59 protein-coding genes, 1 tRNA gene and 1 pseudogene are annotated in these 54,034 nt (G+C 57.7%); 18 read left to right on the top strand and 43 right to left on the bottom strand.

The window, feature by feature from the left end; genetic code table 11:
• The first annotated feature begins 110 nt into the window (after positions 1-110).
• The 4 genes from HX792_RS20960 to HX792_RS20945 all read left to right on the top strand — a co-directional run bounded on the left by HX792_RS20960 (position 111) and on the right by HX792_RS20945 (position 4,150).
• Entirely contained in the window at positions 111-452 is a 342-nt protein-coding gene (locus tag HX792_RS20960; protein WP_003193463.1) for a ribonuclease E inhibitor RraB, read from the top strand.
• A 533-nt stretch (positions 453-985) separates the two neighbouring features.
• On the top strand, positions 986-2,395 hold the full coding sequence (locus tag HX792_RS20955; protein WP_176997889.1) for a circularly permuted type 2 ATP-grasp protein: 1,410 nt from the start codon (positions 986-988) through the stop codon (positions 2,393-2,395).
• A gap of 4 nt (positions 2,396-2,399) precedes the next feature.
• A complete protein-coding gene (locus tag HX792_RS20950; protein WP_176997888.1) occupies positions 2,400-3,350 on the top strand; it encodes an alpha-E domain-containing protein in 951 nt (316 codons plus the stop codon).
• Positions 3,347-4,150 (top strand): transglutaminase family protein, encoded by an 804-nt coding sequence (locus HX792_RS20945; RefSeq protein ID WP_176997887.1) that lies wholly within the window; start codon positions 3,347-3,349, stop codon positions 4,148-4,150. Before HX792_RS20950 ends, HX792_RS20945 begins: the two co-directional genes overlap by 4 nt.
• Positions 4,151-4,301: 151 nt before the next feature.
• Here HX792_RS20945 and HX792_RS20940 read toward each other — a convergent pair whose 3' ends face one another.
• A complete protein-coding gene (locus tag HX792_RS20940; RefSeq protein ID WP_176997886.1) occupies positions 4,302-5,108 on the bottom strand; it encodes a cytochrome c in 807 nt (268 codons plus the stop codon).
• A gap of 648 nt (positions 5,109-5,756) precedes the next feature.
• Here HX792_RS20940 and HX792_RS20935 point away from each other — a divergent pair.
• The 3 genes from HX792_RS20935 (at position 5,757) to HX792_RS20925 (ending at position 10,066) form a co-directional block, all read left to right on the top strand.
• Complete coding sequence (locus HX792_RS20935; RefSeq protein WP_176997885.1) at positions 5,757-6,962, top strand: acetyl-CoA C-acetyltransferase; 1,206 nt, start codon at positions 5,757-5,759, stop codon at positions 6,960-6,962.
• Between the two features lie 16 nt (positions 6,963-6,978).
• Complete coding sequence (locus HX792_RS20930) at positions 6,979-9,126, top strand: 3-hydroxyacyl-CoA dehydrogenase NAD-binding domain-containing protein (protein WP_176997884.1); 2,148 nt, start codon at positions 6,979-6,981, stop codon at positions 9,124-9,126.
• Between the two features lie 214 nt (positions 9,127-9,340).
• Positions 9,341-10,066 carry an amidotransferase gene (locus tag HX792_RS20925; protein ID WP_176997883.1) on the top strand — a complete coding sequence of 242 codons (726 nt, stop codon included), beginning with the start codon at positions 9,341-9,343 and terminating at the stop codon, positions 10,064-10,066.
• Between the two features lie 30 nt (positions 10,067-10,096).
• On the opposite strand, the gene HX792_RS20920 is transcribed toward HX792_RS20925, so the two are convergent.
• The 3 genes from HX792_RS20920 to HX792_RS20910 all read right to left on the bottom strand — a co-directional run bounded on the left by HX792_RS20920 (position 10,097) and on the right by HX792_RS20910 (position 12,840).
• Positions 10,097-11,068, bottom strand: a complete 972-nt coding sequence (locus HX792_RS20920) for a magnesium and cobalt transport protein CorA (protein ID WP_176997882.1) — start codon at positions 11,066-11,068, stop codon at positions 10,097-10,099.
• A 121-nt stretch (positions 11,069-11,189) separates the two neighbouring features.
• The gene (locus HX792_RS20915; protein ID WP_176997881.1) at positions 11,190-11,933 is read right to left on the bottom strand and encodes a 1-acyl-sn-glycerol-3-phosphate acyltransferase; all 744 of its coding nucleotides are present in this window, start codon (positions 11,931-11,933) and stop codon (positions 11,190-11,192) included.
• Positions 11,934-12,147: 214 nt separating this feature from the next.
• Positions 12,148-12,840: a crotonase/enoyl-CoA hydratase family protein gene (locus tag HX792_RS20910; RefSeq protein WP_176997880.1), complete on the bottom strand. Its 693-nt coding sequence runs from the start codon at positions 12,838-12,840 to the stop codon at positions 12,148-12,150.
• Positions 12,841-13,161: 321 nt separating this feature from the next.
• Between HX792_RS20910 and HX792_RS20905 the strand changes: the two genes are divergently transcribed.
• Both HX792_RS20905 and HX792_RS20900 read left to right on the top strand, forming a co-directional pair.
• Positions 13,162-13,251: transfer RNA gene (locus tag HX792_RS20905), tRNA-Ser, on the top strand.
• A gap of 342 nt (positions 13,252-13,593) precedes the next feature.
• Positions 13,594-13,959: a hypothetical protein gene (locus HX792_RS20900; RefSeq protein ID WP_176997879.1), complete on the top strand. Its 366-nt coding sequence runs from the start codon at positions 13,594-13,596 to the stop codon at positions 13,957-13,959.
• Positions 13,960-13,981: 22 nt separating this feature from the next.
• On the opposite strand, the gene HX792_RS20895 is transcribed toward HX792_RS20900, so the two are convergent.
• From HX792_RS20895 to HX792_RS20850, 10 genes are all read right to left on the bottom strand, one after another.
• Positions 13,982-15,148 (bottom strand): Arm DNA-binding domain-containing protein, encoded by a 1,167-nt coding sequence (locus HX792_RS20895; protein WP_176997878.1) that lies wholly within the window; start codon positions 15,146-15,148, stop codon positions 13,982-13,984.
• A gap of 94 nt (positions 15,149-15,242) precedes the next feature.
• Positions 15,243-15,452 carry a hypothetical protein gene (locus tag HX792_RS20890; RefSeq protein WP_078049816.1) on the bottom strand — a complete coding sequence of 70 codons (210 nt, stop codon included), beginning with the start codon at positions 15,450-15,452 and terminating at the stop codon, positions 15,243-15,245.
• A gap of 258 nt (positions 15,453-15,710) precedes the next feature.
• Complete coding sequence (locus HX792_RS20885; RefSeq protein WP_176997877.1) at positions 15,711-17,702, bottom strand: DNA cytosine methyltransferase; 1,992 nt, start codon at positions 17,700-17,702, stop codon at positions 15,711-15,713.
• Entirely contained in the window at positions 17,699-17,965 is a 267-nt protein-coding gene (locus tag HX792_RS20880) for a hypothetical protein (RefSeq protein ID WP_176997876.1), read from the bottom strand. The genes HX792_RS20885 and HX792_RS20880 overlap by 4 nt, the downstream gene beginning before the upstream one ends.
• 58 nt (positions 17,966-18,023) lie before the next feature.
• A complete protein-coding gene (locus HX792_RS20875; RefSeq protein ID WP_176997875.1) occupies positions 18,024-18,335 on the bottom strand; it encodes a hypothetical protein in 312 nt (103 codons plus the stop codon).
• A 43-nt stretch (positions 18,336-18,378) separates the two neighbouring features.
• Positions 18,379-21,096, bottom strand: coding sequence for a toprim domain-containing protein (locus HX792_RS20870; RefSeq protein ID WP_176998017.1), 2,718 nt, complete (start codon positions 21,094-21,096; stop codon positions 18,379-18,381).
• A gap of 12 nt (positions 21,097-21,108) precedes the next feature.
• A complete protein-coding gene (locus tag HX792_RS20865) occupies positions 21,109-21,342 on the bottom strand; it encodes a hypothetical protein (protein ID WP_064453706.1) in 234 nt (77 codons plus the stop codon).
• A 72-nt stretch (positions 21,343-21,414) separates the two neighbouring features.
• Entirely contained in the window at positions 21,415-21,786 is a 372-nt protein-coding gene (locus tag HX792_RS20860; protein WP_176997874.1) for a hypothetical protein, read from the bottom strand.
• Positions 21,786-22,073, bottom strand: a complete 288-nt coding sequence (locus HX792_RS20855; RefSeq protein WP_176997873.1) for an ogr/Delta-like zinc finger family protein — start codon at positions 22,071-22,073, stop codon at positions 21,786-21,788. Before HX792_RS20855 ends, HX792_RS20860 begins: the two co-directional genes overlap by 1 nt.
• A gap of 12 nt (positions 22,074-22,085) precedes the next feature.
• Positions 22,086-22,277 carry a hypothetical protein gene (locus HX792_RS20850; protein ID WP_176997872.1) on the bottom strand — a complete coding sequence of 64 codons (192 nt, stop codon included), beginning with the start codon at positions 22,275-22,277 and terminating at the stop codon, positions 22,086-22,088.
• On the opposite strand from HX792_RS20850, the gene HX792_RS20845 reads away from it, so the two are divergent.
• Positions 22,276-22,491, top strand: coding sequence for a hypothetical protein (locus HX792_RS20845; RefSeq protein ID WP_176997871.1), 216 nt, complete (start codon positions 22,276-22,278; stop codon positions 22,489-22,491). The two genes, HX792_RS20850 and HX792_RS20845, sit on opposite strands and share 2 nt — an antisense overlap.
• A 10-nt stretch (positions 22,492-22,501) precedes the next feature.
• Here HX792_RS20845 and HX792_RS20840 read toward each other — a convergent pair whose 3' ends face one another.
• Positions 22,502-22,975, bottom strand: a complete 474-nt coding sequence (locus tag HX792_RS20840; RefSeq protein ID WP_176997870.1) for a YmfL family putative regulatory protein — start codon at positions 22,973-22,975, stop codon at positions 22,502-22,504.
• 40 nt (positions 22,976-23,015) lie between these two features.
• A complete protein-coding gene (locus HX792_RS20835; protein WP_176998016.1) occupies positions 23,016-23,264 on the bottom strand; it encodes a hypothetical protein in 249 nt (82 codons plus the stop codon).
• 38 nt (positions 23,265-23,302) lie between these two features.
• Here HX792_RS20835 and HX792_RS20830 point away from each other — a divergent pair, with 38 nt between their 5' ends.
• From HX792_RS20830 to HX792_RS20820, 3 genes are all read left to right on the top strand, one after another.
• Positions 23,303-23,773, top strand: coding sequence for a helix-turn-helix domain-containing protein (locus HX792_RS20830; RefSeq protein WP_256349879.1), 471 nt, complete (start codon positions 23,303-23,305; stop codon positions 23,771-23,773).
• A gap of 317 nt (positions 23,774-24,090) precedes the next feature.
• Positions 24,091-24,942: a hypothetical protein gene (locus HX792_RS20825; protein WP_176997869.1), complete on the top strand. Its 852-nt coding sequence runs from the start codon at positions 24,091-24,093 to the stop codon at positions 24,940-24,942.
• On the top strand, positions 24,939-25,490 hold the full coding sequence (locus HX792_RS20820) for a hypothetical protein (protein WP_176997868.1): 552 nt from the start codon (positions 24,939-24,941) through the stop codon (positions 25,488-25,490). Before HX792_RS20825 ends, HX792_RS20820 begins: the two co-directional genes overlap by 4 nt.
• 8 nt (positions 25,491-25,498) lie before the next feature.
• Here the strand turns inward: HX792_RS20820 and HX792_RS20815 are convergent, their stop codons facing one another.
• The 13 genes from HX792_RS20815 to HX792_RS20755 all read right to left on the bottom strand — a co-directional run bounded on the left by HX792_RS20815 (position 25,499) and on the right by HX792_RS20755 (position 37,499).
• Complete coding sequence (locus tag HX792_RS20815; protein ID WP_176997867.1) at positions 25,499-26,770, bottom strand: phage late control D family protein; 1,272 nt, start codon at positions 26,768-26,770, stop codon at positions 25,499-25,501.
• A complete protein-coding gene (locus tag HX792_RS20810) occupies positions 26,767-27,207 on the bottom strand; it encodes a phage tail protein (protein ID WP_176997866.1) in 441 nt (146 codons plus the stop codon). Before HX792_RS20810 ends, HX792_RS20815 begins: the two co-directional genes overlap by 4 nt.
• 5 nt (positions 27,208-27,212) lie before the next feature.
• Positions 27,213-29,888, bottom strand: coding sequence for a phage tail tape measure protein (locus HX792_RS20805; protein WP_176997865.1), 2,676 nt, complete (start codon positions 29,886-29,888; stop codon positions 27,213-27,215).
• On the bottom strand, positions 29,878-29,997 hold the full coding sequence (locus HX792_RS20800; protein ID WP_176997864.1) for a GpE family phage tail protein: 120 nt from the start codon (positions 29,995-29,997) through the stop codon (positions 29,878-29,880). Before HX792_RS20800 ends, HX792_RS20805 begins: the two co-directional genes overlap by 11 nt.
• 8 nt (positions 29,998-30,005) lie before the next feature.
• Positions 30,006-30,341: a phage tail assembly protein gene (locus tag HX792_RS20795; RefSeq protein WP_176997863.1), complete on the bottom strand. Its 336-nt coding sequence runs from the start codon at positions 30,339-30,341 to the stop codon at positions 30,006-30,008.
• Positions 30,342-30,390: 49 nt separating this feature from the next.
• Positions 30,391-30,906, bottom strand: coding sequence for a phage major tail tube protein (locus tag HX792_RS20790; protein WP_176997862.1), 516 nt, complete (start codon positions 30,904-30,906; stop codon positions 30,391-30,393).
• A gap of 58 nt (positions 30,907-30,964) precedes the next feature.
• Entirely contained in the window at positions 30,965-32,140 is a 1,176-nt protein-coding gene (locus tag HX792_RS20785; RefSeq protein ID WP_176997861.1) for a phage tail sheath protein, read from the bottom strand.
• A gap of 120 nt (positions 32,141-32,260) precedes the next feature.
• Complete coding sequence (locus HX792_RS20780) at positions 32,261-32,623, bottom strand: phage tail assembly chaperone (RefSeq protein WP_176997860.1); 363 nt, start codon at positions 32,621-32,623, stop codon at positions 32,261-32,263.
• A complete protein-coding gene (locus tag HX792_RS20775; protein WP_176997859.1) occupies positions 32,620-35,064 on the bottom strand; it encodes a phage tail protein in 2,445 nt (814 codons plus the stop codon). The genes HX792_RS20780 and HX792_RS20775 overlap by 4 nt, the downstream gene beginning before the upstream one ends.
• Positions 35,061-35,678 (bottom strand): phage tail protein I, encoded by a 618-nt coding sequence (locus HX792_RS20770; RefSeq protein ID WP_176997858.1) that lies wholly within the window; start codon positions 35,676-35,678, stop codon positions 35,061-35,063. Before HX792_RS20770 ends, HX792_RS20775 begins: the two co-directional genes overlap by 4 nt.
• Positions 35,678-36,589 carry a baseplate J/gp47 family protein gene (locus HX792_RS20765; protein ID WP_176997857.1) on the bottom strand — a complete coding sequence of 304 codons (912 nt, stop codon included), beginning with the start codon at positions 36,587-36,589 and terminating at the stop codon, positions 35,678-35,680. The genes HX792_RS20770 and HX792_RS20765 overlap by 1 nt, the downstream gene beginning before the upstream one ends.
• Complete coding sequence (locus HX792_RS20760; RefSeq protein ID WP_154845354.1) at positions 36,586-36,930, bottom strand: GPW/gp25 family protein; 345 nt, start codon at positions 36,928-36,930, stop codon at positions 36,586-36,588. Before HX792_RS20760 ends, HX792_RS20765 begins: the two co-directional genes overlap by 4 nt.
• On the bottom strand, positions 36,927-37,499 hold the full coding sequence (locus tag HX792_RS20755) for a phage baseplate assembly protein V (protein ID WP_176997856.1): 573 nt from the start codon (positions 37,497-37,499) through the stop codon (positions 36,927-36,929). Before HX792_RS20755 ends, HX792_RS20760 begins: the two co-directional genes overlap by 4 nt.
• Before the next feature lie 194 nt (positions 37,500-37,693).
• Here HX792_RS20755 and HX792_RS20750 point away from each other — a divergent pair, with 194 nt between their 5' ends.
• Complete coding sequence (locus tag HX792_RS20750) at positions 37,694-38,398, top strand: DUF2971 domain-containing protein (RefSeq protein ID WP_176997855.1); 705 nt, start codon at positions 37,694-37,696, stop codon at positions 38,396-38,398.
• Here HX792_RS20750 and HX792_RS20745 read toward each other — a convergent pair.
• The 13 genes and pseudogenes from HX792_RS20745 to HX792_RS20690 form a co-directional block, all read right to left on the bottom strand.
• A complete protein-coding gene (locus HX792_RS20745) occupies positions 38,395-38,850 on the bottom strand; it encodes a phage virion morphogenesis protein (RefSeq protein ID WP_176997854.1) in 456 nt (151 codons plus the stop codon). The genes HX792_RS20750 and HX792_RS20745 overlap by 4 nt on opposite strands.
• On the bottom strand, positions 38,840-39,322 hold the full coding sequence (locus HX792_RS20740; protein WP_176997853.1) for a phage tail protein: 483 nt from the start codon (positions 39,320-39,322) through the stop codon (positions 38,840-38,842). Before HX792_RS20740 ends, HX792_RS20745 begins: the two co-directional genes overlap by 11 nt.
• Positions 39,319-39,498 (bottom strand): annotated as a pseudogene (lysC, locus tag HX792_RS30230) (Rz1-like lysis system protein LysC); the annotation flags it as partial. The gene HX792_RS20740 and the pseudogene lysC, both read right to left, overlap by 4 nt.
• Positions 39,419-39,862, bottom strand: coding sequence for an Rz-like lysis system protein LysB (lysB, locus tag HX792_RS30400; protein WP_176997852.1), 444 nt, complete (start codon positions 39,860-39,862; stop codon positions 39,419-39,421). The pseudogene lysC and the gene lysB, both read right to left, overlap by 80 nt.
• Entirely contained in the window at positions 39,859-40,062 is a 204-nt protein-coding gene (locus HX792_RS20730) for a hypothetical protein (RefSeq protein ID WP_176997851.1), read from the bottom strand. The genes lysB and HX792_RS20730 overlap by 4 nt, the downstream gene beginning before the upstream one ends.
• Positions 40,059-40,904 carry an N-acetylmuramidase family protein gene (locus HX792_RS20725; protein WP_176997850.1) on the bottom strand — a complete coding sequence of 282 codons (846 nt, stop codon included), beginning with the start codon at positions 40,902-40,904 and terminating at the stop codon, positions 40,059-40,061. The genes HX792_RS20730 and HX792_RS20725 overlap by 4 nt, the downstream gene beginning before the upstream one ends.
• Entirely contained in the window at positions 40,901-41,179 is a 279-nt protein-coding gene (locus tag HX792_RS20720) for a phage holin family protein (RefSeq protein ID WP_176997849.1), read from the bottom strand. The genes HX792_RS20725 and HX792_RS20720 overlap by 4 nt, the downstream gene beginning before the upstream one ends.
• Before the next feature lies 1 nt (position 41,180).
• On the bottom strand, positions 41,181-41,534 hold the full coding sequence (locus tag HX792_RS20715) for a putative holin (protein WP_046035109.1): 354 nt from the start codon (positions 41,532-41,534) through the stop codon (positions 41,181-41,183).
• A 27-nt stretch (positions 41,535-41,561) separates the two neighbouring features.
• On the bottom strand, positions 41,562-41,774 hold the full coding sequence (locus HX792_RS20710) for a tail protein X (RefSeq protein ID WP_046035108.1): 213 nt from the start codon (positions 41,772-41,774) through the stop codon (positions 41,562-41,564).
• Positions 41,774-42,235 carry a head completion/stabilization protein gene (locus HX792_RS20705; RefSeq protein WP_176997848.1) on the bottom strand — a complete coding sequence of 154 codons (462 nt, stop codon included), beginning with the start codon at positions 42,233-42,235 and terminating at the stop codon, positions 41,774-41,776. The genes HX792_RS20710 and HX792_RS20705 overlap by 1 nt, the downstream gene beginning before the upstream one ends.
• 104 nt (positions 42,236-42,339) lie before the next feature.
• Complete coding sequence (locus HX792_RS20700) at positions 42,340-43,041, bottom strand: terminase endonuclease subunit (protein WP_176997847.1); 702 nt, start codon at positions 43,039-43,041, stop codon at positions 42,340-42,342.
• A gap of 4 nt (positions 43,042-43,045) precedes the next feature.
• Complete coding sequence (locus tag HX792_RS20695) at positions 43,046-44,068, bottom strand: phage major capsid protein, P2 family (protein WP_176997846.1); 1,023 nt, start codon at positions 44,066-44,068, stop codon at positions 43,046-43,048.
• A gap of 40 nt (positions 44,069-44,108) precedes the next feature.
• A complete protein-coding gene (locus HX792_RS20690; protein WP_176997845.1) occupies positions 44,109-44,939 on the bottom strand; it encodes a GPO family capsid scaffolding protein in 831 nt (276 codons plus the stop codon).
• 155 nt (positions 44,940-45,094) lie between these two features.
• On the opposite strand from HX792_RS20690, the gene HX792_RS20685 reads away from it, so the two are divergent.
• The 3 genes from HX792_RS20685 (at position 45,095) to HX792_RS20675 (ending at position 48,853) form a co-directional block, all read left to right on the top strand.
• A complete protein-coding gene (locus HX792_RS20685) occupies positions 45,095-46,852 on the top strand; it encodes a terminase ATPase subunit family protein (RefSeq protein ID WP_176997844.1) in 1,758 nt (585 codons plus the stop codon).
• Positions 46,852-47,901, top strand: coding sequence for a phage portal protein (locus tag HX792_RS20680; protein WP_176997843.1), 1,050 nt, complete (start codon positions 46,852-46,854; stop codon positions 47,899-47,901). Before HX792_RS20685 ends, HX792_RS20680 begins: the two co-directional genes overlap by 1 nt.
• Before the next feature lie 157 nt (positions 47,902-48,058).
• On the top strand, positions 48,059-48,853 hold the full coding sequence (locus HX792_RS20675; RefSeq protein ID WP_176997842.1) for a DNA adenine methylase: 795 nt from the start codon (positions 48,059-48,061) through the stop codon (positions 48,851-48,853).
• An 89-nt stretch (positions 48,854-48,942) separates the two neighbouring features.
• Here HX792_RS20675 and HX792_RS20670 read toward each other — a convergent pair whose 3' ends face one another.
• Positions 48,943-49,779, bottom strand: a complete 837-nt coding sequence (locus HX792_RS20670; protein ID WP_176997841.1) for a hypothetical protein — start codon at positions 49,777-49,779, stop codon at positions 48,943-48,945.
• A 1,681-nt stretch (positions 49,780-51,460) separates the two neighbouring features.
• Between HX792_RS20670 and HX792_RS20665 the strand changes: the two genes are divergently transcribed.
• A complete protein-coding gene (locus HX792_RS20665) occupies positions 51,461-53,239 on the top strand; it encodes an ATP-binding protein (RefSeq protein ID WP_176997840.1) in 1,779 nt (592 codons plus the stop codon).
• The last annotated feature ends 795 nt before the right edge of the window (positions 53,240-54,034 follow it).

Here is a 54,034-nt window from a genome sequence, read left to right as displayed (position 1 = left end):
TACATGCTTGTTTTCCCTCGGTGTTGTTATTTGCCGTAGCACCCGCGCCGTTAGGGCGCGGGCTTCGGGAAGCACGGAAAGTCTATCCATCAATTTGAGGAGCACTTTTCATGAGCACAGCCTATCAAGAAGACATCAGCACCAACGTTCTGCGCCGCATGAAAGAAGGCGGCTTCGACTTCTCACGTTTCCACCCCATCGAGTTCTACGCCATTTTCCCGGATGAGGAACGGGCGCGCAGGGCGGCGGGTCGGTTTCGCGGGGAATCCCTGAATGCCCAGGTCAGTGCGCGCGACGACGGCGCCTGGTACCTGGAACTGAGCAAAATCATGTTCGCGACCTACGACGGCATAGGAGACTTCGAGCAAGACTTTGAAGCGGTGGTCGAGCCGCTGGGCGGGATCATCGAAGGCTGGGGCGTCAAGCAGGAGGTGCGTGGGTTACCCATGTAGCAGTATGAGAAACACAGCGTATCGGCTGACCTTAGGGTCGGCCGTTTTTGTTTATACCTCCCCAACATGAAGACCCCCACACCCCTGTAGGAGCCCGGCTTGCCGGCGATGGCGATCTCAAGAACGCCATCGCCGCGGTGCGACGATTCGGCAAGCCGGGCTCCTACAATTTCGCGGCGCAAAAAAAAGCCACCCTAAGAAGGGTGGCCTAAAGGGAAGACCGGAGGAGCCGGTCGGTACACGAAGTACCACGGTACCGATTGCGCAAAGGGTAAAGCTGTAGGACGAGTCCTGTTCAGCAGATGGTGGTGATTATCCGCAAGCTTCAGCGGGCAGTGAAATCAACTCTGACTATGCTGTTGATAGCCAAAGCCCGCATTGCGATGAAGCGTGCGCCATGGCGCCGGGCATTCTGCGCACCAGGACGGTGCGACGTGTGCCTCGCATTAATTCAACTCACTGATTTTAAAGTGTTTATGCCGCTGGCACGGGCCTTGCGATGGTTCTTGCGTCCGGGTGACAAGGAGTACGGCATGATCCGCACTTATTACGACGAAATGTACGATGGGGCAGGGCAGGTTCGCCCCCATTACCGCGAGTTCGCCCGATGGTTGGCCGAAACCCCGGCTGAACTGCTGGCCCAGCGCCGGCGCGAAGCCGATTTGCTGTTTCACCGCGCCGGAATCACCTTCACCCTCTACGGGGACGAGCAGGGCACCGAGCGCCTGATTCCCTTCGACACCATCCCGCGCAGCATTCCGGCCAGTGAATGGCGGGTTGTCGAGCGTGGCTGCATTCAACGGGTCAAGGCGCTGAACATGTTTCTTGCCGACCTGTACCACGAACAACGCATCATCAAGGCCGGGATCATCCCCGCCGAACAGGTGCTGGCCAACGAGCAATACCAGTTGGCGATGCAGGGCTTGGACCTGCACCGTGACCTGTATTCCCACATTTCCGGGGTCGATCTCGTACGTGATGGCGACGGCACCTACTACGTGCTGGAAGACAACCTGCGCACCCCCAGCGGCGTGAGCTACATGCTCGAAGACCGCAAGATGATGATGCGCCTGTTCCCCGAACTGTTCGCTGCCCAGCGCATCGCGCCCATCGACCATTACCCCAACCTGCTGCTCGACACCCTGAAAAGCTCAAGCCCCCTGGACAACCCCAGCGTGGTGGTGCTGACCCCGGGCCGCTTCAACAGCGCGTTCTTCGAGCATGCCTTCCTCGCCCGGGAAATGGGCGTGGAACTGGTGGAAGGCGCCGACCTGTTCGTGCGCGATGACCGCGTGTTCATGCGCACCACTGACGGCCCCAAGGCGGTGGATGTGATTTACCGTCGTCTCGACGACGCGTTCCTCGACCCGCTGGCCTTCAACCCGGAGTCGATGCTGGGCGTGCCCGGCCTGCTCGCTGCGTATCGCTCGGGCAACGTGGTGCTGGCCAATGCCATTGGCACCGGGGTGGCGGATGACAAGTCGGTGTACCCCTTCGTCACCGAGATGATCCGGTTTTACCTGGACGAAGAGCCCATCTTGAAGAACGTTCCTACCTTCCAATGCCGCAAGCCTGACGAACTGTCCCATGTGCTGGCCAACCTGCCGAACCTGGTGGTGAAGGAAACCCAGGGCTCCGGTGGCTACGGCATGCTGGTGGGCCCGGCGTCCACGGCGGCGGAGATCGAAGCCTTCCGTGCGCGTATCAAGGCCAAGCCCCATGCCTATATCGCCCAGCCCACCTTGTGCCTGTCCACGTGCCCGACCTTCGTCGAAAACGGCATTGCGCCGCGCCACATCGACCTGCGCCCGTTCGTCTTGTCCGGCAAGGAAACCCGCGTGGTGCCGGGCGGCCTGACCCGCGTGGCCCTGCGCGAAGGCTCGCTGGTGGTCAACTCGTCCCAGGGCGGGGGCACCAAAGACACCTGGGTGGTGGAGGACTGATGCCATGTTGAGTAGAACTGCCTCCGACCTGTACTGGATGTCGCGCTACCTGGAGCGTGCGGAAAACCTCGCACGCATGCTCGATGTCAGCTATTCCCTGTCGTTGATGCCCCAGGACGGGCACGGCGACGGCCTGCACGAATTGGCCATGCCCTTGCTGATCACCGGCACGCTGGATGATTACCGCGAACGCCATGGCGAACTGCATGCCGAACACCTGCTGCACTTTTTTGCGCTGGATGCGGCCAACCCCGCCAGTATCTACAGCTGTCTCGGGGCTGCGCGGGCCAGCGCCCATGCGGTGCGTGGGCGAATCACCGCCGACATGTGGGAAAACATCAACGCCACCTGGCTGGATATTCGCGATATCGCCCAGCAGGGCCTCAGCCGCTACGGCATGAGCCGTTTCTGCGAGTGGGTCAAGGAGCGCTCGCACCTGTTTCGCGGTGCCACCTACGGCACCATCATGCGCAACGATGCCTTCCGTTTCATTCGCTTGGGCACCTTTATTGAACGAGCTGACAACACCTTGCGTCTACTGGATGCGCGCTACGAAATGGCCGGCGACCAGGCCGCTGCTGTCACTGACGGCACGGCCCACGCCTACTACCAGTGGAGTGCATTGTTGCGGGCGTTGTCGTCGTTCGAGGCGTACACCGAGATCTACCGTGATGCACCCGGTGCGCGCCAAGTCGCCGAATTGTTGCTGTTGCGCGCCGATGTGCCCCGTTCGCTGCGCGCTTGCAGTGAGGAGATCGATCAGATCCTCGCCAGCCTGCCCGGCCTTAACGGTCGACCGGCTCAACGCCTGGCGGCCGAGATGGACGCTCGCCTGCGCTTCACGGCCATCGACGAAATCCTCGAGGAAGGCCTGCACGCCTGGCTGACCGACTTTATCCCTTTGGTGCGCCAGTTGGGCGACGCCATCTACAGTTCCTACCTGGAGGCCGCATGAGACTCTCCATCAGCCACGAAACCACCTACCACTACGAGGACCAGGTGCGTGCGAGCATCCAGTACCTGCGCCTCACGCCCCACGACAGCGAGCGTCAGCACGTGCTCAGTTGGCAGCTAGACCTGCCGCGCCCCGTGCGCGCCCAGGTGGACCCGTTCGGCAATATCCTGCATGTGTTGACCCTGGATGAGCCCCACGATGCCATCATCATCGGCGCCCGGGGCCAGGTCGACATCGACGAGTTGCGCGAGGCCGAACACGAGAGCCAATCGGCTTTCCCGTTTCTGCGCAGCACACGTCTGACCGAACCCGATGACGCCCTGCGCCGGTTTGCCGAGCAGCACTGTCATCAGCGTCGCGACCGCACGGCACTGATTGACCTGATGCACGGGCTCAACCAGGCGATGGCCTACACGCCGGGCGCCACTGAAGTCGACACCAGCGCCGCCCAGGCCTTTGCTGGCGGGGTGGGCGTGTGCCAGGACCATGCCCATGCATTCCTGGCCTGCGTGCGCAGCCTGGGAATTCCGGCGCGGTATGTGTCGGGGTATCTGTACAGCGAAGAAAGCGCGCACCTGGCCAGCCACGCCTGGGCCGAAGCCTGGCTGGATGACGCCTGGTACAGCTTCGACGTGACCAATCAACTGGCCCGCCCGGAACGGCATTTGAAGCTGGCCGTGGGCCTGGATTACCTCGACGCCTGCCCGGTACGCGGCATGCGCCGTGGCGGCGGGCATGAGCAGATGCATGCCAAGGTATTTGTGGCGCCAACGCCCGTCATTTCAGTCCAGCAGCAATAGGCGACGTAGATCTAATGTGAGCTGGCTTGTGTGGGAGCCGGGCTTGCCCGCGATACAGACGCCTCGGTACAACAGATGCACCGAGGTGATGCCATCGCAGGCAAGCCAGCTCCCACACAAGCCAGCGCCCAGAATTGACGTGTGCTTGGGCTCAGGGTTGCTGCTTGCGACCGGCCATATGCTTCAAATACCCCACCAACAAATCCAGCTCATTGTCCGGTAGCACACTGGACGCGAACGCCGGCATCTTTGCCTGCGGCCAATGCCGCAGGCTCTGCGGGTCGCGGATGTAACGCTTGAGGAAATCACCGCCGAAATACTCGGTGGGGTTGTAGGGAATATTCAGGTCCGGCCCCACTTGCGCATCGCCTGCGCCATTGAGGCGGTGGCAAGCCAGGCAGTTTTTCTGGAACAGCGCAAAGCCCTGATTGATCGGGTCATTGGCGGCCAGCTTTGGGTCCGGCAGCAGCGCGGGAAAGCGCTCGGCAACCGTCTTCAACTGCTTGATCCCGGAGATCTGGAACGGCCATTGCTCGGGGCTGATATGGCCGGCCTGCGGGTCGGTCCACACCAGGTAAAACGGCCCGGCGCTGGGTTTGCCGTCGGCCAGCGCAGGCCACGGGTGGGCCGGGTCTTCTACCGCCAGCCAGGCGCGGGCGCCGCTTTTTTGCAGCAGCGGCGCGGCAGCGAGTTCGGCGGCGAACCCATCCAGGGCAACAGCTTGCAGGTGGTTTTGGGGCTCAAGACCCGGCAGCAGCACTGCCAGCGGCACAGCGCGATAGGTCATGTTGCGTTTGTAGGAAACGTCATCAGCGATCTGCACCGTCTGCGCTTCGGGCAGTTTGAGCAGGTCGGCGGTTTGCCAGGTCTTGGTGGTGTGGTCCAGTTCGATGGTCAATTGCGCAGCTGAAACCGGCAAGGCCAGCAGCAAGGCGAGAGCGGCAAGGGGGGTTTTCAAGAGAGAGCCCGGTGTGAAGTGGCGGTGGGGCTCACGATACCGGAAATCTGCGCGCAAAAAGACAGCCCCTGCAACGGGACCGCTATGCGCAATGTCCCGGCAGGTGCTGCCAAAAGCTGCAGTCCTGGTGCAGTGTGTGCACGGAATGTAGGGATCGGTGTATCACCCAATAACCTTGGTTAAGTTGGGCAAGATCAGAATCAGTGTGGTGGCGAACAGAATAAGTCCCGCCTGACGAACTTTCGTATGCTTGAACATGGCTGACTGCCTTTTGTTGTTATTCCTGAGCGTCAAATGCGTGCCGGTTTATTTCAGTATCGCGATGTGACGTTGCACTTTTCTTACAACTGCTCCAGCAAAACCCGGCAGCAGCTCCTTACAGATTCAACCTTAGAGCCCTCGTTCTGCGTGGCTTAGATCCATTTCATATCAGCTAATCAGCATTTGCGCTAAAAACGGAATGAGGCCTATCGCCATCTTGGCGCCAGACCCTTGGCTAGACAGCTAAAACGATTAATCAAGCAATTGCCGCCGCAGCCTACCGTTCGTCCGAGCGTGGGGGTCAAAAGCAATGAGCGCATCCGTCATTGAAACCGTGTCAATCGGGCCTAAGGTAGGGGCACACATGCACAGCGGTTAGAGGACGTCATGACCCAAGCTTTGATCTTTGATGCGATACGCACGCCCCGTGGCAAAGGCAAGGCGGACGGTGCCCTGCACAGCGTCAAGCCGGTGAACCTGGTGGCCGGCCTGCTCACCGCGCTGGCCCAACGCAGTGACCTCGACACGCGCCAAGTGGATGACATTGTCCTGGGCTGCGTCACCCCGGTGGGTGACCAGGGTGCCGACATCGCCAAGACCGCCGCACTGGTGGCGGACTGGGACATCAGTGTCGCCGGGGTGCAAATCAACCGCTTCTGCGCCTCGGGCCTGGAGGCGGTCAATCTGGGCGCCATGAAGGTGCGCTCCGGCTTTGAAGATCTTGTGGTGGTGGGCGGCGTCGAGTCCATGTCCCGCGTGCCCATGGGCAGCGACGGCGGCGCCTGGGTGCTCGACCCGCACACCAATATGCACAGCCACTTCACGCCCCAGGGCATCGGCGCCGACCTGATCGCCACCCTGGAAGGCTTCACGCGCCAGGACGTGGATACCTTTGCCCTACAGTCCCAGCAGAAAGCTGCCAGGGCGCGTGCAGACGGTTCTTTCAACAAATCGCTGATCGCGGTGCAGGACCAGAACGGCATCGTGCTGCTGGACCATGACGAATTCATCCGCGGCGACTCCACCCTCGAAGGCCTGGGCAAACTCAAGCCCAGCTTTGAAATGATGGGGCAGATGGGCTTCGACGCCACCGCATTGCGGGTCTACAGCCATGTGGAGCGCATCCACCATGTGCACACGCCGGGCAACAGCTCCGGCATTGTCGATGGCGCCGCGCTGATGCTGATCGGCTCCGAAGCGAAAGGCCGCGAACTGGGCCTGCAACCGCGGGCGCGCATTGTTGCCACGGCGGTCACCAGCACCGACCCGACCATCATGCTCACCGGCCCGGCGCCCGCCACCCGCAAAGCCCTGGCCAAGGCCGGTTTGCGGGTTGAGGACATCGACCTGTTCGAAGTCAACGAAGCGTTCGCCTCGGTGGTGCTCAAGTTCATCAAGGACATGGGCATTGACGCTGCGCGAGTCAACGTCAACGGCGGCTCCATCGCCATGGGCCACCCGTTGGGCGCCACCGGCTGCGCGATCCTCGGCACCTTGCTCGACGAGCTGGGAGCCCGCCAGCAGCGCTACGGCCTGGCCACCCTGTGTGTCGGCGGTGGCATGGGCATCGCCACTATCATCGAACGGCTCTGAGCCCAAGGAACCTGTCATGACCCAAGCCATTCGTTACGAAAAAGGCCAGGACCAGATCGTGGTGCTGACCCTCGACATGCCCGGCCAGAGCGCCAACACCATGAACGGCGCGTACCGCGAAGCCATGGCGGCCACGCTCACGCGCCTGGAGGCGGAAAGGGACAGTATTGCCGGTGTGATCATCACCTCGGCCAAAAAGACGTTTTTTGCCGGTGGCGACCTCAATGAGTTGATCAAGGTCGACAAGGCCCACGCCAAAGATTTTTATGACGGTGTGCTGGAGCTGAAGGCGCAGTTGCGCCGCCTGGAAACCCTCGGCAAACCGGTAGTGGCCGCGATCAATGGCGCCGCACTGGGTGGCGGCTGGGAGATCTGCCTGGCCTGCCAATACCGGGTCGCGCTGGATGCCACATCCACACAGCTGGGGTTGCCGGAAGTGACCCTGGGCCTGTTGCCGGGCGGCGGTGGGGTAGTGCGCATGGTGCGCCTGCTGGGGCTGGAAAAAGCCTTGCCGTATTTGTTGGAAGGCAAAAAAGTGCGGCCCCAACAAGCGCTGCAAGCTGGCTTGATTCAAGAATTGGCAGCCGATCGTGATGAGTTGCTGGCCAAGTCCCGGGCGTGGATTCTCGCGAACCCGGAGGCGAAACAGCCGTGGGACGGCAAGGGCTATCAACTGCCGGGCGGGACGCCGTCCAACCCGAAAGTCGCGCAGATGCTGGCCATCGCGCCGTCGATTTTGCGCAGCAAGACCCAGGGCTGTTTCCCCGCGCCGGAGAAAATCCTCTGTGCCGCCGTGGAGGGGGCCCAAGTGGATTTCGACACGGCGCACCTGATCGAAACCCGCTACTTCACCGAGCTGGTCACCGGGCAAGTGGCGAAGAACATGATCGGCACCTTCTGGTTCCAGCTCAACGAAATCAACGCCGGCAGCTCGCGGCCCAGAGGTGTTGCGCCCTATGTCACGCGCAAAGTCGGCGTGCTCGGTGCCGGAATGATGGGCGCGGGCATTGCCTACGTCAGCGCCAGCGCCGGCGTCGACGTGGTGCTCAAGGACATCAACCTGGCCGCCGCTGAAAAGGGCAAGGCGCACTCAGCGGCGCTGCTCGACAAGAAGGTCAGCCGTGGGCAAATGACCGCCGAGCAGCGGGAAATCATCCTGGCGCGGATTCTTCCCACTGCCGCCGACGCCGATCTGGCCGGTTGCGACCTGATCATCGAAGCGGTGTTTGAAGACCGTGAACTCAAGGCAAAAGTCTCGGCCGCTGCGCACAGTGTGGTCGGCGCTGATGCGGTGATCGCCTCCAATACCTCCACACTGCCGATCAGCGGTTTGGCCAAGGCCGTGCCGGATCCAGCCAAGTTCATCGGCCTGCATTTCTTCAGTCCGGTCGACAAGATGCCGCTGGTGGAAATCATCAAGGGCGCTCACACCAGCGACGAAACCCTGGCCCGAGGTTTTGATTTCGTCCTGCAAATCAAGAAAACCCCGATCGTGGTCAATGACAGCCGGGGTTTCTTCACCTCAAGGGTGTTCGGCACCTTCACCAACGAAGGCATTGCCATGCTCGGCGAGGGCGTGGCCGCGCCGATGATCGAGACCGAAGCGCGTAAGGCCGGCATGCCGGTGGGACCACTGGCCGTCTCGGATGAAGTGTCCCTCAGCCTGATGAGCCATATAAGGCAGCAAACCGCCAAGGATCTGCAGGCAGAAGGCAAGTCAATGCCGGCACACCCGGCCACGGCGGTGATCGACCTGTTGGTCAATGAATACAAACGCTTGGGCAAGGCGGCGGGTGGCGGGTTTTATGAGTACCCCAATGGCGGGCAGAAGCACCTGTGGCCGGAGCTGAAAAGCCGCTTTGAACGCGCCGACCAGCAGATCTCGCCGCAGGATGTGCGCGACCGTTTGCTGTTTATCCAGGCCATTGAAACCGTGCGTTGTGTTGAGGAGGGCGTGTTGATGTCCACGGCCGATGCCAACGTCGGTTCGATCTTCGGTATCGGTTTTGCTGCGTGGAGTGGCGGCGCGTTGCAGTTCATAAACCAATACGGGCTGAACGATTTCATCGCCCGTGCGCGTTACCTGGCCGAGCAATATGGCGAACGGTTCAACCCCCCGGCCTTGCTACTTGAAAAAGCTGCCCAGGGCCAGATATTCACCTGACCGAAACGCCATGGCGTGAGCACTACATAACCCCTGTGGGAGCGGGCTTGCCCGCGAAAGCGGTGTATCAGCCAACCTGTTTGTCGGCTGAAATGTCGCCATCGCGGGCAAGCCCGCTCCTACAGGTGGTCGCTTGGCGGACTTGCCTTGAAGGGGTGTTTCAAGGCAGGCTCTGGGGTGTGCATTATTCCCATCACCGTGTCAGGTATTTTTTATGTCGCTACGCGTCTGTATCCTGGAAACCGATATCCTGCGTCCAGGTTTGATCGATCAGTACCAAGGGTACGGGCAGATGTTCAAGCGCCTGTTTTCCAAGCAACCGATTGCTGCTGACTTTGTTGTCTACAACGTGGTGCAGGGCGAATACCCGTCGGACGATGAAGTGTTCGATGCCTACCTGGTGACCGGCAGCAAGGCCGATTCTTTCGGCACCGACCCGTGGATCCAGACCCTCAAGACTTACCTGCTCGAGCGCTATGCGCGTGGCGACAAGCTGCTGGGGATCTGCTTCGGCCATCAGTTGTTGGCGCTGTTGCTGGGTGGCAAGACCGAGCGCGCCAGCAAAGGCTGGGGCATGGGCATCCATGATTACAAACTGAACGCCAAGGCCCCGTGGATGAGCCCGGTGGTGGAAGAACTGACCCTGCTGATCAGTCACCAGGACCAGGTCACCACGCTGCCGGACAACGCCACGGTGATCGCTTCCAGCGATTTCTGCCCCTACGCTGCCTACCACATCGAAGACCAGGTGCTGTGCTTCCAGGGCCACCCGGAGTTCATCCACGACTATTCCCGCGAACTGCTGGAAATACTTCAGACAACCCTGGGTGAGAAGGTCTACACCCACGGCGTCGCCAGCCTGGAACGTGACCACCACGGCGCAACCGTGGCGGAGTGGATGATGCGCTTCGTGGCCCACAAACCCGAAGCCACAGCTTAAGCGCGATGGCGGTCGTGCGTCGGCAACGTTTTACAACCACCCCGACCGCTTGAAACTGGCCCACAAGCCCGTACAGCCCACCGCGATAAACCCGAGCACCGCAAAATAGCCGTAGTGCCATTGCAGCTCGGGCATGTTCTGGAAGTTCATCCCATAAATCCCCGCTACTGCCGTGGGGAACGCGAGGATCGCCGCCCAGGCAGCGAACTTGCGCTGCACCACGCTCTGGCGCGAAGCCTCCAGCAGCACACCGATCTCGATGGTCTGGCTGGCGATGTCACGCAGGGTGGTGAGGTCTTCCATCTGGCGTGTCACGTGGATCTGCACATCACGGAAGTACGGGCGCATGTTCTTGTCGATGAACGGGAAGCTCAGCTTCTGCAATTCCTGGCTGATCTCCACCATCGGCGCCACATAACGCTTGAGCCGCAACACGTCGCGGCGCAGGCCGTGGAGGTTCTGGATATCGTTTTCGTTGAGCGAGTTGCACAGCACGTTGCGCTCCAGCTCGTCGATCTCGGCGTGGATTGCCTCGCTCACCGGCTGGTAGTTTTCGGTGACGAAATCCAGCAGTGCATACAGTACGAAATCTTCCCCATGTTCCAGCAGCAGCGGTCGCGCCTCACAACGCTGGCGCACGTAGCCGTAGGACGCTGAGTGGCCATTGCGTGCGGTGATGATGTAGCCGTTGCCGGCAAAGATATGGGTTTCGATAAACACCAGCTTCCCGTTCTCGCGCACCGGTGAGTAGGTGACGATGAACAGCGCATCGCCGAAGGTTTCCAGCTTCGGCCGGCTGTGTTTTTCCAGGGCATCTTCGATGGCCAGTTCATGCAGGTTGAACTGGCGTTGCAGGTTGGCCAGCTCCTGGGCGTTGGGTTCTTCCAGGCCGATCCACACAAAGTGGTCGGGTTTGGCGGCCCAGGCCGCGCCTTCGTCCAGGGTGATATCAGTGACTTTCTTACCGGCGCTGTAGACGGCGGCCGCAACAACTCTACCCATGGTGCAGATCGCTTCTTATTAGGGGGACAGGTGTCTGGCAGCTTAGCCCGAAGCGAGTTCAATTGTTACAACCTGTAGTGAGCGAGCTTGCTCGCGCCGGCCCACTTACCTCCCTCCAATCTCAAACAACCCGCGCCTCACAACTCCCCCGCGTAACACTCGCATCCATCTGCGCAATGCATTCCGCCATCTGCGCCTGGCACGCCTGCAGCAGAGCGGGAATGTCATCCGACGTCATCCCGTTGGTAGGAATCGGCGGCAAAGAACGTATGAGCACATCACCACTGTTCCAGCGATTAAGCTGCATATGGTTCACATAGTTGCTCACGCACACCTGCACGATGGGCACACCGGCGGCAATCGCCATATGAAACGCGCCTTTCTTGAATGGCAGCAGGCCCTTGCCCAGGTTGCGCGTGCCTTCGGCAAACACCCAGATCGAGGTGTCTTCATGCTGCAAGGTGTGGGTGGTGGTGAGCATCGCGCGGCGTGCCTTGTGCGCATTGCCGCGGTCGATCAGCACATTGCCCGCCAGCCAGAACAATTGGCCGAACAGCGGCACCCATTTCAGGCTTTTCTTGGCAATGCATACGGTGCGATGGGGCACCACGGTGCCGAACACAAACAGGTCATAGTTGGACTGATGGTTGGCGATGACGACGCACGTGCCCGGCTTGTTGCGCAGCGAATCCACATCGGCCTTCACGTTCAGCCCCAGAATCCACATGGCCGGCAACGCGTACAGGCGCGCGCACAGGCGGCTGTTATCCGGGTTGAACGGTCGGCACACGCCCAGTAGCACGCCCAACACGCCCGCCAGCATAAAGTGCAGGCCCATCAACAACATACGTAACAGAAAAAGCATCGACACGGCCCATCGGGACAAAAGGTGGCGCAGTGTACGGATGTGCACTGTATTCGGCAATTGCCCCTACAGACGTAGGAGATAGGCGATGTTTGAGCACATGTTTCAACATGTGCCGATATGGCCCGGCTAGAGCGGCTAAGGAAGGATCAGGTTTATTTGTAAGAAAAAGCCCGACGCAGGGCCGGGCTTTTGCTGTGATAGCAGTAGGGGCTTAGCTCAGGATGTGGCCCTGGTCCTGAATGATCGCGTCATCCAGTGCGTCCAACAGCGCTTTGCGTACTTTCAGCTTGGTGTGCTTGTGGGCGTTCATGTTGATCTTCTTCAACTGCCGCGCGGCTTCCAGGGCGGCTGCGTGCAGCTCCTCGGGGGCGACCACCTTATCGAGGAAGCCGGCGCCCACGGCACCTTGCGGGTCAAACATCTCGGCATTGATCACCGAGCGCTGGAACGCCGCCTTGCTCAGGCGATCCCGCGCCAGCTCGATCCCGGCGTGGTGCATGGTCATGCCGATCGCCACTTCATTCAGCCCAATACTGAACGGGCCTTCCACGCCAATCCGATAATCTGCCGACAACAGCAGGAACGCACCCTTGGCCACCGCATGCCCAGGGCACGCGACGATCACCGGGAACGGGTGCGACAACAGGCGACGTGCCAGCGTCGAGCCGGAAGTCACCAGGCCGATGGCCTCTTTAGGGCCGGCGGTCATCACTTTCAAATCATACCCACCGGACAGAATGCCCGGCGTGCCGGTGATCACCACCACCGCGCGGTCTTTCTCCGCCTGGTCCAGCGCTTCATTGAACGCACTGACCACCGCCGGAGAAATGGCATTCACCTTGCCGTTGCGCAAGGTCAGGGTCGCGATACCGTCTTCGAGGTGGTAAGCAATCAACTCACTCATGACGCGGTTCCTTGTAGGACTTGTTATAGAGACATAGGCGCAGACGTTACCCACCACGCCTGCCCGGGTAAAGCGCCGTGACTGACTACCCAGTCAGACTTTTCCCACCTGCTCGCTGCCAGACAGCCTAGGGCAGGGCCCAACAGCCGTCCCAGACGCGTGCCACACAAGCCTGAGAATGGCAGAATCACCGCCCCTTACCGGGCGTACGCCGGCATAACCTGCTAACCGCATGAAAATTCTGAAAAAAACCTTTGCCATCAGAAAGGCTTTCGACTACATTAGCGCGCCTCGACAGACTGAACTGGTTTGACGAGATACGGTGAAGTGTCCGAGTGGCTTAAGGAGCACGCCTGGAAAGTGTGTATACAAGAAATTGTATCGAGAGTTCGAATCTCTCCTTCACCGCCAAATTCGAAACAACTAAACCCCTGAAAACGTTAAAGTTTTCAGGGGTTTTGTGTTTTCAGGGGATGAAAAAGGACTCATATGGGAACATTCGTGGGAATGACGGCTGCTACTGAGAGTAAAGGTAGAGACTGGATGATTGATCCCGCGATGCAACCCCCTCGCATCGGTCTGCATGCGTTTGTCAGATGGCTCAAAAAAAATTTGCAGAATGGTTCGAGTAGGAGGCTGCGGCCTCGTCGATATTTCGAATCCCTCCTTGGACTTATGGGTGCTATCAGAAGGCCATGAAAGAAGTTAAAGTCACCTCCGACACTTGATACTGCACCTAAACAAGGAGATGTGATGAAGCTCATAATAGATAGCATTCATGGTCATGGAGATGCGAGCGAAGAGCGTGTGTTAATGACGGTGGTGGAAGACTGCACACTCAACCGCTACATGGTTGCAGACACGACATATACATCTTCTGGGAAGCTCTCAAATAAGCATCGTCATACGTATTGGTTCGGCACTGTCGAAGCAAAGAAAGGCGAGCGGGTCGCGCTCTACACCAAGAAAGGGAGTTACTCTAAATCGGTTCACGCTGGTGTCACTTGGCATAAGTGTTACTGGAACAGCGGTTCACCCATTTGGAATGATGAAGGGGATGCGGCGGTTTTGTTTGAAATAAATACATGGAAAACGACGCGTGTAAAACCGACGTCTTGAATGGCCACGTTTGATCTAAGCGCTACAGACGTAGCGCTTGCTCTAGTATTGCAATAACGTCTGGTCCATCTTCATTGATCCACGTCCCATAGTGCTGCCGGATCATATTCGCACTGGTATGCCCCATCTGCTCCGCGATCCAGTCAACCGAAGCCACACCAGTGGTGAGCAACTGACTGGCGTAGGTATGCCGACACTGACCTGGCCCGCGATAGCGAACGCCGGCCGCTTTCAAGTGTGCTTTGAAGAACCTGTCCCTCACGACAAAGTCGCTGACGTGCGGCACGCCGCTCTTTGTGTTCAGAAATACAAAGTGCAGCTTGTGCTTGCGGATGGTCTTGTTGTCCCGCTCGACGACGTCGACCGTGTCCACGGTCTTGAGCTGGTTGATCGTGTCCAACTTGCGTAGGGCATCCCATGCAGGCTCCAGCAGACGCACCTTGCGAGTAGAGCGCCGGGTTTTCGTCACGCGATAGGCTCCCCGCACCTTGGATCGGCGGAAAGTCACTGTCCCCTGTTTCAGATCGACATCCTCCCATGCCAGGGCAATAGTCTCCGACACCCGCGGCCCTGCCCAAATCATGAACTGCACCATCAGCAGCTCCTGAGTACGATTGGTCGGTGTTTCGAGGATCTGCTTGATTTCGGCCCTGTTGAACGGATCCGGCGCCTCCGGATCGGGCAGACGCACGAATAACCCTTCAGTTGGGTCGTGCGCGACCTTCTTCCGGGTGCGGTACAGCCGGAACACCTGGCGCACATTGCTGATGATGTCGCGGATGGTTTTGTTCTTCAGCCGCTTCGACAGCGGCCCCTGAATCCACTCCTGCAGGTCCAAGTGGTCAATCTGATCGATCTGAACGTCCCCCCAGCGCGGCCGCACATGGACCTCAGCCTTATTCTTGTACCCCCGGAAAGAGGTCGCGGCCACGCTGTTGCTCTTGATGGTCAACCATAGGTCCAGGTAGTGCCCGAAGCTGTTCTCGGCCAATTTGGTCGACTCGGGAAAGTGCCGGCGGTAATCGAAGGTGCCGGCCTGTATCTCGTATTCGATGACTGTGACCAGGCGCTTTGCATGCTCGCGGTTGGCCGGTGTGTTGCCTCCGGGCACCAGCTCCCGGCACAGCTCTCCATTAAAACGAAAATAGACCCGTACCGAATTGCCACGGGCCTCTACACCATCTGCCATATGCGTCCCCACGCGATGTATTGAAAGATTCTTCCAGGTGAAAGAAAAAAGGCCCGTCTCCGGGCCTTTGTGTATTGCGCTGAAGTATTGCCGATCACTGCTGGCGAAGTAACCAGAACAGGCCGGCACTTTTTCTAGGTGCTGGTGTGGTACCGGCTTGGGCTTCCTCGGCCCGACGCTTGGCGTTGAGCGCCTGACGCGCTTTGCTGCACTTCTGGTGGTTGCCGTGGGCACGGGATCTGTTGCACTGGTCGCATATGCCGGTTAGGTCCAGGTTCCAGGGGAAGGATTTTCCGTTGTTCATTGCGTCCCCCTTACATCCGAAATGATTGATGGATAAAGGTCGGCCGGGACACATGGTCAGCGGGCTGTGGGGCGTCGGATTGGATTTCACAAACGAACCGATGTCGCTCTCGGTTGCGCGCGGTAAGTGCCTCAGTGAGGCCAGGTACGACGTCAATGCATCGCTCGTAAGCGTGAGGCCCGTTCCAGCTATCAGCCTTCACTACCTGACAATCCATCCGGGTCGTATCGGCGCACAGATAAAGCAGCAGGAACACAGTCATACACCAACCTCCTGCTGGGTCACGCTCAACGCAATCGCCACCGGCTGCACCCAAATCGACACGTTGCTGAGCATGAACGTCTCCCCAGCCTCGGAAAGCAGCAGCGTCATGCCGAACACATCGGCCATCGCCCTTGCCGCCGCGCGCGGTACTGCGTTGCCGATCCGCTCCCGGTGGTGGCCGTCGTTGATACCGTCCAGCTGGAAAACCCCCGCCTGTTCAATCTTGCGAACCCGCTGCATACGCTCAATCTCATGAGCGGTCTGCGGATCTGCTGACCAGTGGTCCTCTGGATCAAACAGCGATTGCAGCGCAGCCAGCTCCAGGGTGGTGAACGGGCGGTGCCAGGTACCGTCGAGGCTGGTGATCATGCAGGTCAGTCGGTCGTTGGATGCCGGCATGCGCTGGTCTGCGACCGACCACCGGCCATTGTCGTGGCATGCGCTGGCGGAAACGGCGCCGGCCGGGGTGTTGTAGTCGACGACCCCATAATGCCCGCCGGTCAGGTAGGCATCGCCCTTGGTGCGCGACATGCCCGGGCGCGGATCTGCGATCGATAACGCGCCACTGGCGACCTGTTGCGAGCCGGTCACTGTCTTGGCGCTTTCGCACCAGGGCGTAATACGCAGTTTTTGCGTGCTGGCGGCGGGGTGCCAATTCTTGTAGGCCGGATCGGCCACGGCGAAAGTGCCCTGGCCGGTGGTGCTGCCGGCGATGACGGTACCGGCCGGTTTGCTGTAGTCGGTGACCAGGTACTTTCCGAAGCCCTTGGACGGTTGCCGAGGATCTGCCAACGCCTGCCCTCCCGAACTGGGGCCGTGTCCGGCCGTCACTGTGCCGGCGGCCTGATCATTGCGCACCACGCGGAACACGTTGTTGTGGCGCTCGCCGCCCATGCGCGGGTCAGCAACACTGAATGTTCCTTGCCCAGGGCTGCGTTGGCCGGTGACCACACCACAGTGACGGTCATAGGGCAGCACGCCGTATTGGGTGTATTCGAATTTGCTGGTCGGTCGAGGGTCTGCAACCGAGAACTTGCCGTTGGTTGGGCTCGACCGGCCGGCGACTGTGCCGACGGTGTCCTGCCAGTCGTGCACCCCCATGTAACCGGCGCGATATTCCGGCACGATCACGAAGTCGCGAAGGTAGCCGTCCTCGATCGCAAACCGGCTCAGGCTGCGCCAATCCTTGCCGGCTTCAACCAGGGCTAGGCGCACCCAAGTTTTCCACTGCAATGCAGGCACCCTGTGCATCGGCCCAGCCTGATCGATATCGCCGGCCAGCGGCATGCGGCTTAACACGTCACCAACGGCGCGCAGGCTGCGCTTTTCCGGTTCGTACAGAAACGCAGGCACCTTCTCGACGTGCCTGGCCACCAGCAGGAAGCGCTTGCGGCTCTGGGCCAGCCCGCCGATTTCACCACAGTCGTGGGTGGTTTCAGCCACCGCGTAACCGTAGTGCCTGAGCAACTTGGTGATCTGATCCAGCAGGTAGCGGCCCCGGGTGGCGAGGCGCGGTACGTTTTCGAACACGATCAGCGACACCGGATTGTGCTTCCAGGCTTCACACATCAGCCACACGCAGCGCAACGTCAGCTCGTTGAGTGCCCGGTATTTGGGCGTCTGGCTCATTGTCTCGGACAGCAAGCCTGAAGCGCCCTTGCAGGGGCTGCTGATGAACACCGCGTCCGGGTCTTCGTTGCCAGCGGCGCGGCGCAGGTCTTCGGCAGTGGCTTCTTTCCAGCCGGCGGGCGGCTGCAGGCCGTGGAATGCGGCGAACTGCTCGCGGGTGAACAGGTCCATCAGTGTGCCAGGCACACCGGTCATCATCTGGAAGTCACGCAAACCGGCCGGGTCGACATCTACGCCGCCCAGGCAACGCCACTCAGCTTGCACGGGGCCCAGGAATGGTTTGGAGTCGCTGAAGCCAGCGGCGCCGCTGCCAAGGCCGCAGCAGAGGTGGAAGTGGGTGAGGGTGCGCTTGATCATGAGTGGCCCTCCATGAGCGTGCGCGTGAGCGCATTGGGCTGGCCGTCTGGTGTCAGTTTGTTGAGCGGTTTTGTGATGCTGCGACCGTTCGGAGCTCGCAAGGTGGCAACGCTGCCATCGATCGCTTCTATGACGCCGGTACGAGCACTGAGCCGGTATTGCTGGCCACCACCGCTTATAGCGACGTAGCTGACCTTGTCGCCGACAGCCAGCGGGGTTGTGGTAGCCTCTGCGGTGCCGCCTTTGGGTTGATTCACTTGCATGGTGCTTCTCCTTTGGGTGGTCGGTGTCGAGGGGTTGCAGCCCCTCGACACCACCTTCTCACTGGCTTTCGCCGGTTGGGTTTTGCTTCCGCACCAGGTGCAGTAGCAGTTTTTCAAACTCAACAACCTCATCTGTTGCTGACTGCCACTCCAGGACCGCCTGGATCTGATCCCGGCTGCACTCCAGCACCAGGATTTCTTTGTCGCTGACCGCACGAACATCCAGGATCGCGACCAACCCTGTCGGGTCGTAGGCCTCCGCGTGAACGATTTTCCCGGACTTGTTAAACCAGTCCTTCAGCTCTTTCAGGTGTCGAAGACGGTTGGTTTCGCCCTGGCTGCCGTCACCGGTGATGACTTGGATGTGCATGGTGCTTCTCCTTTGGGTGGTAGATATCTAGGGGTTGCAGCCCCTACACGCCCTGGAATACCCAGCAGCGAATGGTTTTAGGTTTGTCGAATGCGTCGACCTGGCGTGCCGAGTTGACGGGCTTGTTCGACTCCAGAAACTTGGGTGATTTGCTCGTCTTCAGCAGGCGTTTCAGGTCGCTCAAAGGCGGGACTTGTTGCCGTTTATTGGCGGCCATTTCTACGAACTCGTTGAGGTTCACGGCTATCAGCCCATCGCGACGCGCATGGTTCAGCGCGGCTTTCTCGTCCATGCCATTGAGGAATTCGTACAGGTCCCAAAACTCGCGCACGGTCGGGTGGTCGGCGTTGATTGCCTGCTGCCGCTCCACGGCCATGCGACTGATTTCAGCGTGTGCGAGGGCCCTGCGGCGTTCGCCGAGCGGCACGACACCGGCCAGTGCATCCACCAGGCTGCGCAATTGGGCGTGGTTCTTGGCAATACGCACGGTGCGCACGCCTGGCTGGGCCAGTAGCTCTTGCTCGTAGCCGGAGGTGTTTTCCTCCATCAGGCGCATGGTTTCGCTTTCACGTTGCAACGCCTTGACCAAGAAGCCGCTGATGCTGTCCATCGGCATGCGCTCCAACTGCTCGGCATACTGCTTGGTTTCCGGTGTGTGATGTTCACGTGTCAGGTGGACGTGGCAGATACGCTGCAGGATTGGTTCGGACGCGTTTACCGGGTTGTTCTGCGCTATCAGCAGGGCGGCACGGAACGGTGGTTCGTGGGTATCGTTGCCGTTGTTTTTCACGCCGGTGGAGCGAACGCTGCGGCCGTTGTAGGCGGTTTTCAGTTCATCCCAATCGAAGTGTTTAACCGGCTGGCCTTCCTTTTGTTCACGCTCGGATTCGATCAGCACTACCGGCAAGTTGCTGACCTGCGAGAAGTTACGCGCACGGCTCGCAGCGGTTGCTTTGGACGGGTCGAAGCCTTCGTAATCAGTGCGCCCGACCGACTTCCACAGCAGCTCCACCAGCGTGGTCTTGCCCGATCCGGCTTCACCCACCAGCTCAAGGAACATCAGCGACTTGTGGATCTGGCGGATCTGCTCGGCGTGCAACGCGCCCAGCCACCAGGCCAGTACCACCAGCCCCTGTACGCCAAAGCAGCGCCAGTAGATGTCGAACCAACCTTCGTTATAGGCGTTGAGGTCGGTGTTGATGTGCAGCACCGGCGACTGGCTCTGTGACTTGATGCTCAGCTTGCCCAGGTCGAAAAAGTCTTCCTTGTTGCGCACCTGAACCTTGCCGCCATGAAAGGCCAGGTCGTTGAAGACATAGGCGCCATGGTCGCGGCTGTAGCCGATCCATTCGATGGTGTTGACGGTTTTCAGGCAGTCCAGCTGTGGGGCCAGGATCCGTTTCAGTTGCTGCGCGCTGCCCTCGAACATTGCGCCATTGGAGACGTTGAGCAAGCGGTTCGCGAACTCAGGCGCCGACGTGAGCTGTTTGGCTGTGAACGTGCTCTTGATGGCCGGCCCTTGTGGGCGCTCAATACGGAAGTAATACCAAGCCTCGTCGGTGAGGTCGTTGCGCATGTAATACAGCGCCTGGAAATTGCAGTTGGCGATGCTGGTCACTGATCCAGATTGGCGCAGTGCCTTGTAGCGTCGCTGTTCTTCCGTGAGCAACTGGTCTTCGTGGCGTTCCGAGCTTTCCAGATCGGTCATCGCACGGTCGTATTTTTCGAGGTCCAGCCGAAACCAGTACAAGCGTTTGCGGAACGTGAAGTGAAATTCTTTGCGCTCGTTGCGCACGTAGATCAGGAACGCCTTTTCTTCAGCCGAATCAGCCAGCAGCAAATCGCCCTGGTGACGCGCTTCGCCAAGCTCCTGCTCAATGCACTCGGCGCGTTTGTCGTCGCCCTCTATCGACTTCCACCGCAAGTGCAGGTCGTTCCAATCGACCTTTTTCCCGTTTGGCTGCGGGATAACGGCTGCTTTGCAGTTGAAGCCCAGCTCGCTCGCTTCCTTCGCCCAGCGGCGCATGTTCGCCTTGGCGACTGGCTCGTTATCCAGTGCCCACACCAGGTGCGGGAGACGTTTGCCAGCGTCCTGACGCAACTTGACCAGGGCCTTGAGTGAGTCGATAGGGCAGGGAGCGCTGGACATCATCGACACGGCCGGCACTTCGTTGTGCAGCAGAGCGATGGAGTCGAAGATTCCCTCGACGATGAACAGCTCGTCGACTTCCAGCAGGTCCACACTCGGCGGGCACCACCAGACGCCCTTGTAACCGGTCAAACCTTCGCCGGTGGGGCGGAAGCGGGCTTTCATCTTGCCGAATCGGTCGGGCCGATCTATCAGGCGCTCCCAGTAGCCACCTTTCTCCAAGGCGAAACGCACCGTGGCGCTACCTATATTTAACAGTCCATCCCAGTAGTTATCCTGAGTGAACAAGCCGGCGATGAGCTCAAATTTGAAACCTCGCGCAAACTCAAGGTAGGCGCGTGCTGTGGCCTGGGGGTTGTCCGCTGTCGACGGCGCGGTCTTGCTCCAGTCGTTGAACAGATCGTCGTAGACGTCTTTCACGTAGACACGGTGGTCGCACTTTTCCGGCCGTCCGCAGATCAACGTCCAGGGCGAGTCGTAGAAGGTGTAAAGGGTTTTCTGGCGGCAGGCTGGGCACACACCCTTGCGCATGTAATTGGTGTTTGTCATGTGCTTAAGCTGGTAGTCCCGCTCAATGCGTTGGATGACGTCGGCTCGCAGCCTTTGTTCCATTTCCATCGTGGCTTACTTCGCTTCGTCGAGACTGTGTTTAAGGGCGCCTATCAGGCTTTTTCGTGCGGCCAACCCAGGGAAGGCCACCAGCAACGAGCCGTGCCGCAACCCTTCGGGAATCATGCGAAAACGGTCGTCATACCAATGCTCGTTGAACAGCAACGCGTACTGCGCACGCAGCTCAACGAGCAGTGCCTCGGCCTGGTCGCGGGGCAGTTTTGCGGTGATGGCGATGTCGATTTCCATGGTCCACCTCGGATTGCGGGCAAAGCTCACCCAAACCCATTGGGAACTGGGCAGGGCGGGGTTAGTCGGGGGTTACGGTGTTACGAGGCGCAGTCGGCGGTTTTCCGGTGCGTTGATGATGCGTTGGTAAATCAGGCTGACCGGTACAGCCCAAGTCATACCGCTGGCCGGATCGGTGATGACGGCCACTGCACCGGAACTAACGTCGACGTCCAGTTGGTGGCGGTCGTTGTTAGATTTGAGTTCACCGTAGGCTCGGCTGATCAGCTTTTCGGCCATGTGCAACGGCACTTCCAAACTGCCCACCAGGTGCTGCACGGCGCGGCAGAACAGCAACTGGTCGTTGCCGAGGTGTTCGCCCTGATGGCGTTGCAGAAAGGACAGGCCGGCGGCTTGCATGGTCGCCTGGTATTCCTGGTAATCGGTGTGAGTAGCTGTATTCATCACGCACGCTCCATTTCCATTTGGTCCAGCAGATCGGGTTGATCGTTGGGGGTTCGCATTGCCTGGCGACGAATGACCACATCTGCAACTGGCAGCTTTACAGCTGGGTTGGGCATGCCGCTGGGGCTCAGCTCGTGGGTCATTTGAAATTCAGCACGCACCGCCCAGCCGCACGCTTCGTTGGTGCATTGCATGTAGGTGATACGCAGGAAAATATGTTGGCCTTCACTGGTGCGGATGCGCATGCGGCCGTGGCAGTGGGGGCAGACCAGTTTGTAAGTGCTCATAAACGGCGTCCTTTACAGCGCTTCCGCAGCTTCTTGGGCAATGTTCAATGGTGTGATTGCGTCACCGATGGCTAGGCGGATGTCAGTGCCAGAACAGTCGTGATTGGTGGTGGCGACGATTTCTTTTAATGTGTTCAGTCGCTGTTGAGCGATCACCAGCAAATCCGTTAGATGTTTCCTTTCTTCTTCAGGGATGTAGGTCATGGGTAATCACTCAAAAAGAGAAGTCGAGCGCTTGCTGCAACGTTTGCAGGAGCGGCATGAAGCACTGGCGAAAGTGATGCGTGGTCGTGACGCAACAAAACTGACCGACCGGGAAGCGCCGGGGCTGGTGGTGAGCGCCGAAGACATACGCTTTGCTGTCGACGACGTGGCCACCGCGCTCAAAGAGATCAAGTCACGACTCGGCAAAGGCTGATTGCAGTCGCTCACTGTTTGGTCCCCCGGCTGTGCAGCAGGATCGTTGCCAGCACCTCAGAGTGACGGGCTGCCATGTAATGGCTGTGAGCGCGCAAGATCGCCTCGGCTTCGTCCCGCTCAATGACACCGTCGTCCAGTGCCTTCGCAATGATCTGGTCGACCACGCCACGCTTGGCTGCCGCCCGTACTGACCTGTTGTAGAGGTCCACGTTATCCAGCGTTTCAGGCGTGGCGAGGGGGACGAACATCCCGCCGTACATGGCGGCGATGTATTCCGGCAGGTAGGTCGTGCCCATGTCCTGCTCTAACAGATGAATCTGTTCATCGCTCAAAGGCCGGCTGCCGGCGTTTTCGTAGATGTGGTTATCGAACTTCTTCAGTTCGTACCCAAGGCGCGCTGCTGCGCACTCCCGTCCACCTTCGTAGTCGCTGATCACTGCGCTCATGACCTGGCGCTTGGTCGCTAGAACTGGGCGTTTCATCTTCTGGTTTCTCCCTGGAGTCATCGCCCCTACAGTCGTTTCATACAGCCGGTGCTGAAATTTGCTCGGTGTTCTCCGCAAGAATTCCCGGCAGCACTTCCTCACCGATTACCCGCGATAGGTCTCGCAGGATTTGGAACGTCAACCGGCCACGAGGCAGTTTTTTGTGCCCGGCCCAACGCTGAACCACTTGCGTCACTGTGCGCACTTCATAGCCGTGGCTGAGGGCGAACTGACGGAAGTTGCTGCCGCGCTCGATCAGCCGTGCTTGGATCTGGCGCTTTTCCATGGCTTGGCTCATGGTTCGAGTGTTCCTAGTTGGTTAAGATGTACCTGTTTGTTCGCAGTATACGCACCAAAATGAGTGCGTCAATTGGAATTCATGAAAAAATGAGTATAGCCGCTCGCCTGCGCAGCGTAATCGACGACAGAGGTATGTCTATAAAGGAGGCCTCAGAAGTAGTGGGGATCCCTTACAGGACGCTTCAGAACTACCTTCTGGGCGAGCGTGAGCCCAATGCGAAGGCCATGGCAGCCATTCGCACTCATTTGGGTATAAGCCTGGATTGGCTGCTGACGGGTGAGGGGTCTATGTGTCTGGGTGTTTCGGCGGCCTCGTCGGAAGCACAAACAAAGAATCTGCAGGAGGAGGCCATTCTTGAGCTGTTCCGTTCGCTTGGAGAGGCCGGTAAGCGGGAGATACAGAGCGCTGCTGAAGAAAAGAAACGCTTAATGGATGTCGAGCAGCGCCTCAAGGATTTGACTGAAGCACTTGCCGATACCAAACGGCCAGCATAGTCTGTACCCATTAAGAACGGATTTCCCATCACGGATGATTTGTTGGGTGCCTTTAGAAATGGTCGATGAACTGAAAAACGGCCATATAAGAATTATCACAATGGATGTGATCTATGAAAATACTCACCCCAAATAAATTTCTGCGTTACTTAAGTCGTCTTGAGTTAATTTTTGTGACTTGTTGTCGCATTAAGTATTGAAGCCGGTTTGTGTGTCGTAAATTAATGATTGATAACTTGTAGTGGTGTGGTCTCATGCATTCAATATCCCCCTATTCCATCCGGTGCTTCAATCCGTACAGTGATGAGCGTTATTCAGTGTTGGATAAGATAGGGCAGTACGACGCGTATGATCTTTTTCGGGATTTCATTACTGCACAAGGGGATAAGTTCAAGATTGTTGAGGAAAGTAAGCAGGTTTATCGTTTTTTTGGGATGAAGTATTATCCAGAAATTAGGCAAATGGCTGGGTGGTTTGAGGCTGGTACATATGGCGTAAAAAACAATATCATCGATATTGAGACAGGTAATGTTGATTTTGAGAAAGCACAAAAAAATGCCGAGATAATTCGGCATTATGTGAGGTTTTATATTCCTGCTGGCTTTGATGAGGGGATAGCGCTTCTTCATAGCTATAAAGGTAATGGGATTAAAACTCTTCTATATGATTTGCTTAGGGAAGACTTCAGTAAAACCACAAAGCGCACTCTGCATATGAATCCGCTTGCCTACAAGAAAGCATTTCAGCTGTGGGAAAAGGCGGTGACCAAGGAAATAAAGTTGACAAAGTTTCAAGCTATGGCCGATATAACGGATCAGCTTAAAAAGCTTGGGCACAAAGAGCAACAACTTGTAATTAAAGCACCATCTAGAGGTAAGTTAGGGGCGCTGGTCGACTTTATGACCCCAGGCACTGAAGAGTATGGTGTAATTGAATCTCTTCGCCCCCACTGTGGTCAGATCAAGGCTGTCGTGGAGCTTGACGGTAAGAAACGTACGTTTACGGTTGGAGTGCCGGCTGAGGATCAAATTTGTGAAATAATCATGGATGAAGAGGATGTTGAGATGATTGGCGGTAATCCGGAGCCGAAGTCTTTGCATAAATGGTGTACTACACTGTTAAACGAATTTATAGAGCTTATGTATCCCGGGATAAAGGTGGTGGTATGAGCAGCAAGATAAATGTTACTGATATTGTTCTGGGGCATATAGCTACTCTGGCTGATCCTGCTGGTAAGCGTTCTCTTATGGACTATGTGACATTTTTTGCTTTTCCTGGAGTTGTCGCAGCGCTAGGTTGCTATGCTGGCTACAATTTAAATAAGGACGTTTCCTCCATGTTGGTCAACTTTGGTGCAATCTTTACAGCTTTGTTACTCTCTGTTTTGGTTCTTGTATATGATCAGGAAAGCAAGCTAAAAGATATGAGTGGGCTGAAGGCTGTTGATCCTTTGTATAATGCGAAGAAGGATTTGCTTAAGCAGTTGTATTACAATATTTGTTTTTCTATTGTTAGCTCTATATTGTTGGTTGGGTTGTGTTTTGTGCATTCTATTTTATATAAAGTGGTTTCTGTTTTTGAGTTTTCAGGGGGGGTTGTTAAGATTGATTATGCTCGGTATGTACTTACTCCTCTGGTGATCTTTGTTACCGCCAATTTGATGCTGACTATAATTATGATTGTAAAGCGTATGCATGCGATGCTTACAATTCAATAAAATCGTCTTCATTGGCTAGAAGGACTCTTCATTTTGCCCCATTCCCTATCCACCGCCCGCTTAGCCGTCTTCTCACTGGCATACAACCACCGCAACCGTCTCGGCTTCGTCTGATCCCCCGCCGTAATCGTCTTTTCCTTCCCGGTCTTCTGATCGCGGTAGTAGGCAATGATCCCTGTGTAATCGCCTCGATTCTCTTCTGCCAGGTCTTCAACGTTGTCATCCGGCAGCTTGCTCTCCAGCTCCAGGCTGACGGTATACCCACCGTCCGCACTCAGGCTGTGCGCCACATTCCCGCCGTACCAGATGATCTCGTCGATTTCCGCTTTCACTCCCTGAAGCGTGTACGTCAACTCAGGGATCAGATCCGGCCGGCCCATTGCTAGGGTGTAGCTGAGCGTAGCACTGCCGCGTTGCAGTCGCCGGAACTCCGCCCGGGCGGCGCGCAGTGCGGATTGTTGGTCGCTGTAAGTGTGTCGCAGATCTTTGAGATTTTCGCCGCCGCCTGCGATTGCCTCCTGTTTCTTGGCACTGTTCACGTCGTAGTAATAGGCGCGCACGCCGTCGTAGCTGTCGCGGTCGGCTTGCAGGTAGCGGTGCTGGTCGCCATCGGCGCGGGTGAGGGTGATATGGGGCAGGTCCATGCCGCTGGCGGTCTTGCCGCCACCCGCCGGCAGGCACAGCAGGCATCCGGCTTTGACGCTGGCCACCGCGTCGAATTCTTCGCCCAGACGGCTGATCAGATTGGCGTCAGACTCGTTCGCCTGGTCGAGCTGCAGGATGGGCAAACCGTCGAGGGCACCGGAAATAGTGGCGGTGAGTCCGTTGCCGATGGCGATATCGCCCAGGACGTCGCCGAGGGTGGTGTTGCTCCAGCTGCGCTCGCGCTTGGTTTTCAGGCCTTTGCGCAGATCTGCCGATCGAGCGCGGATGCTGAGCACGTCTGGCGCACCGCTATGTTCGGTTTCGTCGACGGTGTAGGTGCCTTTGTCCACCAGGCCGGTGTCGCTCCAGCCCAACCACAACCGGATCACTGCTCCCTTCGGCGGAATCGTCAGTAAGCCGTCATGGTCGCTGAGGGTGATGCTGAGTTGGTCGGCCTCTACGCTGCGGTTGTCGGTCAGCTCCAGGCTCATTAATCGTGGGCTGATAATTTGGGCGATGTCCAGGCCGTCGACGGCGAGCCGGAAGGCCGGCACCGGATAGGCTGCGTCCCGGACGTAACGCTCTGCGGTGTTTCGCAGGTAACCGGTGACCTTGGCAATGATGGGCTCGATCACAGCAGGCCCCGCAGGATGTTGACGCCGATGCTGGTACCGGCGCCGAGCAGGTCGATACGGTCATCGTCGGTACGCTTCAGGCTCAGAGTGAAATCAATGCGCCGCGCCGTACCGTCGGGGAAAAATATGGTCCTGGTTTCATTGAGGCTTTCGATCACCCACAGTCCGTAGATCCGCCCCGTGCCCTCGACCATCGGCCAGGCCTTGCCGGTGTTTGCCATCAGGCGCAGCGAGTCGAGGCTGAGGGCTGTGCCGGCCAATTCTGGGAAGAGGATACCGGGGAGGGTTATGGCGTCTTCGCCACGGCCAACAAATTGCCGCGCGGGGGCTGCACCGATGCGGTTGTTGCTGGCGTGGCGCCAATCGGTTTGGCGTTGCAGCTCCTGGTAGGCGGCGGTGTGGAGGCTGAACACGAACATGCCGAGGGCCATCATCATGGTGGTTATTCCAGGTCGGAGAGTTTGCTGCGCTGACGCGCTTTCTTTTCGTTTTCGATGCGGGCCATCATTGCGCGCAGGCTCTTTTCCAGGCTCTGCATGTCGGTGCCAGGCCCTGCCTGAATTGTGATTTGGTAAGTGTCGTGGCTGTCGTAAACCGCCGCCGAGGGCGAGCTGCTGATGGGCGGCGTGTTATCCACGGCAAACGCCGGCATCGCGGTAGCGCCGAGCGCCAGAGTGCCGGCGGCGGTCATCTGCTTGCTCATGCTGGTCAAGGCGTCCAGCGGGCCTTTCTGCCCTCCCTCAAGGCCCTGAGTAAGCCCGGCCATGGTGAACCCGCCCAGCTCCGCAAACACCCGCGACGGGCTGTGGATGCCGAGTTTTTCCTTGAACCAACCAATGCTGGCGTCTCCGATCGAGCCGATGGCGTTTTTGACGGCGCCGATGCCGGCCGTCAGCCCGTTGATCAGGCCGTTGACGATCATGCCGCCGAACTCGGTGAAGCGGCCGGGTAGTTCGATGCCCAGGTAACTCATCACGCCGGCGAACGCTTGGTAAATAAGGCCTAGGGGGCTGAAATTGACCAGGGTGGTGATGATGCCGCCGATCCCACCATCGAAACCCGCTTTGATCTCGGTCCAGGCGTTGGCGAAGTAGTTCTTCACCGCATCCCAGTTTTTGTATATCAGGTAGGCTCCGCCGGCGAGCGCGGCGACAACGGCGGCGATGATCAGAACGATTGGGTTCGCTGCCAGCCCCCACAGAGCCACGCCTACGGTGCGCAGGGCGGTCAGCAGGGCGCCGCCCATTGTCGTGGCGACCATACGAACGCCTTGGGCAAACATCGGGAACGCATTGCGGGCGAGTCCGGTCAGCGTGGGCATCAACCGGCCGAGCATTTTGGTGATACCGCCACCCTGGAGACCGAACAGGGTCATGCCGTAACGCAGCACCGCGAACGGCCCCAGCATGCTTGCCATGGTCAGTGCCATACCGCCGAAAACGAATGCCATCGCGGCAATTGCAGCCACGACCTTGACCAGGCCCCCGGCAAGTTTTGGATTCTCCCTGGCCCAAGTGCCGACGCTATTGGCGATCTCGCCCAGCGTATTGATCAGGTCTTTCAGGTCAGGCGCTACCGCTGCACCGAACTCAGCCATGGCGTTGGTGAAACTGCCTTCTGCAGCCTCCATGACGTTGGTGAGGGTGCCTAGCTGTTCATTCACACGGGTGCGTAGGTCGGCTTGAGTTTGCAGCTTCTGCTGGACTTCCCGATATCCCGCCAGACCCTTGTTCATCATGGCGTCCAGAGTCGACATCGTCTCCGCATCATCCCCGAACAACGTCTGTTTTATTTCTGTTCGATCGGTATCGTTCAGGCCCTTCAGCTTCTCAATTTGCGCATACAGATTTTCCAGTCCAGCAAAGTTGCCCTTGTCATCCGTGAACTTGAACGACATCCCCGGTTTAGATTTCGCGAGCGCTTTGTTCGCTTTGTCGACTTTGTCTTGATTCAGCCCCGCTTGGAAAATTTTGCGGAAGGCGTTGCCTGCGGAACCACCGTCCATAGCTGCCTGGTCCATCATGATTAGCAGCGGCGCCAGTTCCTTTGCAGCATCGATCCCTGACTTCTTGATTACGTCCATCACTGGGGCAATCTTGCTGAAGCCCTGTAGCATGTTTGTTGGGTCAACACCGGCATAGAAACCACGCTGGATGGTATCCATCAGCCCCATCATGTCTTTTTCGCTGGTACGCGTGGCGTCCTGCATCTTGGCGGCGAATTCAGCCGCTTCTGTGGCTCCCATATTCAACTGGACGCCGAGGTATGCTGCAGCTTCACCGGTACCACCGAGGATGCTCTGAGCGCTGATGCCCTGGCGCCGGAGCATCGTCATCATGTTCTGGAAGTCAGCCGTGGTGCCTGGCAGCCGGTCGCCCAGCTTGGTGGCCAGATCAGTGATCTTTTGGAAGTCCTCGGAGACTTTGCCCGTGTTGTCCATCATCGACACTTTGAGCTGTGTCGCGGAATCCTCATTTGGCGCAAAAGCCTTCACTGCGGCGGCAACGGGGCGGCTCGCTGCATAGCCAACACCCAAGCCGGCGGCGCCGTTCACAGCAAGGTTGCCGGCGGCGCGCTGGGACTTCTCCATTTGGCTGCGAGCTGCCGCTGCACGCTTATGCTGGGCGCTTAACTCGGCCATACGCTTGGATTGCGTACTGATGCTGGCGTTGGTGGAGTTGATTTGTTCGCGCAGCTGGCGCTCATGGGTGCCCAGATTTTTAGTGCTGATGCCGGCGTCGTAGAGCTTCGATCGCAGGCCTTGCAACTGCACGTTCTGTTGCTGGTGTTGCTGCTTGAGTCGGGTGGCCTCGCGCACTGCTGCCTGGAAGCTGCGGGTCATTGCCCTGGTCGGCGCGTCGGTGGCGGCGAGTTCCTGGCTGAGGGATTTGACTCGATCGCGTGCAGCAGTGAGCGAAGCACCAGTTTGCTCTGCAGCCGCACGCTGAGCGCGCCAGGCGCTGACGTCTTTTTGTTGGTTGGTGAGTTCTTTCAGGCGGTCGCGAGCGTCCTTGAGGGCGCGTGCAGTCTGGATGCCCCCTTCGCTGATGTGCTTCAGCGGGCGGGTAGCCTTGTCGATGGTACTGAGCAGCACCTGAAGCTTCAGATCATTTGCCATCGGTGGAGCTCCGCACCCTGGCGCGCTCACGCCAGTCCATCAGTTCCTTCAGGCTCAACTGATCCATGTCAGCCGGCGCCCAGTGAAAAACCACGGCCAGGTCGGCCATGGCGTCTTCTACGCAACGAGGGATGCGTCCGTCTTCATCGATTTCTGTAACAAAAAACCGCACACCTTGGTGCCGAGCGCGAACAGATCGGCAGGGTCCATCGACGTGACTTCAATCGCAGTAAGGGTAGGGCTGCTGATGCGCGGCACCACCTTCACCAGGCTGTTGACGTCCATTTGCAACAGCTCGGACAAGCTCACGCCACGCAGCTCGCCCGATTTGGGCTTGCGCAGGGTGATGCTGTCGATGGTGGTTGTGCCGCGACGGATCGGCGTGTCGAGGATGACAGTGTTGTCGTCGGCCAGGGGTTGTACGTCTGGTTGTTCGGTAGCTGCGGGTTTCATGGGAAAGCTCCTGGTAGTGAGGTTTTGGGTTAACGATCGATGCTGGCGATCAAAGGCCGATGGCGCTGCGCTGTTTCTCCAGCATGTCGATGCCGCCGACCTTTTCGATGAAGTTGAGCAGGTCGATTTCGATGATGTCTTCGTTGTCGACGGTCAGCTTGTAGTAGGTGCAGGTGGTGGTGACGGAGTGCTCGGTGTCTTCACCAGGTGTGGCGTCACCCATTTCAATGGTTTCGTGACGACCACGAACCGTCACTTCGATCGCGCTGATTTCACCGGTGTCGTCCTGCTGGAAAGCACCGGCGAAGCGCAGAGCAATCCCCGCTGCGTTGACCGCGCCGAACTGCTTGAGCACGATCAGGTCCAGGCCGCCCAGCTTCCATTCCAGCTGGATGCCGTCGTCGGACATGCCGAGGTCAGCCTTGACCGGGCCATTCATGCCGGCGGCGCGCCAGGCTTCCATCTTCCGGCCCAAGGCGGGCAGGGTGACGGTCTTGACCTTGCCTGCGTAGCTGCCGCCGTCGTTGAACAGGTTCATGTTTTTCAGTTTGTGAGGCATGGCCATGGCGGGAATCTCCGGGGTTATGGCACAGGGTTAACTCCCCTTGCGGGGGAGGCCCGGTTTAAGCGTTGACGGCGGCGGCGAACTGCATCAGGTAGCGGTCGGTGATGCGCTGACGCAGGGTGAGGTCTTCCAGGGGCGGCACGGGGGTGTAGTCGTAATCCAGGGTCAGCTTGCCGGCCTTGAGGGTGTCCTTGTCGTTGATGTCTTCCGGGTACCAGCAGCTGCCGCCGATCAGGTAGCCCTGGTTGACCAGTTCGCGGAATTTGGCGTTGATCCCGTTGATGATGTCTTTGACCAGGGAGGCGTGCATGGGCTTGTCCATGGCCCACATGTGCGCCTCGGCCATGGTGTCGGCGATGATCTGCGCGGTGCGGGTGTAGTTTTCGAAGGCGAACAGCGGGTCGTCGCTGCACGTGCGGCTACCCCAGAAGCGGAAGCCACCCTCATTGATCAGGGTGGTGACCTCGTTGCTGTTGAGGTAGTTGGCGTCGGTGGCTGGGTTTTGCAGGTCCCAGAACACGTCGGCGCTGATACCGGTCACGCCGTCGACGGCGACGTTGGAGATGGTTTTGTGCCAGCCGATGTCTTTATCGATCAGCGCCCGCAGGCCCAGCGCACGGGCTACTGCCGACGCGGTGACGGTTGCGCTGGTAACCGTGTTCCAGTTCTGGAACTCCGGCCAGATCAGCATGACTTCACGTGCGCCGAAGTTTTCGCGGTAGGCGACCACCTCTTCCTTAGTTTTGCAGTCCCACGCACTTACGTAGGCGAAGGCGCGCAGGTCTTTGGCGATAGATACCAGTGCGGTGGCCACCGGCTGACTGTCGAGGCCTGGCACTCCGAGAATGCGCGGCGTCATGCCTACTCGGGCCTTGGCGGCGAGCAGGGCTTTCATGCCGGTGTACTTGCCGTCGGCGGTGGTGGTGCCGATCAGGGCGCTGGTGGTGGTGGCTTCGTCTGCGCCTTCCTTGACCCGCACCACGATGGTGTAGGGCTTGGTCTGGTCCGCGATGGCCTGAAGGCTCTTCGCCAGGGTGCCTTTGACGCCGGCTTTGGCGATGGCGGTTTGCACATTGGTCAGCAGGACAGGGGTGTCCAGCGGGAAAGCGAGCGGGTCTGCATCTTCAGCCGTACATACCAGGCCGATGACTGCGGTTGCGATGGTGCGAATGGGGCGGGTGCCGTCGTTGAGTTCGAGAACCCGCACGCCGTGGAGATAGTCTGAACCGGCCATGGGTGGTTGCCTGCGCTGTGATGGAATGACAGTGCACAGGCTGCCGCGCGCGCGCCGGATGGGCGAGAGGCAAGCGTTGTAGGTGGCAACGCTACAAGGCGCGCCACCCATCAACGATAATTATCGGATCTGTGTTTCGATCCAATTTGGAGCAATAGGCCGGTGGTCGCTGTTCGGAAAGTCCGGCGATTGCGGCCAGTCCCGCAGGGCCTGCATGTAAACCAACAGTGACGTAAATTGCTCTTGCGTCAGCGTGGACGGATGTTCAATTTCGAGCTGATCCCTATGGCGCTCACGCAACCACAAAGCCGACGACAGCGCGCTATCTCGCCAAACTCGCTCCTGCAGTGCGGCCTCCTCGGCCTCCGACAAAAGCGGGACATTGTCGAGCGGGAATTGGCTCCAGTATTCGCCAGGCCCAACATCGTCAGGGCCGCTCACAGCACGAAACGCCGGCCTATCAACACAAATTGCAAAGCTCATAAGTTGTCCTCCCAGCCCCTGCAACCAAGTATGCCGGCGGTCAAGTTGCTGGCGAAATTCAAGCTCCGGCCAACGCTGTCCAATGTGATGACAGCACTAGAAAATTGGTTTGCTTCGTTAGTGATGCTCAAGACAATACCCACCAGAAGACTCCCCGCACGCCCCACCTGCACCGTTCCGCCGGACGATGATTGCGTACTGATGAAAATCTCAATGGCCGACGCCGTTGGCGGGACGAAGGGATCAATTGAAACGCTTACCCCTGTTCCGCTAATCGTCCCCTGAACGCCCTGAGCCATCGCAATGTTACTGGCTCCGTTGGTCCCAGCCCTTGGACTCATTGTCACCCTGCCACCGGTCTGATCGAAACACAGGGGGTACTTGTTCGCCGTAGCATCGGTAACAAATGCGTTAACTCGCTTGGCGATGTAACCAGCAGGCAACAGAGGCTCATAAACAAATCGCAGCGGTGCCCCGGCACCGGTAGTGATCGCCGGAACGCTGGCAGTGATTTGGGTTGGCGAGTCGACCGACTTGATGAATGCCCCAGGTGGGAAGCTAGCCCCGGAAAACTGCATGCCTGGGCGCATAGACGCCGTACTGGCAATACCAGGAATGACGGCAGAGCCCGCTGTGGTGTTGCCCGTAACAATCGGAATAAGCGCCGCGATACCCGCCGTCACTTCACCATTTGTCGCCACCCAAGTGCTGTACCAGCTCGACGCCGCGAGAACTCCAGCATCCAACCCGCCAAGCCCTACAGTTCCGAGGTTGACGATCAGATCCAGAAACTCAACCACCCGCGCCGATACACCGCCTCCTATGGTCAAACTGCGCGCCCTGATCGCAATCAGTGCGTTTGTGCCAGTTGCCGAGACATAAAGCCCCTTGTAGCCGGACAGCGTCATTTTTCTGAGGGCGCGCACCTCAGTCTCAAGCGCGGCAACATCAATATTTCCCTGATTGATTGGCGCGTTCCAGGCCTTGATACACCACATCACCGCCAAGTTTCGCGGACGGGTCTCCGAGCCAACACGGGGCACTCCGTTTACTCCATCCGTGACGAATGCCCCAGTAAGATTTCGAGGACGAACTCCTGGGGTTCCCGTCCCCAATGGCGGACCGGATGCGGGCGTTCCAGCACCACCATTGTCGTTACCCCATGTATCGCCACTCAGCGCTCGCATGGTCTCCAAACGGAACCCCTGAATCCCGTCAAGCTGATAGCTGCCGAGCGAACGCCCTGCATCCACACCGCGTCCATGATCCCAGCCCCTCAGGAACTCAGCGCGTGACTCTGGCAGGCGGAAATTTCCAGCACCCTCGTCACCCTTGTTGAATGCCCCGCCCAGAAACGTGGCCAGGTCCGGATAAACCGCCGCACTTTTCACGCTACCGTCCAGCTCTAGAAAGCCCGGCGCCACCTTGTCCACGGGAAAACCGATCATCGAACCTACAGGCAACGCCGAGGCCTGGGCGATCATCGCCGCGATTTCATCCTTGGTGTATGTGTCGGTGATTCCGTGACCCGCCAGTGTGGTAGGGGTGGTACCGGCAATCACCCGGCCGTACTTGTCGACCGTCACCTTGGTGTATGCGCCCGCGCTGACACCCGTGCGTCCAGCGACCATTTCGAAGGCCAGCGCAGTGGTGCCCAGGACAATCGGCGCATCCGTCACCAGCTGCCACACGCTATCGCCGTTGACCGTGCCCTTTTCGACACTGACAAACAGCCCAGGCGTCACTTCGACGCTGGTGTCAGCATCCAGCGCACGTTTCCAGGCGCCCGCTACGGGGACAACGTAGATACCGTTTTCCTTGGCTTGAGCCTGATCCTTCACCAGGACACGGGCACCGGCCGGCAACAGCTCGCCGTCGATGGTCTGGATACCGCTCAGCGTGATATTTGCCGTAGTTGCCGCCAGCACTGAGTGCTTGTAGTCCAGCTTTGATAGCGCCTCAACAATGACCGTGTCGACGTATTCGCGAGTCGCCAAGACAACGCTGGGGTCGATCTTCAGCTCAATGTTCGCCGTGCTGCTGACGATCAGGTTGATTCGAATCACCTGCGTCCGGCCAGAGCCCTGGTTGAGCAGCGGCTTGAACGTGGGCGCGCAGTTGGCGACCGCGACCATATCGCCGTCCGCGTCGTACAGCGCAAGCTCCCGCACCCACCAGCCGCCGACGCTCTCGGGGATAATCTGCTCGGCAATGATCACGCTGGCATTGGCCGGGTCAACCTTCACTTGGTTCAACGGTGCACGTCGGCGCTCGTTGATCAGTTTGGTTTGGGTGCGGCTGGGGATAGGGTCGGTGCCGTTGGCATCACCCACGGCCATCTGGGCGAACGTCCAGGCTGTGCCGAGGGCTGCGGCGTTCGCCTGCTTTGCTTCACCGACGGCGGTGAGGATCGCGAAGAACTGGCTGTTTTGGTCGGTCATGAGTAGATGTCCATCGTGTCGATATGGTGTTCGCGGCCACCGATGCGGTACAAGCCGCTGACGTCGATATCGCGCTGGGTCGGTGGGTAAACGCTGAGTTCGTCGCCTTCGTACACGCAGGCCCCAATGAACACGGTGCCGGTGCTTTCCAGGCTGATGGCCAGGCCGGTCAGTGGGCGGGTGAGCGGCTTGGCGTCATCAATCAGCCAGGTAAGCTCCTGGTACATTTCTTCGGTGATGCCGGTGTCCAGCACTCCGACCTTCAACGCAAAGGTGCCGGGCACGCCTTCCGGTACGGTCTGCCACCATTCCACCACCTCAATAAGGTACCCCAGGGGCTCGACCACGCGGCGCAGGGCGCCGATGGTGCCTTTGTGCGCGTGGATGTAGCGGGATGATCGGATGGCTGCGCGCTTGGTAGCTTCGGTCCAGTTGCTGTCCCAGCGGTCGACGGAGAAGGCCCAGGCCAGGTAGGGCAGTGCCACCACCGGGCAGGTGCTCGGGTTACAGAGCGTTCTCAGCGGGATCGGTACGCGCTGAATGTGCGCGAGGGCCTGAGCAGCCTGGCGCTCAAGCGACGTGGAGTTGTTCGGCAGCAGCTGCTGGGCGCCCATTATTCAACGCCCCGCGTGATGGTCACACCGGTGCAGTAGGGCGCCTGTTCTTTGGTGGCGACGATATCGACCCAGTCTTCCAGCTCAACTTTGCGAACCCCCTCGACGAACAACGCGGCGTGCAGCGCTGATTCCGACACCTCCATTGCGAGGCGTCGACGTTGGTGGACGTATGCCAGCAGGCGCTGTTCGGCTGCCGCAAGGATTGGCTCTGACTCGGGGCCGTTGGTCAGCAGGTAGAGCTTGGCTTTAACCGCGTAACGGATGATCACCGCACCCTGGACGGTGAGGCGGTCGGCAACGGGCCGGCGGTCATCGTCGCTCAGGTGCTTTTTGACGACGTTGACCAGGTCGGCAGACGCGCTGCCGTCGCCTAGCAGCGCCTGCACGGTAACAACCGCCACGGCGGGTGATGGGCTTTCGGCCGTGGCATCGGCAACACGGCCGTCAGCGCCTCGGGCGTGGAATATGTAGCTCTGGCGCGGGCCGGCGGTGCTCAAGCCCTCCCAGGCCATTTGCGCCCGTTCGCGCAAGCTGTCGTCGCTTTCCATAATCCGCGCGAGGGGCGGGACTGCCATGGGCTTGGCTTCCTGAACCACCAGGCGCTGTACGTTGAAATTGCCAGCCAGTTGATCCAGGTCGGGGCCTTTGGCAAAGGCCAGCAGGTTCGCCATGGACGCCTCATTCACTCTCTGACGCCAGATGGTTTCGCGGTAGGCGTTCTCCTGCAGCAGCTTTGCCAGGGGTTCCGATTCCATGTCGAGGCGCGCTGCGATCTGCTCCTGTTCCTCGATCGGCCACAGGCTGATCATGTAGGCCTTGCGCTCGGCCAGGATCAATTCGAAGTCGATCTGCTCGACGATCTGCGGCGCCGGGAGCTGGCTGAGGTCAATCGCGGCAAAGGAATTCATACGCTTCCCCCCAGTTGCAGTGGCAGGCTCAGGCTAAAGGGTTCATTGGTGTCGACGACGGAGCCCTCCAGATCAAGCACGGACTGCCCTTGCAGGTTCGCGCCGAGGAACTGCACGCGACTGAGGCTGATACGGGTCTCCCAACGCATTAACGCCATGACTGAGCCCGCGTAAACGCGTAGGCGCGTGGCGTCATTGAAGGGATGGTCGACCAGCTCGGGCAGCAAGCTGCCGTATTCGCGGCGCATCACGCGCGTGCCGATGCGGGTGGTAAGGATGTCCGTGATGCTCTGGCCGATGTGGTCCAGGTCGCTGATGGTTGCGCCGGTTTCGCGGTTCATTCTGGTTTCCCCGTCTTCGCGCTGCCCACCAGCACGCCGCCGTGCAGGTGCTTGACCAGGCTGATGGTGGCCGCGACCACGTCTTCGGAGACGGTCACCAGGCCGACCACGTTCTGGTTGCCGGTTTGGTTGTAATCGCCCTGGTGATTGATGGGGCCGATGATGTTGATCCCGCCCTTGCTCACCAGGCTGGTGGTACCGCTTTCGGGCAGGGTGGCGTTCAGGTGATGGGCGACGCTGTCGTACTCGATCACTGCGCCGTCGGCGTAGGTGCGCCGATGCAGGCCGGGGCGATTACCATTGGCAGGGATGTGGTCGCTGAAAAGCCCGGTTACGACGATGCCATTGGCGAGCTGGCCGGATGGGCTGAACAGGATCACCTGTTCGTCGACGGTGGGTGGGTCCCATTCGCGGTCAGAGCCAGCGCGCAGGGCGAGCCACGGCAGCCAGGCGGTGGTCAGTGACCCGGTCTTGACCTGCACGCGCGGGGGTTCCATCTGCACGGCGGCGATGACGCCGAAGCGGATAAGGTTTTCGAGCATGCGGGAGAGGGCGGCGAAGTCGTTCATGGCGCTGATGATGGCGCCACGCGCGTGGGGGTGCAGTATTCTCAGGTTGTACCGACGCGGTCTACATGACTTAGTGCCGTCCTATAGGTTTCTGATTGAAAGGTTTACGCCTTTGATGTGATGCCATAATAGTGGCGACTTAGGGGGCGCCCAGTTATGATCTGAAGAGGACCAATGCCAACTAGGGGGGGATCATGGCAACCAAAAATGAGTCTACAGGCTTGTATCGGATTATGGACTTCTCGCGAGTTGTCCAGATTTTTGAAAGACAAGAACTCTATTTTGCAAATCCCAGTACTTGGGATGATCCCTATGAACAACTAATTAGGCATTCTAAGGATCATGCGCTTTTTGGGCAGTGCTGGAGTCGTACACATACTTCCGATGCCTTGTGGCGAATATATTCTAAAGATGGAATGGGTGTGCGGATATCTACTACTGAGGAAAGGTTTAGGCAGGTTATAAGATCCGGAATCAAGGATAAAAATTATAATTACCGACTTCGCAAAGTTGAATATGTCTCTCAGACTAGGCTTAATGAAAAGGCTGAGAAAGTCGCTGAAAGCTTGAACGATTTTTTTGTAATTGGCGAAGCGGTTGATATGCTTTACATGAAGCGAGAGGCCTTCAGTCATGAAAACGAATGGCGTGCCACGCTGTTTTGCCCGGAAGAAGTTAGAGCGGATGGAAAAAAAGGTATAACTATACCTGTTGACCCTCATCGTTTCATCCAAAGCATTGTTCTGGATCCGAGGGCACCTGATGAACTAGTTAATGCGTTTATGTTTTACTTCAAGCTTAAGTTGGGGTTCGTAGGGCGAATATCTAGGTCGGTGTTGTATCGGAAACCTAAGGGTTTTGAAGTTGATGGTGAGGTTTTCAGTATCGAAGATCTTTAGTTTACGTGCGAAAGTATCTTGTCTCTGATTAAGTTGATGTCTGCATCAGTGAATCCTAATATTTCACGCTGTTCGTACCTCACATCTGGAGCACCACGCTCCGCACGATCCTTCAAGCCGTATTGGTGAACCCTGGCGATCCGGGCAATGCGCCCGGTGAACCCTACCGTCACATTATTGCTATCACCACGAGCCTTCAGATACGACGCAGTCCGCAGCTTCTTGAACATCGCCAACTTCCGACGAACCCGGCCCTGCTTTCCGCGAAGGTTCCGCTGCTTACGCGGCGCAAACTTGCTCCCGTCCGGGTTCTCCTGAGCCATCACGCGCTTCTGCTGACTGCGCCGCAGTTCTTGCCCAATGCTCCGAGCCAATTTGCCGCGCTCACCTGGCTCCAGCCGATCCAGCAGCACCGCCGCCCAGGTTTCCAGCGCTTCCAGGTTATTCGCCATCAGGGACTCTCCACTCACTGGTGTTGCCCTGGGCTCCAGGCTTCCAGTTCGGATCGAGGTAGCCCGCCACGTACTGCGGTTCGTTCGGATGCTTCACGGTGGTGTTGCCTTGGTCATCCTCTCCGACCACAACCCGTTCCGTCAGCGGCAGGGTAATGCTGAGGTCCACCTTGTTCTTGTCCAGGATGTCGGCTTCGAACTGTATGCCGTCTTTGACCTTGTCGAGGTTGTCCAGCAGCTCAGACTGGTTGACGCTCAGCCAACCTAGAATCGGCAGGATCACGCTGTCGGGATGGCCGGCGAACTCGGTAAGGATGATCTGCAGGTCAAAGCTGTATTCGAACGACAGGGTGTGGGCTGCAGTGCAGCGGACCTTGCCGTTATCGATGAAAATCAGCAGACGGTCGGGGTTGTGCTTGAACTCGGCGACGGTGGCCAGGAGGTGGGCGCGCAGGCTTTCCGGCTTATTCATGGGTTGGCCTGCTGGTGTTTGTAGACCATGTCGACTTGCGCCGCGCAGTCAGCCCAGGCGGCTTCGGCGCGGTCTTCGTCGGTCAGGAGGTCACCGTTATTGATCGGGCTTGTCGCCGGCAGGTGGCACGGCACTACGGCCGGACAGCCAGTCACGATAAGCGGCGGCGCCGGTGATGGCGGGGCGCTCGCGCAACCGGCGAGCAGCGTCAGGCAGAGGCTGATCAGCCCATTTCCGAAGGTCGTCATTTTCACGTTTCAGCTCCTCTATTGTTCGCTCGCGTTTGGCCAGGTTTTGGCGCAACTGATCCTGTTGGGCGCGCAGGGTGCTCTGTGCATCGCGTTCCTGCTTAAGGGTGTCGGTTAGGGTGTTGGCCGTCTTCAAGTTGCGGTCTGCGTCCTCGCGGGCGGTCTTGGTCGCATCCTGTGCCCGTTCAGCTTTACCTTCAGCGACGTCGATACGCGTTTCTTGGACCCAGATCAGCAGCACCAGGGCGCCGAGCAGTGCGAGGCCATAAAGAGCCTGGCGCAACGTGCTCATGCGCGGTACCAGCCGAGTTTGTTCATGGCCGCGGTGTCGAGCTGTTTGATTGGACCGCGCACGATCACGGCGCGAGCGCCGTTCATGATCTGGATGGCTTCGGCCAGCAGCTCCATGTCGCTCTGTTCGGTCGACTCCGGCACCACGAGCAGGTCACCGTCCTCTACCCGCAGCTTTTGCAATGCGTCGAAGTCGATCATGCCGCCACCCCTTTGCCACACTCGCAGGCTGCGTGCCGCTCGTAGGCGCGCTGGAGCTTGGTGTCGTAGAGATTCCGCAGATAATCCGGCCCGTTGTAGAGCCTGGCGAACTCGGCCCATTTGCGGCCCTTCAGAGCCTTGTGCAGCACCGGGTCGGTTTCGATGAAGCGGGTGAAGGCGTCGAGCTGCTGCGATTCGCTGGCAGCCATTGCCGCGACGAAGGCCTGCACGCTGGCGTAGCCGAGGCGCTTCCAATGAAAGCCCATGATCTGGAAGGCTCCCCAGGAAGCCGACTCCAGTGCGGCTGTGTCGTCGATCAGGCGTGCCATGGCCAGGCGCTGGTGTTCGGAGGTACCGCCGATGTATCCGCCAGGCTTCGGGTTGACCAGGGCAGGGTTGGCGGTGGCGAGCTGGTCCGCGTGACGCTTGAGTTCTGCCGCGTCATCGCCGGCATGTCGCGCCGTGGCGAGCTGGCGGTACATGATGTGCCGTTCGAACAGGATCACCGGCTTGCCGTTGTCGAGAAAGCCCTTGCCCTTCGATTCCACTTCATTGACCGCGTAGATGCTCGCCAACGGAACGTCGAGGCGTTCGGCGGCGGCCACCAGGTCATTGTTGCGCAGCATCTGCGTGCAGTCGCCACCGGCCAGGCTGGTTTGGGTCTTTTCGCCAGCGGCGCCATCGACGACCAGGCCGACTTTCAGCTGGTAAGCGCGAACAGCCGATTCAGTGTCGTCGCCGAACACACCATCAGGGTAGAGGTTGGCACCGTGCTTGTTGAGGTTCTTTTGCAGCATCAGCACTGCTTGCGAGCGGTCGCCGTGGCGAAGGGTGGTGGTCATGCGCTGGGCCTCAACAGGGCGGCGACGTTGCCGCGTGAACGGAAAATTAGGATGCAGAGCAGCACGACGGCAGCGGCCTGCCCGAGGCTGGTGGGCTGGCGCTCCAGCAGGATCTCCAGACCGCAGATGCACAACGTGGCGCCAAACAGGCTTGCCAACAGCGAGATGCTGCGGCGGTACCGCGCATCGCCTCGGGTGTAGCAGGCCAGGCGCAGGGCACTCAGCAGGTAAGCGATCGCTGTAATCAACTGCACGGCCAGTTCGATGTTCGGCATATCAGGTGCCCCCTCTGATGCGACGCCATATGTCCCAGATGTCCGCTTTTTCCACCCACACCATCAGCTTGATGCTGATCGGGATGACCACCAGGGCACAGACAAATGCACTGCCGCCGCTGGTGATAAACGGAATTGCCTGTAAGGCCATGGGCGCAAACAGGTAACCCACGCCGGCCGACAGGAACAGTGAGCCCAGCCGCTGCCAGACTTTGAGGTCGCGCTTGGTACTGGTAACCAGCCAGGCTCCGAGGATGGCGCCGAATAGCGCCCCGTCGTCGATAACGGGCGTTACGGTAGACAGGCCCAGACCAATGAGCAGGCCAGTCACAACGCTGGAAGTCGGATCAGCCATGGTGTGGTTTTCCTTCGATGCAGGGGGTCAGTTCCATAGCTGCACCATCTGCCGCTGGGGCGCGCTGGTTTGGGCTTCGGGCATGTTGACGACAAGGCCTTGCGGCAGGATCGGACCGTGCTCGGCCAAGCCGGGGTTGGCTTCCAGCACGGCCTCGGTGACGCCGGCGGTGCGGCCGTAGAACCGCCAGCAGAGGGCGTCGACGGTGTCGTTTTGATTGGTGCGGATGGCTACGGGCATCAGATCAGCTCCACTGTGGTGCGGCTGATCCCGAGGAAGTCGCGGACGGCCCAGCGCAGATCGCGGCGGTAGTCGTCGATGGTTGGGGTGGTTTCTTCGGCTTTGTCGCTGCCGGTGTTGGTCGCGCTGTAGTCGCGGTACCGCTCGCAGACTTCGGCGCCGGTACCGGCCTCGATCGCGCGGCGGTACAGGTGAGCCTGGACCGACACGTCGTTGATCATGTCGTCAGGCACATCTGCCAACGTGGCGTAGCCGGCGGCCTGTTGTTTGGCCTTCCACAGCTTCAACTCACGGTTGAGGTTGATGGCGGCAGCGATCACGGCAGTCTCCAGGCGGGCCGGGGTGACGCTGGAGTCGATGCGCAGGGTGGCGCGCAAGTCGTCCAGATCGATCGAAGGCCAGAATGGATCGGTGTTGATGTGACCGCCGGTGACTGGGCCGCTGGCTACAAATGCGCTCATGGAACGGCACTCAAAAATAGGTCGCCGGTGGTCGGGGCTTCACGTTCAGGAGGAGCGGCCTGGCCGATCCGCCCCGAGCCGGCGGGGTGCGTGGGGACGCTCGGTTAACTACCGGTGGCAGTATGTTTTTTCAGGAGGCGTTCGGCGCCGTCCAAATCCTTCTTGCCGCCGCAGCTGTCGTGCAGCTCGATGGCGCGCTTGAGCAGGTCGATACCGGCTTGAACCTGTCCCGGCTGACCGGGTTCCTCCGCTGTGATGCCGTGCACCGTGGCGCGGCCCGTTGCCAGGTAGAGCTTGGCGCGGGCTTGGTCTGGCATGTCTTCGTCGTCGGTCAGCTCAACGGTGCGATGCAAGATGTTCAGGTCGAAACTTCCGTTGGTTTTTTGCGCTTTCAGTGCGGCGGTGGCGATTTCTTCTGCGACGAGGCAACCGGTGGTGCGCTCGAAACGGTCGGGCATGATCAGCTTGTGCTTGAGCACGTAGTCGGCGATGTCCAAGGCGCCGCTGTATTCACCGGCATCGATCCGCCAAACCATGATGGTGGTCAGAACGTCGTCCTGGGCACCGTTGCCGGCTGCAAGCACGCCCTCGACATAGGGGACGTACTGGGGCAGCAACTGTGGCTTGAGTGCTTCTTTTGCGGCGGTGGACTGAATCGCTTTCAGACGAAGCCGATCCTGAAGCAACTGATTCAACTGATGCTCGTAGGCGGTGGCGCCGGCCATGGATTGCTGTGGTGCCGTTTTCGCTGCCTCCATGGCCGCGCGTGCGCGGCGCTGGTGGGCTTGGGCGATGCTAAGTGCCATGGGGTTAACCCTCGCTGCCTGCGTCTTCAACCGGCTTGATGTTTTCCAGCAGGCAGCCCAGGCCGTATTCCTCGACCACATACGCCTCGTTCGACGATTCGAAGTTGCTCACGCGGTTCCACTCTGGCTCTTCCTTGAGGTAGCGGCGGCGACCGCCGATCTGCCAATACACCGACAGGTTGGCGAAGGTGGTGATGAGGATCGTGCCTTCGGGGATGTACGGCACCTCGTACAGCGGCAAACCACCGACGCGGCGTTGCGAGATGATCAGGTCGCTCGCCAGGGTGTTGGTCGCGTCCTGGTCTTTGTTGACCAGGGCCAGGAACTTGTCGTGGACCAGCTCGCGGCCGGTCAGCACCACCAAGCCAGGGTTGCGGCGGTACCAAGGGTCAAGCAACTGGATGGCGTCGTAGACCAGGGCGTCGATGTTCTTGAAGTCGCCGGTTTTGCCAATGGTGATCTTGCCGGCGACGGCGCCTTCCTTCAGCACGCGGTCGGGTGCGTGGGTGCGGTACTGCTGGAGCCAGCCGATGTTGACGTCTTCCAACAGTGGGTGCGTGGTGCGGTCGGTTTGCTCTGCGGCCGAAACGCCGTAAAAACCGATCTGGATACGGTCGAGCGCCTGACGTTGGGCGATGGCGCTGGACAGGCGGGTTTGGAAGTCCGGGAACTTGGCCCAGGCGTCGAGCTGTTTGTAGCTTACGAAGGTGTCGAAGTCAGTTTGTTCGGCCTTGTACTTGTCGCTCGACAGAGTACCAATGCTGCGCGGCTCACGTTTTTTGACGTTGGTGTTGGTACGACTGGCAACGGTGCCGCCTACGCCCAGTCCGACCTTTTCGCCTTCCTGTTCATCAACGCCGATGACGTTGACCTTGGTCAGGAATTCGCTCGACTCCTGAATCTTGGTTTCCAGGCGCTGCTGGATTGTTGGATCGACGCTGAATGTGGCGGTGGCCGATTCAACACCGTTGAGCTGTGCGACCTGGCTGAGGTAGCCGGTGAAGAGTTTTCGAGTGTCGTTACGCATGGGTGTCTCCGATAGTGGGCTGGGCGGTGTAGGCCGCAGGTCAGAATTCAGCCAGGGCTGTTTTGCCGCCGCCGGTTACCGGTGGGCGCTGGGTTTGGGAGTGGTCTTGGGTTTTGCCGAGGGTGGTTTTCAGCTCGACCAGGTCTTTGCTCAGTTGCTCAACCTTGGTGTTCAGTTCTCCGGAGAATTTCATCTCGGCGGCCAACTGATCAGGCAGATCCTTGACGTGGTCGGCAATCGCTTCGACGGCCTGGCCGATCTGGGCGAATTCAGCATCGTCCTTCGCCTGTTTGCCGCCGAGCAGTGCCTGCACCTTGCTGAAGAGCTGGGCGCCGAGGCTGGGTTTGTCCTCGATTTCCTCAAACAGCAACTCGGTTTCCACTGCCTCGGTGAACATCGACGTCGCGGAGTAATGACGGTCTTTGAATGGGCTGGATTCTGGCTTCTGCGCGGAAAAAGACAGTACATCGGTGCCCAGGCTGGCCGGGGAGTCGGTCACCGCCAGGCCGACGATATAGGCCTCGCCGGTGTCCGAAAAGCTGTCGTCGATTTCGATCGAGGTATAAATCTTCTGCTTGGCCTTGTTCATGGCGATCAGATCGGGCGTCGGCTCGACCTGGGCGAACAGGGCCAGCTTCTTCTGGCCGTTGATTTCCACTTCTTCGGTCTTGACCGCGAGCACGTCACCGTAGGCCTTGAAAGGGCTGTCGGGAAGCAGGCTGCGGAAGTGCTCCAGCCAGATGCGGGCACCGTAGGTGGATGGGTTGAAGTTCTTCGCCGCCTGTTCCAGCCAGCTACGTTTGATGGTGCGCTTGTCCGAGGTAGCGCCCTCGACGGCGACGCGGAACCAATTACTGCGGAATTTCTTCATGCCGGGAATCCTCAATGCGTTGGGCGCTAAGTGCGTTGCAATGAGGGGCATGGTCGTGACGCGCGCGAGTTGCGGCAACGGGACGGGATTGTAGAGAGCGGGACTACAAGGGGCGGCGCTACTGACTCGCAGGCGTGGGCGGCAGCATCGCGGCCATGACTACGACTGAACTGCTCCCAATCGATCCCCGACGCCAATCCAAGTTCCTGTATTGGATGGGTTGGCGCATCTGCGAGATTGCCGAGGCTACGGGCGAAAAGGAAAAAACGCTACACAGCTGGAAGGCCCGCGACGAGTGGGACCGGGCGGATAACGTCGAGCGCATCGGCGGGGCGCTGGAAGCGCGTTTGGTGCAGCTGATCCTCAAGGAAGGCAAGAGCGGCGGGGACTTCAAAGAGATCGACCTGCTGCACCGGCAGTTGGAGCGACAGGCCCGCATTCAGCGCTTTCAGGGTGGCGGTACCGAAACTGAACTCAACCCCAACCTCGCCAAGCGCAACGAAGGCCCGAAGAAAAAGACGTCGAAAAACGACATCAGCGAAGACCAGATTGAGCTTCTGCGCGAAGCGTTTATCGATGGGTGTTTCGACTACCAGAAAGACTGGCACCGGGCGGGCAATCAGCGCACCCGCGTCATCCTCAAAAGCCGGCAGATCGGCGCCACTTACTACTTTGCCCGTGAGGCGTTTATTGATGCGCTGGAAACCGGGCGCAATCAGATTTTCTTGTCGGCGTCGAAGAATCAAGCCTACCTGTTCCGTGGCTACATTCAGGCGTTTGCCCGCGAGGTCATCGGCGTCGAGCTGACTGGTGATCCCATCGTGCTGCCGAACGGCGCCGAACTGTTTTTTCTCGGTACCAACGCGCGCACGGCCCAGGGCTACCACGGCAATTTCTACTTTGACGAATTCTTCTGGACGTTCAAGTTTGAGGAGCTGAACAAGGTTGCCTCGGGTATGGCGATGCACAAGAAGTGGCGCAAAACCTACTTCTCGACGCCGTCGACCATGGCCCATGAGGCCTACACATTCTGGACGGGCGAGCGCTTCAACAAGGGCAAGCCGGCGGCTCAGCACACCAAAGTCGACGTATCCCACGGTGCGCTCCAGCAGGGCCGGTTCTGTGAAGACCGGTTATGGCGGCAGATCGTCACCATCCTTGATGCGGAGCAGGGTGGTTGCGACCTGTTCGACATTGAAGAACTGCGGCGGGAGTACAGCCCCGAAGCGTTCGCAAACCTACTCATGTGCGAATTCGTCGACGACGGCGCGAGTATTTTCCCGCTGACAGTGTTGCAGCCCTGCATGGTCGACAGCTGGGTCGAGTGGGCCGAGGACTACAAGCCGTTTGCCATGCGGCCTTTCGGTGATCGCCAGGTGTGGGTGGGATATGACCCAGCGGAAACTGGCGATTGCTCGGGCCTGGTGGTGGTCGCGCCGCCGCTGGTGCCAGGGGGCAAGTTCCGGGTACTGGAGCGTCACCAGTTCCGAGGCATGGACTTCGCGGCGCAGGCGAGCGTGATCAAAGCCGTCTGCGATCGGTATTGGGTGACGTACATCGGGATTGACGTCACCGGTCTGGGTAGCGGCGTGGCGCAGCTGGTGCGCCAATTCTTCCCCAATGTCACCACGTTCAGCTATTCGCCTGAGGTCAAGACCCGCCTGGTGCTGAAGGCCTACGACGTGATCCACCGGGGCCGGCTGGAGTTCGACGCCGGCTGGACCGACATGGCGCAGTCATTGATGGCGATCCGCAAGACCATCACCGCAGGCGGTCGCCAATTCACCTACACCGCCGGCCGCAACGACAACACCGGCCACGCCGACTTGGCGTGGGCGCTCTTTCACGCATTGCACAACGAACCGCTGGAGGGGCAGACCACTGCCAATACCGGGCGGATGGAGATTTTTTGATGTCGAACCGCCGCAGAAATACCAAGCAAGTGGCCCAGGCTTCCACAGTTGCAACGCAGGAGTTCATTCCGCGCAGTGAAAGCAAGATGGATGCTTTCAGCTTCGGCGATCCGTCACCGGTGTTGAGTGGCCGGGAGGTGTTTGATTATCTGGAGTGCTGGTTTAACGGGCGCTGGTACGAGCCGCCGTTGTCGTTGGACGGTCTGGCACGGTCTGTGGGGTCCAGCGTGCACCTTCACTCGGGACTGATGTTCAAGCGCAATTTGCTGAGTAAAACCTTCATTCCACACCGGCTGCTGTCGCGGGCAGCGTTCGAACAGTTCGCCCTGGACTTCCTGTGCCTGGGTAACGGCTATCTGGAGGGACGGCGCTCGATGCTCGGCCCGGTGCACGAGCTGGTACCGCCGCTGGCGAAGTACATGCGCTCGGGCAAGGACGGCCGGCAGTTCATGGTCCAGGGCTGGAAGGAAGAGCACGAATTTGAACCGGGCACCGTTTTTCATCTGCGGGAATCGGATCTGCATCAGGAGGTGTATGGCCTGCCCGAGTGGATCAGCGCCTTGCAGTCGGCGTTGCTGAATGAATCGGCCACGCTGTTTCGCCGCAAGTATTACGAGAACGGCAGCCATGCCGGCTTCATCCTCTACATGACCGACGCCGCGCAGAACGAAGCGGATGTCGATTCACTGCGCAAGGCGCTCAAGGATTCCAAGGGGCCGGGCAACTTCCGCAACCTCTTCGTTTACTCGCCGAATGGAAAAAAGGACGGGTTGCAGATCATCCCGGTCAGCGAAGTGACAGCCAAGGACGAATTCAACTCAATCAAAAACCAGACCCGCGACGACGTGCTGGCCAGCTTGCGCATTCCGCCGCAATTGATGGGCATCGTGCCGCAGAACGCTGGTGGGTTTGGGTCGATCAGGGAGGCGGCGCAGATCTATGCGGCCAATGAACTGGAGCCGATTCAAGCGCGTATGGCGCAGGTGAATGACTGGCTTGGGGAGGAGGTCGTGCGCTTCAAACCTTATGAAATTCCCGTGGGGGCCTAAAACCCCCTGCGCAGCAAACGAGGCGACGAACCGGTGCGTCAACACCGGTTCGACGCTGAAACACTCGAACACGCCGAGTGCTCCAACCAAGGCCTCGCCCCACTGCGCAGGGGGTGCGAAGCCTAAGCGAATCCAATTGTCGAAACAAGGATCACTTATGAGCACACCGATAATCCCGTGGATGGGCGGCAAGCGTCGCCTGGCAGATCGTCTAATTCCACTGTTTCCACCCCATGAATGCTACGTCGAGGTTTTTGCCGGCGGTGCCGCGCTTTACTTCATGCGGCCCCAGGCCGCGCCGGTTGAGGTTCTCAATGACATCAACGGCGACCTGGTGACGTTGTACCGCGTTGTGCAGAACCACCTCGAGGAATTCGTGCGCCAGTTCAAGTGGGCGCTCAGCTCTCGACAGGTGTTCGAATGGCAGAAGATGACCAGGCCTGAAACACTCACTGATATTCAACGGGCTGCGCGGTTTTTCTACCTGCAGCACCATGCGTTCGCGGGGAAGGTCAGCGGGCAGACATTTGGCACAGCCACCACCGGTCCGGCGATCAACCTGCTACGGATTGAGGAGAACCTATCCGCCGCGTGGCAGCGCCTCTCAGGCACCTACGTAGAGAATCTGGGCTGGCTGGAATGCGCGGAGCGGTACGACCGGCCGCATACCTTCCACTACATGGATCCGCCTTACTGGCAGACCGCCGGCTATGGTGTGGATTTCCCTTTCGAAAACTACGAGCGTATGGCCGAGTTCATGCGGCGCTGTAAAGGCAAGGTGATGGTCAGCATCAACGATCATCCTGATATTCGACGTGTGTTTGATGGGTTCCACTTCGAAATGGTGGATATCCGATATAGCACGGCTAATCAGCGGCAGGGTAGAGCGGAGGTCAGCGGGGAGCTGATCATTTTGAATTGGGAGCCCGATGCATTGGGGGGGTTGTTTTGAATTGATTCAAAGTGAAATACCATTGTAAGAAGCCACCCTAGAGGTGGCTTTTTCCTGTCGAAGAATTTCTCCTCGGTTGCAGTAGTGGATTATTGCCCTCGCTGACTATCTATGATCGGTGGTGGCAGTGGCGAGGGCTTCAAGAATGCTCTGTCGGGGAATAATCTCCTTGCGATATTCCAAGTGCTTTGATGAAGTTTATGATTTGAATTTAAATTTTCGCAGAGAAGTGCATAAGTTTGTTTGGCATTTCTTAATGCGGTATGAAAGATAAGTGGGCCAATTAATTGCTCGATCTTTTCTAGCGGAAGCTCGCGGCCGTTAATGTCATGTTTTTCAAGTGCAGGTTGAAGTTTTTCGGCATGGAAACTATTTCTCATTTCCATGCTTACAATGGTTTGTTCAAATCGTTCTTGTTCTATTGTTAAGTCGATGAGGTGACTAATTTCATCGAAGTCATTTAAGAAATTTAAGCTGTCGAAATCGATTCGTGCGTCTTTATAATCTGGAAATTTTACAGCGCTCATTGAGAACGCTTGATCAAGGTCCCCCGGATAATGGTCAAAATAGTTTTTCATTTGGTACATGGCATTGTATTGCCGAATTGACGTAAAAAGGCACGCGTCTAACGCGAGTTTTATTTTGTTTTTACTTGCCTGCTTTTCTTCGTGTTTCCTGAACAGGTAAGCGAAATAAGAGCCAGAAAAAGCACCAAGCCCAGCAGAGATAAATGGCCAGATTTTATCTGCAGAAGGAGTAATTGACTTTTCGATTGCGAGGCTCGAAAAATACCATAGGATTAAAGCCGCCAAGCCAGTAAGGGTGCCCATCCATATGGGGTCATAACTTCTCAAGTTTTTCATTGTTAGCCTTGATTGTGTTTGAGTGTTTTTTTCTACTTTTTTGTATTTGTCGTTGTCCAGCACATTATTATTCTTTCACAAAACCTTTTTCTGAGCACGTTGTGCAGTCTTCACTCTGCCCAAACCGACCAAGGCAGGAGGGGCAGGTACAGAATCTGGCCAGCTCAATTAGCTTTCGAATGTTCGACGGTCGCGACACTCTTGGGCGATCTGTGCAATATCGATCAGAGCCCGCTAAGTTTTCTGGATCTTGGGGTGGCTCATAAGTCCTACCATCTGTAATGCGTGCTGTCTCGACCAGTTTGTACTGTAGTCCATCAGGCGTCGTCAAAAAAAGGCCAGTGATCCTAACAATTTCTCGCATCATGCTCAGCGCAAGGTCTGCTCCATTCGCGTCTGGGTAAACCTTCCCGTTATACACGTTGGTTGGACCAGGGGGCTCATCAGTTGCTTCAACATAGATTGTAAGGCTGATTGTCCCTCGTAGCCCACCGGTTCTCGCTCTCACAACCTCACAACTCGAAGATCTCCGATATCGATCATGGAAGCTCAAGATCGCTTCTACAGCGTGCCAGTACGCTGCATCTGCGATCTTTTTCATCTCGAGGTTTTTGAGCTGGTCGATCAGCCCCCTGTTGCCAATGTCGCTGACATCGAGCGAAGTGTTTTCCGGTGCGCCTCCGGGTTTTGCATTCGGAAGTCGTGGTCGTCGAGGGTCGAGTGCGACTGCTGAAGTCTGAGAACTTTGGCCTGATCGAAGTTCATGAAGGCAAATCCGCTGTGCAAATACTGTGTATGAATACGGTATCAGGGTTGTCTGGGAGACTAGACAGATACGACGCTCTGTTGAAAATGCTCCGGGGAGTTGGCGTGCCACATTCCGTTCGCTGGAGTGGCATTGCACCTGGCGCGCGCCGTCGTCCCCCCACCTCGCCTGCGGGCTAAAGGTGTCGGTTTTTCTGCACTCCTGCGGACTAATCTCGGTAGCCCAGGCTGGGAGCTTGCTTGGCATTTTGGAGGGTGCTTAAACCTGCGGAACCCTGCGAGGGTAGATGTATTGCGCAACTCTTATCAGAGTGCACGAACCGTTGAATTCAATAGGTGCTTCGGGAAAAAGGTTAGTTTTATTTTGAAAGGGGGGGGGGTGGGGTGCAGGGCCCGTGTTTGTTGGGCTTGCGACCTAACTTTGATGGGTTAGGTTAAAGGTTAGTGATTCGTAAGATACTGTTTATAAAGGATTTTATATATTGAATATTTGACCCTAATAAAGGTAGGAGATAACCAGACCTAACCGAAAAGCTAACCTTGCGAACCTTCCGCGAAGCCATAACAGACCAGACTTTCAGAGCTACAGGTAAAAAACCTACCTTCCTAACCTCTTTCCCGTTGGTGAATATGAAAAGCCGTAAATTCAGAAGGAGCTGGCGGAGGTTCGCTAGCTGTTGCGCGTGCGCGCTGTTGCGACGACACTTCAAGACTACGATAACGATCATCAATCGGGCTTGACGGTGAATCCGTACCTGTGGAGGTCTAGAGAGAATGCAGTATGTGAAGGTGGGCGAATCGAACCGGGTTCTTAGCTTGGGGAAATTTCAATACCCAGTAATGCGATTGCACCATTAGGATTGATACGACTTCCAGCAATTCACAAGCACTGCGTGGTGGATCGCAGAGTGAGATTTACATAAGTCTAATAAAGCGGAAGAGTTGTTATAATTAAATTAATAAGTAGGCTGAGAGTGATATGTTGCTAAAGGGATTTGGTTTTTCGGGGTATCGAAGTGTTGGGGATAAGCTTATTAAGTTGGCGCCCTTAAAAAAAGTAAATTTTATTATAGGTCAAAATAATATTGGAAAATCTAACATTATCAACTTTCTTTTTCATTACTATCCTGCTCTTTTGCGTGGAGTAAAAGGCGAGAAGATAAGCGACGCTATTAAACTACCTGCGATAGATGAGCATATTTCAGAAGGCAAGGTCGGTCGTAGAGTCGCGTTTAATTTGCAATTTTCTGAAGTTGATGATTATATTTGGAAAAAAATTATCTACGGAGCCTCTCAGCAAAATTTACAGTCAGCGAAAAAAGTACTGATGAGTCCAGCGTTTAATGATGGGATGAGATTGTGGTTTGTTTATCTATATGATGATGTAAGTAAAAAGTTTACCTTGGTTTATGATAGAGACGAGGTTGGGGGGATACTTAATGCCAATGAATGGCGGTTTTTATGGATGGGTTTAACTAATCAGAGTGGCGGGAGCTTACAAGCTCATTGGTTTCCTGAAACAATGTTAGCGCTTGCTTACTCTCCAGATACTGTGCCAAAGATTGAAGTGATTCCTGCAATAAGGAAAATTGGAGCGTCGGGGAGTCAGGCCGCAGATTTCAGCGGAGAAGGGATAATCGAACGCTTGGCGAAAATTCAGAACCCAACTTTAGAACTTCAGAAAGACAAGCTAAAATTTATCGCAATAAATAATTTCTTATCCGATGTGCTAGAAAATCTAAGCGCTTCAATAGAGATACCTCATGATCGAGATATGATACTCGTTCATATGGACGGTAAAACGTTGCCGCTAGAATCCTTGGGGACCGGTGTGCATGAGGTTATTATACTTGCAGCGGCCGCTACTCTGCTCGAGGACAGTATATTATGTATAGAAGAGCCCGAGCTGCATTTGCATCCCTTGCTTCAGCGGAAGTTGGTAGCATACCTAAATAATAAAACTAATAATCAATATTTTTTCACCACTCATTCTGCGCATTTATTAGATGCTGTAGAGGCAGAAATTTTTCATGTCACGCAAGTCGAGGGGGCTACTGAAGTTGAGGCTATATCCAGTACCAAGCAACGTTCAGAAATTTGCAGTAACCTTGGGTATAAGGCATCCGATATTTTGCAGGCTAACTGTGTTATTTGGGTTGAAGGACCTTCCGATAGGATTTACTTAAATTATTGGATCGCCTCGCTTGTCGATAGTTTTGTGGAAGGTGTGCACTATTCAATAATGTTTTATGGCGGTCGACTATTTAGTCATTTGACGGCGTTGGATAACGATGAGCAAGAACGGCTTGAAGATTTTATAAGTATTAGAAAGCTTAACAGACATTCCGTAATAATGTTTGATAGTGATAAATCTAGCGCTCACGCCAAGTTGTCCTTGACTAAGCAGCGGCTGCAAGAGGAGTTCGACCTTGGCCCCGGATTTGCGTGGGTTACAAAGGGGCGAGAGGTTGAGAACTACTTAGATGAAACATTTGTAGAGGCAGCTGTTCTCGCGGTCCATCCTTCAGCGAAATCACTAGAAAGCCGTGGACGATGGTCTAATCTTCTAAAATATAACAAAACCAAGGGAGGAGAAGTAAAAGAGGCGAGCAAGGTTAAAGTAGCACAGTACTATACGTCTAATTATGTTGCTGACTTGAAATGCTTGGACTTAGAAGAGCAGATGGAAAGGCTGAGGCTTTTCATACTTGAATCTAATCACCAGTTTGATGGAATGTATCCTATAGAGTATCGCTAACACTCAAAAGTTTGCTACTGCTGCTTGGCGATTTTATCAGGCCTCTCTCGAGGGAGGGGGGCTATTTTCATAGTCGTCGACTTTCGGAACTCTCGATCCACATCGGTTCCGACGCCAGTTCTCGCCTCAATATGTGCGTAGGATAACTTAGGGCTGCGGTAATAGCGTCACTGCATCTGTGATGCGTTTGTGCGTTTGTGTACAGGGTCTCCATGTCCATCTGAATCCCCCGATTTTATAGAGCATTGAATGACTGCTTTTGGACGATAACTGACATTTAGGTGAGGTCTTGCTGTATAGGTAAGGGGGGATTTCAAAAAGAGTAATTTCAGTAACCACGACTGGGTAATGGGCTGGAGGCCACGTATTCCGTGGGGTTGGGTATTACAAAAAGGAGTAACAGAGAAGTAATCGAAAAGGTAATTTTTTAGCAATCTATTGTTTTTAAAGGATTTTTATAGGCGTGAGAATTACATTTATAAAGAGTAATCAGATTACTTCAATATTACTTGAAAATTACCTTTTTGAGGCATTGAAAAAACCTTTAATTTCAATGGCTTGAACGTAAGAAACGGTCAAGATTACTTATGTTACTCTTTTTTTGCCCCCCCTCTAGATTTCGAATTTCAGCCCCCTGTACGTGTGATGCGCACGCGTATAGAGGTGTATGCTGATGCTCGTGGGAATGGCGTGGGAATGCTTTTGCGCAGTTGGCACCGCTGGAACCCTTGTATTCTGGGGGCTCGGTTGCGAGATTGCGGGTGCGGGTACTTTCGAATCTCTCCTTCACCGCCA

This window comes from Pseudomonas sp. B6002 (genome assembly GCF_013385985.1).
In the GTDB taxonomy this organism is placed as follows: Bacteria; Pseudomonadota; Gammaproteobacteria; order Pseudomonadales; family Pseudomonadaceae; genus Aquipseudomonas.
The sequence above is the reverse complement of the archived record's forward strand: the minus strand, read 5'-3'. Positions and strand labels throughout refer to the sequence as shown.

What these genes read in the sequence shown, in the direction of transcription:
- HX792_RS20960 (WP_003193463.1), top strand. Translation starts at nt 111, where the DNA reads ATGAGCACAGCCTATCAAGAAGACATCAGCACCAACGTTCTGCGCCGC.
- HX792_RS20955 (WP_176997889.1), top strand. Translation starts at nt 986, where the DNA reads ATGATCCGCACTTATTACGACGAAATGTACGATGGGGCAGGGCAGGTT.
- HX792_RS20950 (WP_176997888.1), top strand. Translation starts at nt 2,400, where the DNA reads ATGTTGAGTAGAACTGCCTCCGACCTGTACTGGATGTCGCGCTACCTG.
- HX792_RS20945 (WP_176997887.1), top strand. Translation starts at nt 3,347, where the DNA reads ATGAGACTCTCCATCAGCCACGAAACCACCTACCACTACGAGGACCAG.
- HX792_RS20935 (WP_176997885.1), top strand. Translation starts at nt 5,757, where the DNA reads ATGACCCAAGCTTTGATCTTTGATGCGATACGCACGCCCCGTGGCAAA.
- HX792_RS20930 (WP_176997884.1), top strand. Translation starts at nt 6,979, where the DNA reads ATGACCCAAGCCATTCGTTACGAAAAAGGCCAGGACCAGATCGTGGTG.
- HX792_RS20925 (WP_176997883.1), top strand. Translation starts at nt 9,341, where the DNA reads ATGTCGCTACGCGTCTGTATCCTGGAAACCGATATCCTGCGTCCAGGT.
- HX792_RS20920 (WP_176997882.1), bottom strand. Translation starts at nt 11,068, where the DNA reads ATGGGTAGAGTTGTTGCGGCCGCCGTCTACAGCGCCGGTAAGAAAGTC.
- HX792_RS20915 (WP_176997881.1), bottom strand. Translation starts at nt 11,933, where the DNA reads ATGCTTTTTCTGTTACGTATGTTGTTGATGGGCCTGCACTTTATGCTG.
- HX792_RS20910 (WP_176997880.1), bottom strand. Translation starts at nt 12,840, where the DNA reads ATGAGTGAGTTGATTGCTTACCACCTCGAAGACGGTATCGCGACCCTG.
- HX792_RS20900 (WP_176997879.1), top strand. Translation starts at nt 13,594, where the DNA reads ATGAAGCTCATAATAGATAGCATTCATGGTCATGGAGATGCGAGCGAA.
- HX792_RS20895 (WP_176997878.1), bottom strand. Translation starts at nt 15,148, where the DNA reads ATGGCAGATGGTGTAGAGGCCCGTGGCAATTCGGTACGGGTCTATTTT.
- HX792_RS20890 (WP_078049816.1), bottom strand. Translation starts at nt 15,452, where the DNA reads ATGAACAACGGAAAATCCTTCCCCTGGAACCTGGACCTAACCGGCATA.
- HX792_RS20885 (WP_176997877.1), bottom strand. Translation starts at nt 17,702, where the DNA reads ATGATCAAGCGCACCCTCACCCACTTCCACCTCTGCTGCGGCCTTGGC.
- HX792_RS20880 (WP_176997876.1), bottom strand. Translation starts at nt 17,965, where the DNA reads ATGCAAGTGAATCAACCCAAAGGCGGCACCGCAGAGGCTACCACAACC.
- HX792_RS20875 (WP_176997875.1), bottom strand. Translation starts at nt 18,335, where the DNA reads ATGCACATCCAAGTCATCACCGGTGACGGCAGCCAGGGCGAAACCAAC.
- HX792_RS20870 (WP_176998017.1), bottom strand. Translation starts at nt 21,096, where the DNA reads ATGGAACAAAGGCTGCGAGCCGACGTCATCCAACGCATTGAGCGGGAC.
- HX792_RS20865 (WP_064453706.1), bottom strand. Translation starts at nt 21,342, where the DNA reads ATGGAAATCGACATCGCCATCACCGCAAAACTGCCCCGCGACCAGGCC.
- HX792_RS20860 (WP_176997874.1), bottom strand. Translation starts at nt 21,786, where the DNA reads ATGAATACAGCTACTCACACCGATTACCAGGAATACCAGGCGACCATG.
- HX792_RS20855 (WP_176997873.1), bottom strand. Translation starts at nt 22,073, where the DNA reads ATGAGCACTTACAAACTGGTCTGCCCCCACTGCCACGGCCGCATGCGC.
- HX792_RS20845 (WP_176997871.1), top strand. Translation starts at nt 22,276, where the DNA reads ATGGGTAATCACTCAAAAAGAGAAGTCGAGCGCTTGCTGCAACGTTTG.
- HX792_RS20850 (WP_176997872.1), bottom strand. Translation starts at nt 22,277, where the DNA reads ATGACCTACATCCCTGAAGAAGAAAGGAAACATCTAACGGATTTGCTG.
- HX792_RS20840 (WP_176997870.1), bottom strand. Translation starts at nt 22,975, where the DNA reads ATGAAACGCCCAGTTCTAGCGACCAAGCGCCAGGTCATGAGCGCAGTG.
- HX792_RS20835 (WP_176998016.1), bottom strand. Translation starts at nt 23,264, where the DNA reads ATGGAAAAGCGCCAGATCCAAGCACGGCTGATCGAGCGCGGCAGCAAC.
- HX792_RS20830 (WP_256349879.1), top strand. Translation starts at nt 23,303, where the DNA reads ATGTACCTGTTTGTTCGCAGTATACGCACCAAAATGAGTGCGTCAATT.
- HX792_RS20820 (WP_176997868.1), top strand. Translation starts at nt 24,939, where the DNA reads ATGAGCAGCAAGATAAATGTTACTGATATTGTTCTGGGGCATATAGCT.
- HX792_RS20810 (WP_176997866.1), bottom strand. Translation starts at nt 27,207, where the DNA reads ATGATGATGGCCCTCGGCATGTTCGTGTTCAGCCTCCACACCGCCGCC.
- HX792_RS20805 (WP_176997865.1), bottom strand. Translation starts at nt 29,888, where the DNA reads ATGGCAAATGATCTGAAGCTTCAGGTGCTGCTCAGTACCATCGACAAG.
- HX792_RS20800 (WP_176997864.1), bottom strand. Translation starts at nt 29,997, where the DNA reads ATGGCCGACCTGGCCGTGGTTTTTCACTGGGCGCCGGCTGACATGGAT.
- HX792_RS20795 (WP_176997863.1), bottom strand. Translation starts at nt 30,341, where the DNA reads ATGAAACCCGCAGCTACCGAACAACCAGACGTACAACCCCTGGCCGAC.
- HX792_RS20790 (WP_176997862.1), bottom strand. Translation starts at nt 30,906, where the DNA reads ATGGCCATGCCTCACAAACTGAAAAACATGAACCTGTTCAACGACGGC.
- HX792_RS20785 (WP_176997861.1), bottom strand. Translation starts at nt 32,140, where the DNA reads ATGGCCGGTTCAGACTATCTCCACGGCGTGCGGGTTCTCGAACTCAAC.
- HX792_RS20780 (WP_176997860.1), bottom strand. Translation starts at nt 32,623, where the DNA reads ATGAGCTTTGCAATTTGTGTTGATAGGCCGGCGTTTCGTGCTGTGAGC.
- HX792_RS20775 (WP_176997859.1), bottom strand. Translation starts at nt 35,064, where the DNA reads ATGACCGACCAAAACAGCCAGTTCTTCGCGATCCTCACCGCCGTCGGT.
- HX792_RS20770 (WP_176997858.1), bottom strand. Translation starts at nt 35,678, where the DNA reads ATGGGCGCCCAGCAGCTGCTGCCGAACAACTCCACGTCGCTTGAGCGC.
- HX792_RS20765 (WP_176997857.1), bottom strand. Translation starts at nt 36,589, where the DNA reads ATGAATTCCTTTGCCGCGATTGACCTCAGCCAGCTCCCGGCGCCGCAG.
- HX792_RS20760 (WP_154845354.1), bottom strand. Translation starts at nt 36,930, where the DNA reads ATGAACCGCGAAACCGGCGCAACCATCAGCGACCTGGACCACATCGGC.
- HX792_RS20755 (WP_176997856.1), bottom strand. Translation starts at nt 37,499, where the DNA reads ATGAACGACTTCGCCGCCCTCTCCCGCATGCTCGAAAACCTTATCCGC.
- HX792_RS20750 (WP_176997855.1), top strand. Translation starts at nt 37,694, where the DNA reads ATGGCAACCAAAAATGAGTCTACAGGCTTGTATCGGATTATGGACTTC.
- HX792_RS20745 (WP_176997854.1), bottom strand. Translation starts at nt 38,850, where the DNA reads ATGGCGAATAACCTGGAAGCGCTGGAAACCTGGGCGGCGGTGCTGCTG.
- HX792_RS20740 (WP_176997853.1), bottom strand. Translation starts at nt 39,322, where the DNA reads ATGAATAAGCCGGAAAGCCTGCGCGCCCACCTCCTGGCCACCGTCGCC.
- lysB (WP_176997852.1), bottom strand. Translation starts at nt 39,862, where the DNA reads ATGAGCACGTTGCGCCAGGCTCTTTATGGCCTCGCACTGCTCGGCGCC.
- HX792_RS20730 (WP_176997851.1), bottom strand. Translation starts at nt 40,062, where the DNA reads ATGATCGACTTCGACGCATTGCAAAAGCTGCGGGTAGAGGACGGTGAC.
- HX792_RS20725 (WP_176997850.1), bottom strand. Translation starts at nt 40,904, where the DNA reads ATGACCACCACCCTTCGCCACGGCGACCGCTCGCAAGCAGTGCTGATG.
- HX792_RS20720 (WP_176997849.1), bottom strand. Translation starts at nt 41,179, where the DNA reads ATGCCGAACATCGAACTGGCCGTGCAGTTGATTACAGCGATCGCTTAC.
- HX792_RS20715 (WP_046035109.1), bottom strand. Translation starts at nt 41,534, where the DNA reads ATGGCTGATCCGACTTCCAGCGTTGTGACTGGCCTGCTCATTGGTCTG.
- HX792_RS20710 (WP_046035108.1), bottom strand. Translation starts at nt 41,774, where the DNA reads ATGCCCGTAGCCATCCGCACCAATCAAAACGACACCGTCGACGCCCTC.
- HX792_RS20705 (WP_176997848.1), bottom strand. Translation starts at nt 42,235, where the DNA reads ATGAGCGCATTTGTAGCCAGCGGCCCAGTCACCGGCGGTCACATCAAC.
- HX792_RS20700 (WP_176997847.1), bottom strand. Translation starts at nt 43,041, where the DNA reads ATGGCACTTAGCATCGCCCAAGCCCACCAGCGCCGCGCACGCGCGGCC.
- HX792_RS20695 (WP_176997846.1), bottom strand. Translation starts at nt 44,068, where the DNA reads ATGCGTAACGACACTCGAAAACTCTTCACCGGCTACCTCAGCCAGGTC.
- HX792_RS20690 (WP_176997845.1), bottom strand. Translation starts at nt 44,939, where the DNA reads ATGAAGAAATTCCGCAGTAATTGGTTCCGCGTCGCCGTCGAGGGCGCT.
- HX792_RS20685 (WP_176997844.1), top strand. Translation starts at nt 45,095, where the DNA reads ATGACTACGACTGAACTGCTCCCAATCGATCCCCGACGCCAATCCAAG.
- HX792_RS20680 (WP_176997843.1), top strand. Translation starts at nt 46,852, where the DNA reads ATGTCGAACCGCCGCAGAAATACCAAGCAAGTGGCCCAGGCTTCCACA.
- HX792_RS20675 (WP_176997842.1), top strand. Translation starts at nt 48,059, where the DNA reads ATGAGCACACCGATAATCCCGTGGATGGGCGGCAAGCGTCGCCTGGCA.
- HX792_RS20665 (WP_176997840.1), top strand. Translation starts at nt 51,461, where the DNA reads ATGTTGCTAAAGGGATTTGGTTTTTCGGGGTATCGAAGTGTTGGGGAT.